This is a genomic window from Streptomyces sp. NEAU-174 (genome assembly GCF_052665095.1).
The window spans coordinates 230685-286568 of record NZ_JBQTCE010000004.1; the positions used below are offsets into that span (position 1 = coordinate 230685).

Here is a 55884-nt window from a genome sequence, read left to right on the forward strand (position 1 = left end):
CGGCCGGACGCCCGGGCCCGGCTGCTGCGCAGCCACCGGTCCCATCTCCTCGGGGTGCAGTTCGGCCTTCAGCACCCCTTCCACTCCGATCTGCTGGAGGGCGTCTACGCGGTGGCCGAGCCCGCCGGGTACCAGATCGCGCTGAGCGCCGTGGCCGCCGGGCGTGGTGAGCAGCGGGCCACCGACACCCTGCTCGCCGACCGCTGCGAGGCCCTGATCCTGCTCGGCCCGCAGGCCCCGGCCGCGCGGCTGGCCGAACTCGCCGCGCAGCTCCCGGTGGTCTCCGTGGCCCGTCGGCTGCGCGGGTCCGCCCCAGGGGTGGAGGTGGTGCGGACCGCCGACGACGAGGGCGCCCGGCAGGCCGTGGACCACCTGGTGGCCCTCGGCCATCGCGACATCGCCCATATCGACGGCGGGAGGGCACCCGGCGCCGCCGACCGGCGCCGTGGCTATCGCACCGCCATGAGCCGCCACGGCCTGGCCGACCGCGTCCGCCTCCTGCCCGGCGGCCTCACCGAGGAGGACGGCGCCGCGGGCGCCCGCGCCCTGCTCGACGCCACTCCCCGGCCCACCGCCGTCCTCGCCTTCAACGACCGCTCCGCCACCGGCGTTCTGGACACTCTCCTCCGCGCCCGGGTTCCCGTCCCCGACGAGATCTCCGTCATCGGCTTCGACGACAGCCACTTGGCGCGCCTGGCCCATATCAACCTCACCACCGTCGGCCAGAACATCCCCCGCCTCGCCGAACTCGCCGTCGGCCGGGCCATCGCCCGCCTGGAGGGAGAGCCGATCCCCGAGGGGGAGGCCGTGGTCGCCCCCCATCTCGTCGTCCGGGGCACCACGGCCGAGCCCGCCTGAGGCGCGAGGGGAGGGTCGAGAGGTCAGCCGAGCTTCTTGAGCAGTTCCTCGGCGAGCGGGCCGGAGGAGGCCGGGTTCTGGCCGGTGATGACGTTGCGGTCGACCTCCACATGCGGTGCGAAGGGGTCGCCGGCCCGCACCGTCAGGCCCGCCTCGGTCAGCCGGTCCTGCAACAGCCACTTGGCCTTGTCGGCGTTGCCGGCCATCGTCTCCTCCTCATTGGTGAAGGCGGTGATCCGGTAGCCCGCGTACGCGTGGGTGCCGTCCTCCGTGACCGCCGCCAACAGCGCCGCCGGGCCGTGGCAGACCACGCTCACCGGCATGCCACCGCGCAGCGCGCGGGTGAGGATCCTGCCCGAGTCGGCGTCGACCGCGAGGTCCTCCATGGGGCCGTGGCCACCGGGCACATGGACGGCGTCGTAGTCGTCCAGCGTCACGTCGCTCAGCGCGATGGGGGCGTGGAACTCCGCGGCGGTCTCGGTGACGCTCCTGACCCTGGCGGCGTTCTCCGGGCCGCCGTTGACCTCGGGGCTGAGGCTGGCGGAGTCCACGGGCGGGACGACGCCGCCGGGGGTGGCCACGGTGATCTCATGGCCCGCGGCCTTGAGCGCCTCGTAGGGGACCACGGCCTCGTCGGCCCAGTAGCCGGTGGGGTGCTTCGTACCGTCGGCCAGTGTCCACTGGTCGGCACCGGTCATCACAAACAGAATCTTGGCCATGCTCACTCCTCGACGCGATGTGGCGCCGCCGTCCTGGCGGCGTGCTCGAAGGTAGATCCACTGGGCATCGGAATGCCAATAGATCAGTCGATCGACGGCATCGGGTTTCCGATGGAGGGAACGACCGTGTGCCTCTCTATGCTGGGCCGCATGGAGGACCGGACACACCAGGACGGCGACATCGTCATCGGCGGCGGGGCGCCCGCGCAACCTGCCGATCTGAATCTGCTGCGTACCTTCCTGGCCGTCTACCGCTCCGGCTCGTTCACCGCCGCGGCGCCGCTGCTCGGGCTCTCCCAGCCGACCGTCACCGCCCAGATCCGCGCCCTGGAGCAGCAGACCGGGCGCGCGTTGTTCACCCGGCTCCCGCGCGGTGCGGAGCCCACCCACCTCGCCCATGACCTGGCCGGGCACATCGCCGGGCCACTTGACGCCCTCGCCTCCCTCGGCGGCCGGAACACCGTGCTCACCGGCCGCACCACCCCCGTCCACCTGGCCGGGCCGGCCGAGTTGCTGTGCGCCCGCGCCCTGCCCGCACTCGCCCCGCTGGTGGCCGAGGGGGTGCGGCTGCGGATCACGATGGGGCTGACCGATCCGCTGCTGGAGGCGCTGCGCGCGGGACACCACGACCTCGTGATCGCCACCAGGCGCCCCGGCGGCCGCACGCTGACCTCGCTCCCGCTGGCCGACGAGGACTATGTGCTGGTCGCCTCGCCGGGCTGGGCCCGGCGCATAGGGGAGCGGCTGGCGGCCGACGGACCGTGTGCGGCCGTCCGTGATGTACCGCTGATCACCTACGCGGAGGACCTCCCCATCGCCCGCCGGTACTGGCGCAATGTCTTCGGCAAACGGCTCACCGCCGAGGCCGCGGTGACCGTGCCGGATCTGCGCGGGGTCGTGTCGGCCGTCGCCGCGGGCGCCGGTTACAGCGTGCTCCCCCGTTATCTGTGCCAGGACGAACTCACCTCCGGTGGGCTCGTCCTGCTCCATGAGCCCGAGGAGCCGCCGCTCAACACGCTCTTCCTCGTACAGCGGCCGGGGGCCGACGCCAACCCGGACGTCGCCCGGGTCCGGGAGCGGCTTCAGCGCGCCGCCCGCACCTGGTAGCGCATACGGCGGGGACACCCGCCGGGCGGTCAGCCTCCGCCGTTCGGCGAGGGCTCGTCCACCATGCCGTGCTCCCAGGCCCAGGCCGCGATCTCGACGCGATTGCGGGCGGCCAGCTTGCGCTGCACGTTACCGAGGTGGGTCTTGACGGTGGACAGGGTCACATGGAGATCCGCTGCCACCTCCTCGTTGGTACGGCCACGGGCGACCCGCCGGACCACCTCGATCTCACGCTGGGTCAGCGGCTCGATCAGATCCCTGGGCCCGCTCCTCCCCCGGCGGGCCGGACGGGCCTCGGAGGGGATCGGCCGGTCGCGGTGGGGTGCCATGTGCGCGAGCAGGCGGACGGTCACCGACGGGGAGATCAGCGAGTTGCCCGACGCCGCGGCCCGTACCGCCTCGGTGAGCAGTCCGGGTGCGCCGTCCTTGAGCAGAAAGCCGCACGCGCCGTTGCGCAGCGCCCGGTAGACGTATTCGTCGAGGTCGAAGGTGGTCGCGATGAGGACGTTGAGGGGATCCGGTACATCGGGTCCGGCGAGCAGCCGGGTGGCCTCCAGGCCGTCCAGCCCGGGCATGCGGATGTCCAGGAGGCAGACATCGGGCCGCAGGCGGCGGGCCTGCTCGACCGCCTCGACGCCGTTCGCCGCCTGGGCGACGACCCGCATGTCCGGCTGGGAGTCGAGAATCATGCGGAAGGCGGCCCGGACCATCTCCTGGTCGTCGGCGATGAGTACCTGGATCGTCATATCACGCATGATCGCAGGCGATCGTCTCCTCAGTGGCCGTCCTGTCCAGCGGCAGGATCGCCAGGACGTGCCAGCCTCCGCCGTCCCGTGGCCCTGACGTGAGGTGCCCGGCGACCTCCTCGACCCGTTCGGCGAGCCCCACCAGACCGTAGCCGCCCCCTTCGACCGACCGTTCGGCGGCGGGTGAGGCGCCGCCCTGCCCGTCGTCGACGACCGACACCTCCAGCCCCTCCCGGTCGCCGGGCCGGACCCCGATCCGCACCTCCACCCGGCTTACCCCGGTGGCGTGTTTGCGGACGTTGGTCAGGGACTCCTGCACCACGCGGTGGACGGTGGTGGCGATGACGGGCGGCAGCGGCCGGTCGGCGAGTTCCGGGGCGAGGATCAGCTCGGCGACCGGCCCCACCTCGGAGAACTCCTCGGTGAGGACACGCAGATCACGCAGCACACGCAGTCCGCCCAGTCCGCGCGGGCCTGCCGGATCGCCCGTGGGCCGGGTCGTGGCGGAGGCGGTGGCGTGGTCCCGCAGGCTGGTGACCATGGCGCGCATCGACCCCAGCGCCTGGGATCCGGCCCGCTCGATCTGGGCGAGCATCCGGTCCAGGTCCTCCGGGGACTGGGGGTTTCCGGCCGCGGCGGTGAAGCGCGCGGCCTTGGTCTGCGCGACGATCGCCGTGACATGGTGGGCCACGAAGTCATGCAACTCCCGCGCGTGTTCCAGGCGTTGGGCCTGCCGGATGGCCTCGCGCTCCCGCTCCCGCAGCGTGTCGTACAGACGCAGACACAGCCCCACCACCATCATGAACGGCACGGCGCAGACCGCGATGACGGTGATCAGTTCCTTGAGGTGGTCGTCCCACAGCTCGATCCGCAGCGGAAGGACCACGGCGGCGCCGGAGGACGCCACGACAAGACCGGCCGCTCGCAGTGGCGGGCGGCGCCGCACCGCGCGGGTGCTGAGCAGCAGCAGCGCACCCAGTTCCACCATGCCCGGGGTGTTCGGAGGACGCTCGGACAACTGCGCTTCCGTCACGGTCAGCACACACGAGACCGCCGCCGCGCCGATGACGTAGCGCGCGAAGAGGCGCTCCGGCACGGCGAGCGCGGCCAGGCACAGCATCCCGGACACCATCGTCGCCGCGGCCATCGCCGGATGCGGCGCGTTCAGCCCCTCCAGGGCCACAAGGACGGCCAGAGCCACGCCGACCAGGCCCCGCCGGAGGTGCCGGAAGCGGAAACGGGACCGGAATTCGGAGATCATGGCAGGTCACGCTACGGTCCGGCCGCCGTCGCCACATCAGACTTTCGGCCGAGGAAACCGGGGAGGGGACACGGTCCGCTTCGGTATTCCGGTGGATCCGCCGCGCCACGTCCGCGCGAAGGATGGCATCCGGCGCGCCCTGGACAACCCGGCACTGCTCGTCCAGGACCGCGCCGACGCGAGGGCCGCCGCCACCGCGCGGACCGCGCCGTTCCTGAACATCATGTACGCGATGCTCAGCGTCACCGTGCTCATCGGCGCGCTCGGGGTGGTCAACACCATGGGCATGGCCGTCTTCGAGCGGGTGCGGGAGATCGGGCTTCTGCGCGCCATCGGACTGGAGGCAGCGCGCATCCCGATGCCGGAGGCCATCGGCGCGGACACCGAGTGACCGATCGGCCGGAACGGGCTGGGCGGTCAGGCGGCGTCGATCAGGGCCAGGTCCGGGGGGACGAGCGTGGTCGACATCATCAGGGCGCGGATCAGATGGTCGTTGAGCGCGTTGCCGACCGGTTCGCCGACCTCCTCGCGGGTCAGCCAGGGCACTCCGTCCCGGGACAGCATCGTACGGACCCGGTTGACCAGGTGCTCCACGCGCTTCTCGCTCCAGCCCTCACCGGGGCGCAACTCCGCGAGCTGGGCGGCCGTCTGCCGCCAGGTGAGGGGCTGCGGCCGGGGCTCGTGGAGCAGATACCGCTGGCCGAGGACGACGAGCGCGAGCTTCTCCTCGTCGGTGAGCACCCATACCCGGGGCGGGCGGGTGACATCCCCGGGCAGGGCCACCGGCCGCTCGGTCTCGGGGCCGCTGACGAACACCTCCAGCAGATGCTCACGGTCGCGCGAGCCCCGGACGAACAGCGGGGTGTAGCCGGTGTCGAGGGGCAGTGGCTCCTCGCCCGTAAAGAGCAGCCGGGACGGGAACCGGAGCGGCAGCCGACCGTTGTTGGCGACCCACCAGCGGCCGTGGCGATGGGTCAGCCTGCCCTGGCAGCGGCTGACCTGGGGGTCGTCCTCGCCCACGCAGATGTGGACCTCGGGGCGGTTGCGCCCGAAGAGCAGCTCACGGCCGTCGCCGGGGCCGAGGGTCATGCCACCGGTCAGCGCGAGCGCGTACGCGGTGCCCGGCACCGGCGCGGTCACCCCGCGCGCCAGGCTGCCGTGGGCGGCGGGCAGCGGGCGGCCGCCGGCGGCGGGACGGCCGGTGGCGGGGCGACGGACGGCGGGGGCCCGCCCGATGGCAGGACGGTCGCGGCCGGGAGGTGTCGTGGTCATGATGCCGGGAGTTTCGTCATGATGCCGGGAGTTTCTTCGCGGCCGTGGCGGCGAGCGCCTTGGCGGTCTTGCAGAGTTTTCCGGTGGACTTGGGCCCGTAGACGTTCAACGACATGAACTCGACGGTGTCGTCACCGAGGGAGTTGCGGTACGAGCGGTGCAACATCCGGACCAGGCATGAGCCGTCGTCCCACTCGTTCGGCGACACCGAGCTCCGATTGCCGGCGATGACCGCCGGCTGTCCGTCGTCCGTGGTGAACTGGTTGTCCCGGTTGAACACCACCTTCACCCCCGCGTCGCCCGAGCCGTCCGTCCACTCGCACTGCCAGTCCCCGAAGCCCGGGTCGCGGTCCGCCACCCGGACACCGGCGACCCGCTTGAGTTCATCGCCGTCCAGCAGCCCGCAGGCGTGTCCCCGGAGCAGGGAGCTCGCCACCGGCTGCCCGGAGCGCCGGGGGACCTGGCCGCGGTCCAGCACACTGACCACGTAGTCGGTGGCGGCGTCGCCCAGTTGGCAGGGGTCGGGCGCCGGGGTGCCGAGCCGCTCGGTGATGATCCAGATCTGCTTGCGGTCGGCGGACGCGATGTTGCGCAGGCACTCGTCCCCATCGCGCTGATACGCGCCGACGGTCACATTGCCGACCCTTCTGGTGGGCACGTCGCCACCCGGCTCCGGCGGATCGGCGCTGAAGTTGAGCTGGACGTCGGCGATGTCATCGCCGCTTTCGCCCTGTAGCAGGACATCGCATCGATCGATCTCGCCGTAGTCCGGGTCGAGCACGGTCTCGCCGAAGCGGCTGAGCGAGGCGGGGTTGAGCAACTTGCAGGGATCGGCGGTCCGCGCGTCGCCTATGGTGCCGGCCGGGCCCGTCCGGGCCGCCGAGTCGGCCGTACCGGACGCGCCACGCCCGCCGTCCTTCCCGGAGCCGCCGCTCTCGTCGGAGCGCCCGTCGCCCCAGGGGCCGAAGAGGGTGGCCCATGCCACCAGGACCGCGGCGATGCCCAGCGCGGTCGCGGTGATGGCCACCCCGCGGCTCGGGCGGCGCCATGGCCCTCGGACGGACGGTGGCACCAGGCGCATCGTGAAGGGGGTGCGGTCCAGGGTGTCGCCGTCGTGCGGGTCCTCGACGTCCCCGAGGTCCTCGATCCGCGGGGACGGCGGGGCGACCCGCCGCAGCAGCCGTACGGCCTGGTCGGCGGCGGGGCGCCGCTTCGGCTCCAGGGCCAGCAGCTTGGTGAGCGCGTCCACCAGCGGACCGGCGTGGTGCGGGGTCTCGATATAGCCCTCGATGGCCCGCGCCACATAGGCCATGGGGTGCGATGCCTCACCGTACGGGGACCGCCCCTCGATCGCCGCGTAGAGGGTCGCGCCCAGTGAGAAGACATCGGACTTGCGGTCGGCCACCTCTCCCCTGGCCACCTCGGGCGGCAGATAGGGCGGTTTGCCGCGCACCCCGCCCGTCTGGGTCATGGTGGCCTCGCTCCACAGCGCCCGGGAGATGCCGAAGTCGGTCAGCTTGGCGACCCCGTCCTCGGTGATCAGGACGTTCTCCGGGGTGACATCGCCGTGCACCACGCCCTCGGCGTGCGACTTCGCCAGCGCGGCGGCGATCTGGCAGCCGATGGAGGCCGCCTCCTCGGGAGGGAGCGCGACACGGCCGCGCACCATGTCCGCGAGGCTGCCCCCGGACACATACTCCATGACGATCCAGCAGATCTCGCCCTCGTCCACGAAGTCGAACACCGAGACGATGTGCGGATGGTGCAGCCGTGCGGCGTTGCGCGCCTCGTTGGTCAGGCGCGCCACCGCGCGGTCGTCGTCCGGACGGGCACACTTCACCGCGACCTGGCGGTCCAGCAGTTCGTCGTGGGCCCGCCAGACGACACCCATCCCGCCTCTCCCGATGGGCTCCTGGAGGAGATATCGGTCGGCGACCTTGTCACCGGCCTCCGCCATCACCCGCACCCCCGCTACCCCGCTTCATCACCCGTCACGTTCCAGTGTCGCCACGGAGAGTACTTGCCTGCGAGGTCAGTGGGTAGCGCTTCCGGCCGATAGCCCCCGGAAAGAGGGAAGCCTCCGGCGCACGACGGTTCACTTCGCGAGCGGGGCGTCAGAGGCCGGTGTGGAGCGCCGTAGCCGGCGCTCCACATCCTTCACCAAACGCCCTCTCACCTCACGATTTCTTCCTTGACGACGATGTGGCCCGAGTCGGGGTTGAGGACTCCGCCGAGCCGGGAGTACGCACCGTCGGTCAGGTCCAGACACTTGGGCACGGACGGCGTCCAGCCGAAGGTGCCGCGGTCGTTGACGCGCACGACGAGTGACTTGCCGTTGGCCACGTTGGTGACCTTCACCTTGGTGCCGAACGGCAGCTGCGGGCTGCGGCTGAGGGAGGTGGCGGCGGTGTTCGCGTTGTTGTCGAAGAGTTCGCCGCTGGCGGTGTAGGCGCCGGGCGGTATGTAGCCGTAGTGCGTGGCCCAGCAGTTCTGTCCGGGCGGCGGGGTGTCGCTGGTGGCCGCGGTGCTCGTCGGGGCGACGGTCACTACGGTGGTCAGCGCGGCGGCTCCGACCGCAAGTCGGCCGATCAGCGTTGCCTTGCGCATGGCGGAGGACCTCGTTTCGGTTGTCGTGGTGTGGTGTGCGAGCGGTGTGGTGTGAGTGGTCTGCGGTGAGAGCGAGTGGTCTTGTCTCACCCGGCCGCGCGATAGGCGGTGCCGATCTGGTTGGGCGTCGCGCCGTTGTAGAGACCGGTGCCGCCGCGGTCCGCGGAGAGCGTGAACCACGCGTACCGCTGGACGAAGGACAGCCCTTGCAGCATGGCGGTGGACTTCTTCACGAACGCGGCCTGCTGGGCCGGGGTCGGATACCTCGGGGTGCCGCTCGAGAAATCGATCAGCGCGTATTCGGTGAGCCAGATCGGCTTGTTGTAGCGGTTGTGGGTGGCCTGGAGATAGCCACGCAGCTGTTCGGTCGCGCGGGTGGCGTCGAAGTCGGCGCCGTACCAGTGCAGTGGGATGAAATCGACCTTGTAGTTGCGGTCGGCGGCACCCTTCATGAAGCGGTCGAGCCAGCCACCGGCGACATCGCCGCCATAGGCCACCGCCGGCGCGCCGAGCCGCATACCGGTCGACTGGAGCCGGGGCCACAGCTCGAGCGCCTTGGCGACGGTCATATTGGCCTGGCCCGCCATGTCCGGTTCATTGAAGCCGAGCAGGGTCGTGCCCTGGCTCTTGGCCTGGTTGAGTTCGGCGTCGGTCACCGAGCCGGGGCCCCAGATCATGGGCACGAATTCGACCCCGGCCGGGGGCTGGATCTGCTGCTTGCCCGAGGCCCAGGTGTAGAACCAGCCGACCTTGGCATCGGACATCGCCGCCGTGACCCCGTTGAACTTCCAGGCGCTGACGCCCTTCTTCTGCACCGCGGCGGTGGACGCGCCGGCGCCGGTCTGGCTTCCCGCGGTCAGCAGAGTCACCACCGCCAGCAGTACGGCGAGAAGTCGCATCCTCCGCATGGTCACGACCCCGCGTTGAAGGTCACGGTGAAGCCACTGCACTTACCGCAGTTCTGCATCACCTGGTTGCCGGGCTCCTGGTCCTGCTTGGAGTAGGCGTACGCCTTGGGGCACCGGGAGGCGATCGCGTTGCTGTACGGCGTTTTGACGTCCCGGTTGGGGTTGGTGCACAGCATCGGTGTGCCGTCCGACCACCGAGTGAGGTTGGCAGCCGGGCAGAACGGCAGCAGGTTCTGGGTGCAGCCCTGGGTGCCGCAGCCGCCGCCTCCGGCGGGGTTGTTGGGGGCGATGGTGATCGGGTTGGAGAACGCGTTGACGTAGCTCACGTTGTACCAGGGAGCGAGCGTGTCCCTGGTGTCGAAGTTGAACTCGGCGAGGCTGACGGGCTGCTCGCCCAGCTCACAGCGGTCGGCGAACTTGCCGCAGTCCCCCACCTTGCAGTGGAAGGTGCTGCCCGAGGTGCCGGTGCATCCCAGACGGGCGAAGAACTTGCCACGCCAGTGGCCGGGGTCGGCGTTCTCGGGGATCGTCACCGACGCCGACTGCCCGGGTTCCAGGATGGGCAGTTTGGCGAATTGCCTGGAGCCATCGGCATTGACGGCGCTGCCGATCCACACCTTCCGTCCGGTGTGATTGACGAAGGTGACCGTGTGGTTGGCCGCGAGTGTCGCCTTGGCCGCGACGGGTGCGTCGCGGGTCGGCATCGCCACGCTCGTGGCCGCACTCGTCCCCGCGGTCGGCAGCAGGGCCGCCAGTACCACCAGCACCGAGGTGGCCAGACTGATCAGAATTCTGCGCATGACTCCTCCGTGGGAAGGGTGCTCAGCAGGTCAGATTGGCGCCGGGGGCGACGCCGAGGAGGCCGGTGAACTTCTTGTAGAGGTTGACCCGGTCCTGCATCTGGGCGGGGTTGGCCCCGTTGCACTCCAGCGCGCCGTTGATGGCGCGTATGGTCTGGCCGAATCCGGCGCCGGTGGTCATGGCCTTGTGCGCGGGCATGGAGCCGGGCCCGGACTGAGTGGTCCAGTACCAGAGCGCGGTCTTCCAGGAGATGACGGCGTCCGTCCGCACCAGGCTCGGTTTGTTGAGCAGATTGACGCCCAGCGCGTCGCCCGCCGCCTTGTAGTTGAAGTTCCAGCTCAGCTGGATCGGCCCGCGTCCGAAGTACGCGGCCTGCCCCGCCGGGCATCCATAGGGGCGCTGCGTGTCGCAGTACTTCGGGTAGTTGGAGGTGTCCTGCTCCACGATGTGGCGGAGGCCAGCGGTCTCATGGCTGACATTGGCCAGAAAGGCCGCCGCCTCCTGCTTCCTGACCGTCTCCGTACCGGTCCTGGCGAAGCCGGGGAACCGGTTCATCGCGCTGACCAGCGCGTCGTAGGTGTAAAACGCGTTCTTGTCCGGGAACATCCGCTGGTACTGGGCCCGGCTCACCACGAAGCCGGCGGCCTGGACCGACGATGAGCCCTGTGCCGTGCCGGAGGCCGCGTCAGCGGCCGAAGGGGGAAGTGCGAGCGCCGATATACCGGCCGCCGCCGTCGCGGCCGTGGCCACGAGCGCACGTCTTATGGGCATGTCTCATCTCTCTTTCGTGGCGGAACATCCGGATGCCACCGCGCCGACGACGCACAGGGGGGCGGGCGGTCATCGGGCGTGGCGACGCACGGGCGACGCGCCGCCGCCCTGGGGGCGGGAGGCCCGTGGGAAGGTGCCGCGTGATGGCGCGACGGGAAAGGTGCTACGGAAAACTGGTGAATCCACTAGAGGTCGGGAGAGTTGTCGCGATCATGACAACCTCCCACATCAGACACGGGCGCTGCGGCCCGGTCCGTCCATAATCGACCCAGCGACGGCGTGGCCACGGCAGTGGCCGACACCCCTGAGACGGGACGTCCATTCACGGGGAACTCTCCGAGGTCCGGCCCCGGATGACGACATCCATCCAAGGCACTCCCAAGAGCTGACGGGCCCCATGACACCGCCCCCGAACATATATGTCAATGGTCTGTACCAAAATCCAGTCGTATCAACAGCGCGCCGCGAGACCCCCTGACGCACCGGAGTGGCCGGCGGGTGTCACCCCACGCCGCTGGGGCGGAACTGGACACTGATGCGCGGGCCGGTGGCGCGGGAGGATTTGGGGATGGCGTGTTCCCACGTCCGCTGGCAGGAGCCGCCCATCACCAGCAGGTCGCCGTGGCCGAGCGGCCGCCGCATGGCCTTGCCGCCGCCACGTGGGCGCAGCAGCAGGTCCCGGGGCGTGCCCACGGACAGGATGGCCACCATGGTGTCCTCGGTCCTGCCGCGGCCTATGCGGTCGCCGTGCCAGGCCACGCTGTCCCGGCCGTCGCGGTAGTAGCACAGCCCGGCCGTGGTGAAGGGCTCCCCGAGCTCGGTGGCGTAGTACGCGGAGAGCGCCTCCCGGGCCTCGGCCAGGACGGGGTGCGGCAGCGGGTCCTCGGCGTTGTAGTACGCGAGCAGCCGTGGGACGTCCACCACCTGCTCGTACATGTGCCGCCGCTCGGCCTTCCAGGGGACCTCGGCCACGAGCCGGGCGAACAGGTCGTCCGCCCCCCTCAGCCACCCGGGCCGCAGATCGATCCAGGCCCCGGACCCGAGCTCGGTCCGGTGCGTCCCGCGCAGCGAGCCGAGACCGATGTCATCGGTCTGGTCGAAGAGCGAGCCCTGGAGATACGCACCCATATGTGCAGGGTACCCGCGTAATCGAGCAAGCGTTCTACTGGCGGCCCGGGGAGTGCGCCCATGGCCACTTCGGCGACAACGCCGCAGGTCAGCGGCCGGGCGCCGGGACACGTCCCAGGCCACTTCCGGGGTCACTCCGGAAAGCGGCTGCGATGGGCGCGGCGGGTCAGCGGCTCGGCGATGGCCTCCACCAGCCAGTCCAGTTCGGCCTGATGGGCCCGTACCGGATTGCGCAGAACGCCGACACCCTCGATGGAGATCTCCACCACGTCCCCGGCGCGCAGGGTGAAGTCGAGCGCGGGCACGATGCCGGTGCCGGTGGACAGCACGGCGCCGTCGGGGAAGGGCTGGGAGCGCCACAGGTGGTCCACCAGCCCCTGCGGGGTGCGGTGGAACGCGGCGGTGGAGGTGGCCGCCTGGTACGCCGCCTCGCCGTCGCGCCACACCGTCATGGTGATGTCCAGCGCGTCGGGCGCGTCGATCTCCCAGGCGGGCACGATGGCCGAGGACACGGCGGCACTTCCGGCGTAGATCTTGGCCTGCGGGAGGTAGAGCGGGTTCTCGCCCTCGATGGACCGCGAGCTGACATCGTCGGCGACCAGATAACCGACGGTCTCGCCGTGCCGGTTGAGGACCAGCGCCAGTTCGGGCTCGGGGACGTTCAGCTCGGAGTCGTCCCGTACGGCGATCGGCTCGCCGTCCGTCACCACCCGCCACGGCGGCGATTTGAAGAACAGCTCCGGGCGCTCGGCGTCGTAGATCCGTTCGTACACCGACTGCTCGGTGCTCTCCTCCACCCTGGCCTCGCGCGAGCGTTCATATGTCACGCCCGCCGCCCACAGCTCCATCAGCCCGTCCAGCGGCGGCAGCGGCACGACGTCCTCCTCATGGGCGGCCGCTGGGCCGGAGGCGGTGTTCTCCACCAGGGCCCGCAGCTCCAACGCAGGCAGCCGCAGCAGTTCGGCGATGAGCGGCGCACCGGGGAAGGCCCGGATCCCGCCGGCGTCGTCGGCCACTCCGGTCCGGACCGTCCCGGCCTCATCGGCGAAGCGCACGATGCGTGTCATCTGTCGTCCTCTCCTCTCGTGACGGTGTGGTCTGTGCTCCTACCCAGCGGAGGGTGGTGGCCGTGCACATTCCGGCCGTCACGATGGCGGCGAGCGCTCCGTGGATCAGATGTCGCGCCGTACGAGGAAGCCCAGCAGGGTGCGCAGTTCCGCGCTCGCGCGGGGCGCGAGCGGCAGGCTCTCCAGGCATGTCTCCACGGCCGCGATGTGGCGGCCGGCCTCCTCCAGGGCCGCGGAGCGGCCACCGGCCTCCTCGATCAGGGCGGCCGCCCGGCGCGTGGTGGCCTCGTCCGGGGTCTCCGGGAACTCCGCCAGCAGCGTGGCCAGCCGCTCGGCGGCCGGGGCGCCGGGGCCGCGGGCGCTCAGCGCGGCGAGCACGGGGAAGGTCTTCTTGCGCTGCCGCAGATCCCGGTGGACGGGTTTGCCGGTGACCGCGGGATCGCCCCAGATGCCCAGCAGATCGTCCACCACCTGGAACGCCACGCCCATATGCCGTCCGGCCCGGTCCAGGGCGGCCACGGTGGGCTCCGGCGCCCCGGCGAGCGCGGCGCCCAGGGCGGCGGCGCAGCCGAGCAGCGCGCCGGTCTTGTGCTCGGCCATCGTGCGGTACTCCTCCGGCCCCACCGCCTCGGGCCCCGTCCAGGGGCGCGACTCGAAGAGCAGGTCGTCCGCCTGGCCGCGGACGAGGTCGCCCAGCGCCGCGCTCAGCCGCCGCACGGCGGCCGCGGCTCCGGCGCCGTCCACGCCGGCCAGCGCCTCCACGGCCAGTGCGAACAGGGCGTCACCGGCGAGCACGGCCGGGCCGGTCCCGTAGGCCTTCCACACGGTGGGGCGGGTGCGGCGGGTCTGGTCGCCGTCCATGATGTCGTCGTGCAGCAGCGAGAAGGTGTGCACCAGCTCGACCGCCACCGCCCCGGCGACCGCCGCCTCACCGGACGCCCCGGCCGCCTCCGCGCACAGCACGGCCAGCGCCTGCCGCACTCCCTTGCCGCCCGATCCCTCGGCGGGCGTGCCGCCCACATCGCACCAGCCGAAGGAGTACGCGGCCATCTCGGCCACCCATGGGTGCAGCCGCCCGACCGTGTCGGCCAGCGCGGGGCGCACCAACTCCCGGCAGCGGCCGAGGATCTCATCCGCGGTGGCGGTGGTCTCGTCTGCTCCGAGGAGCTCGGGGAACGTCGTCGTCACAGCGCCACCTCCAGGACCTCCGTGAGGCCGAACTCCTCGCGGGCCCGGTCCACCATCCGGCGGGCGTGCCGCAGCCCGATCCGCTCCAGCACACCGGCCAGTTCGGACAGGTCATCGGCGGTCTCGGCACGGTCGCGGCCCAGCCGGGCGAGGGACTTGATGAGCCCGAGCCGGGCGAGACCCTCGCCGCGCGGCTCGCTCATCTCGCGGAACTCGTCCAGCGCCTGCTGGTACATGGCGCGGGCCGCCTCGTAACGGCCCGCGCGGTAGAGCACATTGCCGCGCATCTTGTGGTTGTACGCCAGCGCGCTCACCAGGTTCATCTCGCGGCAGGTCAGTTCGGCCTCGGAGAGCAGCTCCAGGGCGCGCTCCACGTTCCCGTCCCGTACGGAGACGATGTCGGCCATGCCCCGCAGCGCCCATGCGTGTCCGCGCCGGTCCTCGGCCTTCGCGGCTATCTCCGCGGCCTCCTCGAACATCGCGTAGGCCGAGTCGTACGACCCGGTGTTGCGATGCATCTGGGCGATGCCCTCCAGCGCCCAGACGGTGTGGCGTGCCTCGCCGCGTTTCCGTGCCTCGGCCAGGAGCTGCTCGTGCAGGGCGCCCACGGCGTCGTAGTCGCCCTGGATGCGGCCGGTCTCCGCCATCCCGGCCAGTGAGTAGCCACGGACGACGATGTCCCCGCCGCGCTCGCCCAGGTCGGCCGCGAGGCCGAGCAGCCGCCACGCCAGCGCCAGCGCGCCCCGCTGCCGGGCGAGGGTGCCGCCGCTCCACAGGGCCCATGCCATCGCGCCGAGGTCCCCCGCCGCGCGGGCCGCCCGGTAGCTGGCCTTCCACTCGCGGTCGGCCTCGCCCACCTGGCCCAGCCTCCGGTGCGCCTCGGCGACCGCGAGCCCCGCGCGGGCCGCCTCGCCCGGGGAGCCGCCGCGCTCGGCCGCCCGCAACTGCTCGGTGCCCGCCGCCAACACCTCGACCAGCGACGAGTTCACGGACAGGGTGGTGAGGGAGCCCTGGTACTCAGGGGCGAATGCCTTGCCGTACATGGATGCCTTTCCGTCTGTTGTGCCCAGGACAGCCCGCTCTATACACCGAGTGCATACACGGGGTGTATGCACCCTATGTATACATGGTGTGTATAGGAGTCGGGAAACCGGCCCCTTCAAGGTCACCGGTGCCGTGGGTCCGTTGCCGATCTAGACGCGATCGGACCCGGAGAGGTTTACCGTCCGGCTCAGCCGATGGCAAAAAACCTTAGGGACCTGGCCTGGTCCGCGCTTCCGCCACCTCGCGCTCGATCCAACGGCAGATCACATCCACCACATAGGCCCGCTCCGCGCGGCTCAGCTCCCGCCCCTTGGGGATCTCGTGCCAGCGCTGAAGACAGGTGCGGCAGCAGGTGGCGGTCGCGTGCTGGGCGACGAACACGGGGTGGCCGCGATAGGGCGTCTGCTTGCCGTCCTTGTGAGGCTCGGCGGGGGCCAGCCGCTCGGCGATCAGGTCGTAGGCGTGCCAGCGCAACGTGGACGGCCCGCTCAGCTCGGCCGTGGCCCGCTCGCGACCGCGCAGCTGGAACTTCGCGCGGAACGGATGGCGCGCGATGGCGGCCAGCCGCTGATCGAGCGATTCGGGACTCGGACCGGACGGGTCGGGCGACGGCTCGGACGAGTCAGGCATCGGGTCGGACATCGAAGGCTCCCGGAGACGACAAAGGCCCCTTCCGATCGTATGGCCGGCGCCGTGGCGAGCGCGGCCGGGACCGGGCCGATCCGGCGGGCGCGACGAAGGCGTCGGTCCAGGTTCCCATCAGGAGGGCTGCCGGGCCGCCCGCCACTCGGGGGCGAGCACCGACCAGATCTCCATGTCATGCCGCTTGCCCCGGTGCAGACGGCCCTCCCGCAGCACACCGTCCCTGGTCATCCCCAGCCGCCGGGCCACGGCGATGCTGGCCTCGTTCGCGGCCGCCGCCCACCACTCCACGCGGTGGATGCCCCGCTCCTCGACGGCCCAGTCGATGATCAGGCGCGTGGCGCGGGTCACCAGCCCCCTGCCCACCGCCGACGGCTCCAGCCAGCAACCCGCCTCCGCCGTGCGCTGTTCGACGTCCATCGTGCGGAAGAGGACCCCGCCGACCAGCTTGCCGTCCGTCCAGATGCCGTGGATCCGGCCGGTGTCGGCCGCCGCCTTGTCCGCGTACCCCTGGAGGAACGCCCGGGCCGACTCCAGGTCGGCCGCCGCGTCCGCCAGCGCGATGTACCGCCCGATGAACTCCCGTCCCCGGTCCATATGGGCGAGGAACTCCTCGGCCTGCCACGGCTCCAGGGGGCGCAGCTCCGCGCCGTCATCGCCCAGGGATATCGCGTACATCGTCACCTTCCACCGTTTCCGCCGTCCGAACCAGCGCGCGCAGTACGGGGGGATCTTCTCACCGAGTGGGCGGTCCGCGCGTTTCCTTTTGTACCTACTAGTATGTAGGGTCGTGTCCATGGACACCCGGGAACGACTCATCGCAAGCACCCGTGAGCTGCTGTGGGAGCGCGGCTATGTGGGCACGAGCCCGAAGGCGATCCAGGAGCGCTCCGGGGCGGGCCAGGGCAGCATGTACCACCACTTCCGCGGCAAGCCCGACCTGGCGCTCGCCGCGATCAGCCGCAGCGCCGAGGAGCTGAGGGGCAGGGCGGAGGCCGAGTTCGGCGGCCCCGGCACCGTGGTCGGGCGGATCACCGCCTATCTGCGGCGGGAGCGGGACGCCCTGAAAGGGTGTCCGGTCGGCCGTCTCACCCAGGACCCCGATGTGATGGCCGATCCGGAGCTGCGCCGACCGGTCGAGGAGACCTTCGCCTGGCTCACGGACCGGCTGGCAGGGCTGCTCTCGGAGGGCCGGACGAGCGGCGAGCTCGACGCCGGGCTCGACCCGGTGGCCACGGCCACCGCGCTGGTCGCGGTGTTGCAGGGCGGCTATGTGCTGGCCCGCGCCGCCGACTCGGCCGAGGTGTACGCCCGGGCGATGGACGGGGCGCTCGGCCTGCTCACCGCCCATGTCCGCTGAGCCCGCGACCTCCCCCGCCCCCTCGCCCGAAGGAGAGCCCCCGACATGCCCTTCGTCCGCATTGACGCACTGCGCGCCGACGCCGAGCGGCTCGACGCGCTCGGCCGTGCCGTGCACGACGCGCTGGTGGAGACCATCGGCTTCCCGCCCAACGACCGGTTCCAGGTGCTGACCAGCCATGACGGCACCAGCGGCATGCTGCGCTACGACGACTACCTCGGTGTGCCGCGCGACGACGGCATCGTCTACGTCGCCCTCACGATGCGCTCGGGGCGGACACCGGCACAGAAGCAGGCGCTGTACCGGCGGATCGCCGAGCTCGCCGAGGAGTACGCGGGGACCGAGCCGCGGAACGTGTTCATCACCCTGACCGAGAACGAGTCGGCCGACTGGTCGTTCGGACACGGGGTGGCGCAGTACGTCGAGGGATGAGACGTGGCCTTCGGGCCCGGCCTGGCGAGAATCCGTTGGCTTCTGTCGTTTCAGCCCCTGGGTGATCTTCTTCCGGCTCCCTAGCGTGGGGCGGGCACCACCCGCCCCACCTTAGGAAGGAGACGCTGGTGCCCACCTCGTTCGAAAGGGAGCCGGACGCCACCCGATGACCAAGATCCTGCTCTCCCTGCACGTCCTGGCCGCCATTGTCGCGATCGGCCCCGTCACCGTAGCGGCCAGCATGTTCCCGCCCGCGGCCCGCAACGCCCACGCGTCCGCCGCCGAGGGCCGGGCGGACCTGGGCACGGTCCGGCTGCTGCACCGCATCTGCCGCGTCTACGCCAAGATGGGCCTGGCCGTGCCCGTCTTCGGCTTCGCCACGGCCGCCGCGATGGGCGTCCTCGACAGCGGCTGGCTCACCGCCTCCATCGCCCTGACGGCCGCGGCCGCCGGTGTCCTGGTCGCCTTCGTCCTGCCCCGCCAGGGCGAGCTCCTCGACAGCCTCGGTGCGAGCAAGGCCCTGGAGCGGTCCGACACCGCCCAACTCGCCATGTTCACGGGCGTGTTCAACCTGCTGTGGGCGACGGTGACCATCCTCATGATCGTCCGCCCGGGCTCGACCACCGGAGCCTGACCCCTCTCCCACGCTGTGGCCCGAAGCCGGTCACCGCACGGGATCCGGCCATCGGCGCGGGATAATGATCGGGAGCGCCGGGGCGGACACAGGAGGCGGTGCAGGACATGCACGGTGAGTACAAGGTGCCGGGCGGCAAGCTGGTCGTCGTGGATCTGGAGGTCCACGACGGCGCGCTGCGCGGGGTGCGGGTGGCGGGCGACTTCTTCCTGGAACCGGACGAGGCGCTGCACGCCATCGACCGGGCCCTGGTGGGCGCGCCCGCCGACGCCGACGCCCAGGCGCTCGCCGCCCGCGTGAGGGCGAGGCTGCCGGCCGACACCGTGATGTTCGGCTTCTCCCCCGAGGCCGTCGGCATCGCGGTGCGGCGGGCGCTGGCCCGGGCCACCGACTGGACGGACTACGACTGGCAGCTGATCCACGACGGGCCGCAGGACCCGGCGCTGCACATGGCCCTGGACGAGGTGCTGACCGACGAGGTCGCCGCCGGACGGCGGCCGCCCACGCTGCGGGTGTGGGAGTGGGGCCGCCCGGCCGTCATCATCGGCAGCTTCCAGTCCCTCCGCAACGAAGTGGACCCCGCGGGCGCGGCCCGTCACGGAGTCACGGTGGTACGGCGCATCTCCGGTGGCGGAGCCATGTTCGTGGAGGCCGAGAACACCATCACCTACTCCCTTTCGGTACCGGCCTCCCTCGTCTCCGGCCTGTCGTTCGCCGATTCCTACGCCTACCTCGACGACTGGGTCCTGACCGCGCTCGGCGACATGGGCGTCGAGGCCTGGTACCAGCCCCTCAACGACATCGCCTCCGCGGCGGGCAAGATCGCCGGTGCCGCCCAGAAGCGCCTGGCCAGTGGCGACGGCGCGGTGCTGCACCACGTGACGATGGCGTACGACATCGACGCCGACAAGATGCTCGATGTGCTGCGTATCGGCAAGGAGAAGCTGTCCGACAAGGGCACCGAGAGCGCCAAGAAGCGCGTCGATCCACTGCGCCGCCAGACCGGCCTGCCCCGAGCCGAGGTCATCGACCGCATGCTCGCCTCCTTCCGCGCCCGTTACGGCCTCACCGAGGGACACGTCACCGACGAGGAGATGGCACGCGCCGAGGAACTGGCCCATGCGAAGTACGGCAACGAGGAGTGGACGGCGCGGGTGCCGTAGCAACGGACAGCGGTCGGGCCCGTTCGCCGACAGCTCTTGCATGTTCTATGTCATGGAGCATAAGTTACCCACACGTAAGGGAGGTGGTGGGTGGCATGGTCCGGCGCAAGAGCGACAGTCGCGAGCGGATGGTGCTGAGCGCCGCGGCGCTGCTGCGTGAGTACGGGGCGAGCGCCACGAGCATCGACCGGGTGCTCGCACACAGCGGAGCCCCGCGTGGTTCGGTCTACCACCATTTCCCGGGCGGGCGGGCGCAGTTGATCGATGAGGCGGTGGCGCTCGCCGGTGACTTCATCGCCGGGCTGATCGAGACCGGCGCGCGGGCCGATGACCCGCTGGTGGCGGTCGACGCGTTCTTCACGCTGTGGCGCGGACGGCTCGTAGAAAACGACTTCCGGGTCGGCTGCCCCATCGTGGCGGTGGCCGTCGAGACCAATGACGACGCCCCGCAGCTCGCCCGCTCCGCGGCCGCGGCGTTCACCCGCTGGCAGGAGGCGCTGGCCGTCTTGTTCGTGCGGCACGGTCTGTCGGAGGAGCGGGGAAGGCGGCTGGCCGCGTTCGTCATCGCGGCGGTCGAGGGCGCCGTCATCATGTGCCGGGCCGAGCGGAGCACCGCCCCGCTGGAGGCGGCCGCCGCCGAGATCCATGACCTGCTGGCCCACGCTCTGCGGACCGCCGCCTCGTCGCCGGATCCCGAGGACCAGGACGCGCCACCGCCGTGAAGCCACGGTGAACCACCGCCGTGCTCCGCGGACCGCCGGATGAGTGGCGCGCGGGCCCGTCGGCCGACTCAGCCCGTGTGAAGGAGCAGCCATGCCCACGCTGGACCGCCAGGACAACGTCTTCGTGCTCGACCTCGGGGACGGCGAGAACCGCTTCCACCCCGACTGGCTCGCCGCCGTCAACAGCGCCTTGGACGAGGTGGAGAAGGCCGAAGGGGCGCGTGCCCTGGTGACGGCCGCCACCGGCAAGTTCTACTCCAACGGCCTGGACCTGGAGTGGCTGTTGGCACACCCCGACCAGCACCAGGACTATGTCACCTCCGTCCATGGACTCCTGGCGCGGATGCTGTCGCTGCCGCTCGTGACCGTGGCCGCGCTGCAAGGGCACACCTTCGCGGCGGGCGCGATGTTCTCCCTGGCCCATGACGTCCGGGTGATGCGCGCCGACCGTGGCTTCTGGTGTCTGCCCGAGGCGGACATCAACATCCCCTTCACCCCGGGCATGTCCGCTCTCATCCAGGGCCGGCTGAGCCCGCGCACCGCCCACGAGGCCATGGTCACCGCTCGTCGTTACGGCGGCCACGACGCGCTCGCCGCCGGGATCGTCGACCACGCGGTGGCGGAGGACTCCGTCCGCTCGACCGCCGTCGAGCTCGCGGCGGCACAGGTGGGCAAGGCCGGTGACACCCTCGGCACCATCAAGAGCCGGATGTACGCCCCCGCGCTGGCCGCCCTGCGCGCGAAGGACCACCCCCTCGGCTGACAGCCCCCACCACGACCGCAAGGAACCGCCTGTGACCACCACCGACCTCACCACCCTCTCCGGCCTCGACCTCATGCGATGGGTGCAGTCCGAGCGCCCCGCCGACATCCCCACCATCGGACGGCTCCTGGGCATGCGCTTCGACGAGGTGGACCCCGGACGCGTCGTCGTCTCCCTCGACACCCGCCCCGACTTCGCCAATCCCCTCGGCACCGTCCACGGTGGTATCGCCGCCACCCTGCTCGACTCGGCCATGGGCTGCGCCGTGCACACCACTCTCCCGGCCGGGGTGGGCTACACCACGCTGGAGCTCAAGGTGAACTACATCCGCGCGGCCCGCACCGACGGGCAGACCCTCATCGCCGAAGGCACCGTCCTCCACGCCGGTCGCCGCACCGCCACCGCCGAGGGCAAGGTGCTGGACGAACAGGGGAAGTTGATCGCCCACGCGACCACCACCTGCATGATTCTTCACGCGGACGGCTGACCGGCCCCGGCCATGCCCCACCCATGCCCCGGCCGACTCCCCGGCGGGCGGCTCCCGGCCCCCGCGTAGCCTGATCCCGTCGCGGACCGGGCCGAGTGGGGGGAGTGGCACATGAAGCTGATCGCCGTGGGGGACGTCGTGGTCGCCCGGAGACCGGCCGTGGCTCTCGACGGGGACCTCTCCGCCGGCACCTCGGCGCTGCCGCTGCTGCGGGACGCCGATCTGACGATCGGCAACCTCGAGGTCCCGCTGACCGACACCGGATACCCGGCCGAGAAGCCGGTCGCGTTCCGTGTGGGCAGCGACATGGCCCCCGAGTTGGCCCGGCTCGGCTTCGACGCGTGTTCGCTGGCCACCAACCACGCGCTCGACTACGGCATCGACGGTCTGCGCAGCACCAGGGCGGCCCTGGACGGGGTCGGTGTCGCCCATGCCGGGGCCGGGGAGAACCTCGACGAGGCGTTGCGCGCCGTCCGGCTCTCCGGCCGGGGCCGCGCCGAGGTGGCCTTTGTGAGCCTGTGCTGTGCCCTGCCGCCGGGCTTCAACGCCACCTCGCACCGGCCCGGGATCGCCCCGGTGCGGGTCGAGCAGACTTATGAGTTCGACGGCGTGCTGATCGAGGAGCAGCCCGGGACCGTTCCGTATGTCCGCACCAGGGCCCGCGAGGCCGACGTGGTACGTGCCGAGGAGGCGGTCCGGCGGGCCAAGGAGCTGGCCGCCACGGTGGTGGTGGCGGTGCACTGGGGCGTTCCCTGGTGCTATCTGCCGAGCAACCAGGGGCCGTTGGCCGAGTATCAGCAGCCGCTCGGACGGCGCCTTGTCGACGCCGGGGCGGATCTGGTGATCGGACACCATCCGCACTGCCTCCACCCGGTCGAGCGGTACGGGGACGGCCTCATCCTCTACTCGACCGGGAACTTCCTGTTCCACCCCTGCGAGGAGGTGGCTCCCGCCGACCGGCGCCCGCCCTCCCGCTACAAGGACCGGATGTTCGACCGGCCGTGGTTCGAGAGCGCGGTGTTCGAGGTGGCCCTGGGGGAAGGACCACCCCGGCTGCGTCTCCATCCGGTCGAGCTCACCGCCGACGGCGAGCCGGTGATTCCCTCGGCCTCGACGGCGCGGCGGATCCTGCGGCAGGTCGAAGAGCTCTCCCGGGAGCTGGCCCCCACGACGAGGGTGGACGGGGACGGCCGCGTCCGTTTCTGACCAGGCCGGTGCCGGGATGACGGCGGCTACGGGACGGGATGATGGCTTCTACCGTCAGGAGCGGGGCCGCCCGGTGGCCCCGGCGCCGCCACGGGGGTCAGTTGCCGTAGACGCGCTCGGGGTGGACGAAGACCGCGGCGCGGCGCTGCTCGGCCATGACGCGGTCGTAGGCCGCCCAGTCGTCGTGGGTGCCGCCCGCGGCGGTGAAGATCTCGCGCAACAGCAGCCGCAGACGCTCCGGGTCGATCCCGGGGAACGGGTCGTCGGGCCCGGCGATCTCGGTACGGCCCTCGACCGCGGCCCAGTTCCATCCTGCGCGGAAGACCACGGTGGCCCGCGGACGCGCCCGCAGATGGGCGAGTTTGGCGGGGCCGTAGGTGACGAAGGCGACCACCTGGTCACCGGAGACCGGATGGCCGAAGATCCCGGCATTGACCACGGATGCCTGGACCGTGCTGTCGGCGCGTGTCGTCGACACGACCGCCAAGTGGTGGTCGGCCGCGGCGATGCGGTCCACGTCCTGAAGATCCGTCATCGGGTGCCTTTCTGGGCGGACCGGTTCCTCCACCATGACTCCCCCGGCCCGTACCCGCACCCCGACGCGTCCATGCCGGTGAATCCCGGGCCGGGGGGGCCTGGGGGTGTAGCGGGCTCCACCGTCGAAGGGGCGGCTCGCTCTCCCGCGTGGGCCCGGCCGGTCTTCTAGCCTCGTCGGTATGGGTAGGCGAATGCGGCACGCGGCGCGGGCCACGGCCCGGCTGGCCCGGCGGGTGGAGGAGCTGGTCGAGACCCGGGCGGGCGCCATCGCCGCACACGGTGCCGAACTGCGGCGCATCGAGCGGGAGTTGCACGACGGCACCCAGGCGCGGCTGGTCTCCCTGTCCCTGCGGATCGGGCTGGCCAAGCGGGCGTACGACCGGGATCCGACGGCGGCGCGCAGGATGCTGGAGGACGCGCAGGACCTGGCCGACGAGGCGCTGGCGGAGCTGCGCCATATGGTGCGCGGCATGTATCCGCCGATCCTCACCGACCGTGGTCTGGCCGGGGCAGTGCGGGCGCTCGCCGCGAGCAGCGGGCTCGACGTCGCCGTGCGGATGGACGGTCTGGAGGACGGGGCGCGGGCGCCGGCGGCGGTCGAGGCGGCCGCGTACTTCGTGGTGGCGGAGGCGCTGGCGAACGTGGCCGGGCACAGCGGCTCCGACCGGGCCGAGGCCCGGCTGGCCCGTATCCCGAGCGGGTTGTGTGTGTCGGTGCGCGATGAGGGGCGAGGCGGTGCCGAGGCCGCCACCGGCGGTTCCGGTGCGCACGGATCCGGTGCGGACGGGTTCGGCGCGGACGGATCCGGCGCCGGGGAGCCGGGTGGTCCCGGACATGGCCTCGGGCTGCTCGGAATACGCCGCCGCGTCGCCGCGCTCGATGGCACGGTGACGGTGACCAGCCCGCGCGGCGGGCCGACCGTCATCGCGGTGGAGCTGCCCTGCCGGTGGCGATCGCCGGGAGCGCATGTGGCCACCGCCACTACGACCGGCCGGACGCCTCGATCAGGTCGCGCAGCTGGGAGCGGGCGGTGACGCCGAGCTTGGGGAAGCTGCGGTAGAGGTGCGAGCCGACGGTGCGCGGAGAGAGGAAGAGCCGTTCGCCGATCTCGCGGTTGCTCAGCCCCTGCGCGGCCAGGCGGATGATGTGCTGCTGCTGCGGGGACAGCGAGGTGAGGGCGTCGGGGTCGGCGGGGGCGGATTCGACACCGGCGGCGCGCAGTTCGGCCTGGGTGCGGTCGATCCAGGAGGGGGCACCGAGGCGCCGGAAGCTTTCCAGCGCGGTGTTCAGCTGGTGGCGCGCCTCGGTGATGCGGTGGCGGCGGCGCAGCCATTCGGCGTGGTCCAGCAGGATCTGCGCGCGTTCGAAGGGCCATTGGCCGCCCGCCGGTTCGGCGAGGGCAGCGGTGAAGTGCGGTTCGGCCCGGGACGGTTCGAGCAGTGCGCGGGCGCGGTGGATCAGGATGCGCATCCGGGGCGAGGGGTCATCGGCGAGCCGCTCGGCGGTGCGCTCCACGATGGCGGCGGCCTCGGCGCCGTGGCCGGTGCGGACGGCCGCGGCGGCCAGTTCGGCGACCCCGGGGTAGGAGCACGCGTAGTGGACGGGGTCGCCGTCGGCGGTGAACAGCAGGCGGAACTGCTCGTACGCGCCGACATGGTCGCCGTCGGCCACCGCGGCCATGCCCAGCGCCCACCGGGCCCGGACGGCGACCGCGCGGCTGCGGTGCGGGTCGACGAGGGACAGCGCGGCCGAGCCCGCGGAGCGGGCCTCGTCGGTTCGTCCGGTCAGCGCGAGCGCGGCGGCCTCGAGCGACCGTGCGGCGGCGTCGAGGTGCGGCAGTCCGGCGCCCGCGGAGTTGGTGTTCACGGCGGCCGTACGGGCCTGCGCCCACCGGCCGTGATCCAAGTACGACCACCCGGCCGAGCAGCCGAGACCGATGGGCAGGGAGCCGCCCAGCCGCCAGCGGTGGAGGGCGTCGTCGAAGATCCGTACCGCGAGTGCGGTCTCGTCGAGCAGCCAGGCCATGGCGCCGAGCGAGATGAGCCGGGCGGGGTCGCCGTCCGCCCGTTCGACCAGCGCCGGGATCGCCGCCACCCGCTGGGACCGGTGCGCGGTGGGGTCGGTCACCGCGAGCGTCCAGGGGTCGTCGTGTGCCCGGGCCCGTACGGCGGCGCGGTATGCCTCGTCGCCCGCGTAGAAGCCCGCCACCGCCGCCGAGGAGAGCGCGACCCGGCGCAACTTGGAGTCCTCCGCCGCCCGCAGCAGCAAGGACATCGCGGTGTCGTGCTCGGTGCTCAGCGTGAGCACCTGGCCCACGCGCAGCGATGCCTCGGCCGACAGCTCCGGGTCGTCGGTGAGCGCGGCGGCCTGCGCGGCGAGCCTGCGCACCCAGTGCGGCTGTCCGGTGGACACCGCGGCTCCCGCCGCTGCCACCAGGCGGCGGGCGCGGTCGCGCCGCCCGGGGCTCAGCTCGGCGGCCCGCTCCAGCGCGGTGGTGGCGGCGGTGTATCCGCCACGCTCCCGGGCCCTGGCCGCCGACTCCTCGAGCGCGGCGGCGATCTCCTCGTCCGGTCCTTCCGCCGCGGCGGCCAGATGCCAGGCGCGGCGGTCGGGCTCGGCGCCGAGCAGCGTGGCGAGGTCGCGGTGGGCCTGACGGCGGGCGGCCAGTGGTGCGGAGTGGTAGATGGCGGACCTGATCAGCGGATGCCGGAAGCGGGCACGCCAGCCGTCGCGCCCGCCGCCGGTGATCCGCAGCAGTCCGGCGGCCTCGGCCGGGGCCAGCGCCTCGACCCGGCCCGCCACCGCCCGGTCGTCCGCCGCGACCAGGAGCAGCGCCTGCCGGGTGGCCTCGGGCAGGGCCTCGAGGTCGGCGGCGAAGACCCGCATCAGGCGGTCGGTGGGCGGCAGGAGCTCCCCGTCGGCGGAACCGGGCGAGTCCGCGCCGCAGGCGCCGTTCGCCCGGGCCAGTTCGATCAGCGCGAGCGGATTTCCGGCGGCCTGGTCGAGGATGCGGAGTCGGCGGCTGCCGGTCGGCGGATACGGCTGCCGGTCCAGCAGGAGGCCCGCGGCGGTCGCGTCCAGCGGGTCGAGCGTGAGCAGGGGAAAGCCGGAGAACGGCGCCGTGGCCCCGCCCCGGGCGCCCTCCCCGGCCCTGGCTCCGGCCAGCACGGCGAGGGGTTCGTCGCCGATGCGCCGGGCGGCGAAGGCGAGCAGCTCCAGCGAGCCCGCGTCGATCCACTGAAGGTCGTCGGCGACCACGAGGACGGGCGACTGCCGGGCGAGGTCCGACAGCAGCGTGAGCAGCGCGACCCCGAGCAACAGCCGGTCGGGCGGGCCGCCGCGTCGGGTATCGGCGCCGTCGGGGTCGGTCTCCCGAAGGTGGGCGCCGTCGGGTTCGGCCTCCCCGAGGTGGGCGTCGCCGGGTTCGGCCTGCCCGGATCCACCGCCCCCGAAGTCGTCCCCCAGGCCCATGGCCCCCAGCAGCGCCGACCGCTGCCGCGCCGGCAGCCGCGCGGTCTCCGCCAGCACCGGCCGCAGCAGCTGGTGCAGCCCCGCGAACGTCAGGTTCGCCTCGCTCTCGCTGCCCGTCATCCGCAGCACCCGGCCCGGGTGGCGATCCGCCGCGAGGCCGAGCAGGGTGCTCTTGCCCGCGCCCGGTTCACCCGTGAGGATCAGCACACCGCTGGTCAGACCGAGTACGGCCGCGCTCTCACTCTCCCGTCCGACCATGGTCATCCTCCGACTCTAGCCCGTGGTGCAGTCATCTGACCGATACCGCCCGGTCCCGCGGACGCGCAGGCTGGAGGCATGGACACCATCACGCTTGGAAACGTCGAGATCACCCGGGTGGTAGAGGTGGCCCCGAGGGGTCTGCCACGCGGCTTCGTCTTTCCCGACGTGGCCCCGGAGCACTGGCGCGCGCACGAGAGCTGGCTGGCCCCCGAATTCCTGGATCCGACCGCCGATGAGATCCGCACGATGATCCAGACCTGGCTGCTCCGCAGCGAGGGCCGGACGATCCTGATCGACACGGGCATCGGCAACGACCGGGAGCGGCCCGGCATGCCGCCCTTCCACCATCTGCATACGAACTACCTCGGGGAGCTGGCCGCGGCCGGGGTCCGCCCGGCCGATGTGGACCTGGTGATCTGCACCCATGTGCACGGGGACCACGTCGGCTGGAACACCTCATGGACGGACGGCGAGTGGCGGCCGACCTTCCCCAACGCGCGGTACCTGATCCCCCGCGTCGACTTCGACTACTGGAACCCGGAGAACGGCCACCGGACCCGCTCCGGCCCCCGGATGACGAATGTGTTCGAGGACAGCGTCGCTCCCGTCCACCGGGCCGGGCAGACCGTGCTGTGGGAGGGCGACCACTACGACGTCGACGGCCGGCTGCGCGTCGAGAGCGCCCCCGGCCACACCCCCGGCTCGTCGGTGGTGCGGCTGCGGTCGGGTACGGATCGGGCGGTCTTCGTGGGCGATCTGATGCACAGCCCGCTACAGATCGTGGAGCCGGACGTGTGCCCCTGCTTCGACGAGGACGAGCCCCGGGCGCGGCTCTCCCGGCGCCGGGTGCTGGGCGAGGCCGCGGACGAGGGCGCGTTGTTGTTCCCCGCGCACTTCCCCGGTGCGAGCGCGGCCGAAGTGCGGCGTGACGGCGAGCGGTTCGCGGTGAAGGAGTGGGCGACATGGCGATGAGCGTGTTCCGGAACATCCCGTACGCGGCCGGGCCGACCGGCGCCGCGCGGTTCGCCGCACCCACCCCCGTGGACGGCGTACCCGGCGCCGACGGGCCCGGGCCGACCGCTCCGGCCCCCGAGCGGCGGTTCCCGGCGGATCTGAGCCCGCTGATGGGCCCGGGCTGGGTGCGTGGCGAGGACTATCTGACGCTCAACGTCTGGACGCCACGCGCCGATGGAAACGCCCCGGTGATGGTCTTCGTGCACGGCGGCGCGTTCCTCTCCGGCACCGGCCAGGCGCCGGTGTACGACGGGACGTCCTTCGCCCGCGACGGCGTGGTCCTGGTCACCCTCAACTATCGCCTCGGCGCGCTGGGTTGGCTCGATCTGCCGGGCGCCCCGCGCAACCGGGGCCTGCTGGACGTGCTCGCGGCGCTGCGATGGGTGCGTGCGCACATCGCGGACTACGGCGGGGATCCGGACCGGGTCACGGTGTTCGGGCAGTCGGCGGGAGCGATGATCATCAGCGCGCTGCTGGTGACGCCCGAGGCCGCCGGGCTGTTCCGGGGCGCGATCAGCCAGAGCGGTGGCCTGCACGCCCTGACCGGCGCGGAGGCGGCGGAGACGACCCGGGCCCTGGCGGACCGGCTGGGCGTTCCGGCCACGGCCGAGGCGTTCGCCGACATCCCCGACGAGCGCCTGGTGTCCGCGCTCGCCGAGGTGCCCGGGGTGGCGCCGAGGCTGTCGCCGCTCGGTGTGGTGCTCGACGGGCTCGACGACGCGCCACCGCCGCATCCGGTGGATCTGCTGGTGGGCACGAACACCCAGGAGTCGCTGCTCTACCGGCGGCCGGAACAGAGCGCGGCCATCGACGCGGTGTTCCGCGACGCCCGCGAGCGGCTGGTGTCCCGTTACGACAAGGCGTTCACCTACGACTTCGACTGGCGGGGCGGGCCGTTCGGCGCGTGCCACGCCGTGGAGCTCCCGTTCGTCTTCGACCACACCGAACTGCCCGCGCTCCGTACGGCGAACGGACTGCTCGGACCGGACATCCCACCGTCGCTGGCCGCGGAGATGCACGGCGCGTGGGTGCGCTTCGCGATGAGCGGGGATCCCGGCTGGTCGGGGACGCACCGGTTCCACTAGGGCGCACGGGGTGCGGCGGGGTGGCCGTGGCGGCGGGTCGGTGTCCGCGCCGCGCGCGGGTCACGGCCGCCTCGTCGTGCCCCGGAACGGTCCTGGGTTCACCAATCGCGGTACCCCCGGCGGCCGTGGCGCGGACCCGGGCGGCGCGTCCGGGCCCGAGCGGCCTCCTCCGCCGGTGGCCGAGGGCGGGCCCGAGCCTCCTCCCCCGGTGGCCGAGGCCGGGCCCGAGCGGCCTCCCCCGGTGGCCGAGACCGGGCGCGAGCGGCCTCCCCCGGTGGCCACGGCCGGGCCCGAGCGGGCTCCTCCTCCGGTGGCCAAACCGGCCAGACCGGCCGGGGCGGTGGCGGCGGGGTCCCGCGCGCACCGGCCGCCTTCTTCTCGTTCCACTCCCCCTCGCCCAGGACGAGCAACGGATCGAACATGATGATGGTCCCCGCGATCACCAGGAAGACCACCGGACCGATCAGCATGGGGAGGATGAGCGAGGCGGGCGCCTCACCGCCCACGGACGCGCTGAGCACATCGTCCAGCCGCACGCTGACCGCGGCCATGCCCGTGTAGTGCATCCCGGTCACGGCGACCCCCATCACCATGCTCGACGCCAGACTGGCGCGGAAGCCCTGGATGGTCACGGCGGCCCAGAGAGCGGCGGTCGCGGCCACGACCGCGATCAGGACGGAGAGCAGGACGGTCGGCACGGAGTACTCCAGGTGCCCCTGCATGCGCATCGCGGACATCCCGATGTAGTGCATGGCCGCGACGCCGAGTCCGGTGAACATACCGGCCGAGAGCAGCACCCCCGGGGAGGTGCCCCGGTAGCCGACCATGAAGACGCCGATGCCGACGACGACGATCGCCACGACGAGGCTGAGCAGGGTGATCGGTATGTCGAAGCCGATCGGGGTCTCCTTCACATGGAAGCCCATCATGGCGATGAAGTGCATCGTCCAGATGCCCGAGCCGATCGACGCGGATCCGAGCGCGAGCCAGCCAGCCTTCCAGGAGCGTTGGGTGCGCACCGACCGGGCGGTGCAGCGTAAGCCGAGGGCTCCTCCCAGACAGGCCATGAGGTAGGCCGCCAGCGGGGTGGCGGCCCCGTAGTTGAACCCGTCGATCGTGCCGTACATGTACGCTCCACCCTTTTCGCCGCGGGGATCCTGTGCAGAAACGTTGGGTCACCGGCGAGGGTAGGGCGCGGGTGAGCACCCCACCCACACATTTGGTCACGCATCGATAAAGGTGTCTCACCGGGCGTGATGGGATGTCACGTGATTCACCTCATGTCCGTTTTCCCCTTTGCCGCAGGTGGGCGGGGTTGTGCCGGGGGCACGTGCCGTCGCGTCCGCGCATCGGCGGCGCGTGACGCCGGGAGTCAGCCGGGTCCATCGCCGGCGGCCGCGAGGAGTGGCACCACCAGATCGCTGATCGGGGTCGGGATGCCGTGGGCCCGTCCGCGGCGCCGCACGACACCGTTGCGGGTGTTCCATTCGAGCGGCCGGTCGGCCTCGCGGTCGGCGAGGATGGAGGTGCCCATGTCGGCCGGGTAGGCCCGGAAGCTTTCAACGATCTCTCCCGGCACCTCGTCGCCCAGTGCCGCGCCCTCGGCCCGGGCGACCTCGAGGCACTCCCGTAGATAGGCCAGGGACAGCTCGGCGATGTCGGCCCTGGCAAACATGCCGGAACGGCGGCCGGTGAGGACCATCAGTCCGGCGACCGCGTTCTGCAACAGCTTGCGCCACGCCACGGACGTGAAGTCCGTGGCCAGGTCGACCGAACACCGAGTGCCGCGCAGCGCCTCGAGCACCACCCGGGACGCCGGGGTGTCCGGCAGGGTGAGGCGCGCTTCGCCGCGCAACCACACCGAACCGTCGGACCGCGCCTGGGCGGGGAACCACACGACCGACGGGATGGCCCGGGCGCCGGAGAGGTGAGGCGCGACCATCGATTCCTGCTCGACGCCGTTCTGTAGAACACAGACCACGGTGTCCGCGCCGCACAACGCCGTCAACCATGGCGCCGCCGCCTCGACCTGTGTCGACTTGACGGCGAGGAAGACCAGGTCGACCGCCCCGTCAGCCTGTGCCGGGTCGGTCCGGACGGGCCCCGGCACGACAACGCGGCCTTCGTCCACGCGCAGTTCGAGGCGTTCACGCGCTGTGCGGCCACAGATCCTCGGCGTACGGCCGGCCTCGTGCAGCGCCGCCGCCACGGTCGTGCCGATCGCCCCCGGGCCCACCACCGCGACGGTTGGTTCCATCGACATCGTCATCATCTCCCTTGTCACCGCGAGGGCCTGACCGCTTCCCGGGGAGCGGGCCCGGGTGGTCCGGTGAGTCGCCCGGATGGGACTTCACGGACGAGGAGTTCGCCGCGACCGCGCCCTCGCTCCATAACGCCGACTTCGTCGCCGTCGCCGTCCACTCCTACCAGCACCGGTTCCAACTCGCCGCAGGGCCCCGGAATCCTGATCGACGACGTACGCCTTCGCGTCGGCCACAACCCGCCCCAGGAAGCACCCGGCGCATTCGCGGACGCGGTCGCCAGGATCCGCTTCCGGGTCGGCGCGTGATCACCGACCTCGCCGGCTCAGCAGGTCGGAGGAAGTCCGCTACGGTTCGGGCAGCGCCCCGAAGGGGCGCGGGGCTGTGTCGATATGCGGCTCCGCCGCGCGGGCGCGACCAGCCACGATGCGGCCGCAGACGCACGACGGCATTTCGCGGCACTTCCCGCGGAGCGCTTAGCGGACCGGGCGGTTCGCGGACGTCTTCTGGTCGGTTTCCGGAAAGAGCGATCAAAGCACTCCTGTGCTCGCGCGGATGGGCGGATGATGAGAGCGGCATGACGAAGGGGGACGTTTCATGCACGGCAGGGATCTCGCGGCATTACGTGACCGCGCCGAACGGGCCGCGGCCGACGCGCTGGCGTGCATCGTCCCGCCCCCACCGGAGGGCCCGGCGGCCACGCGAGCGCCCGACGGTACGGGAACGCCCGACGGCACGCGAACGCCCCACGGCACTCGGTCGCCCGCCACCGCCGACCCCGCCCTGCTCGACCAACACATCACCGAACTCGACCGCCTGGAAGCCGAGTTGGCGGCGGCCGTACCGGCCGAGGACGCGCTGCTGTGCACCGTACGCGCCCGGCTCGGCGGCCTGTACGCCGAGCGCTACGGGCGCAATCCCACGGACGACGACCGGAGCAGGGGGCTGCGGGTGCTGCGGGCCGCCCGCGCGCCTGCGGCGCTGGACCCTCGGGACGAGCGGGCCTCCGCCTTCCACCTGGTGCGGTTGCTGCTGACGCCCGGCATGACGGCCGGATGGGACGGCACGCTGTCCCGTCTCATGGAGTCCTTCGACATAGGGCGCCGAGTGGCGGTGGGCGACCCCGAACTCACCGCCGATCTGGCCGAGTTGCGCGGTCTGGTGGCCGACCTGGCGCCGACCCTGCCCGAAGACGCCGCCGAATCCCTGTTCTGGGCGGCCGACATCCTCGAACGGGTGCCCGCCGTCGTACGCTCCCGGGACCTCGGGCAGATGGCCGACCTGGCCGCCCAGATGGCGCAGCGGCTGCCCGGCCGCAACTCCGAGCTGATGCGGGCGCTGAGCGGCCTGGCCACCGAATTCTCCGGATCCGGGGAGGCGGGCGAGGGCGATGAGGCCGAGGCCATGGCGGAGTCCTCCGAGGAGGAGACCGCCCTCACCTTCGCACAGGCCGCCCTCATGCTGGAGCTCGAAGTGCCCGGCACCATCCGGACCGAGGATCTGGAGGCCCTGGTCAATGAGGTGAGCAAGGGGCCGGCCGGTGAAGAGGCGGAGACCGCGATGCGCGCGGCGATGAGCCGCATGGCGCACGGCATGCGCACGGGGGACGCCGACCGGCTGGCCGAGGCGGCCGAGTTGATCGGCACGGCCGCCGGTACGGGATCCGGCCGGGTGGACTGGATGGCCGGGGTCATATCGCCCGGGCTGCTGGCCGCGGCCAACATCCTGGGCGGCAACCTCACCGACCGCGACCAGGCGCGTGCCCGCCTCGACGCGCTCTTCGGCCCCGCCTCCGCGGTGTTCGAATCCACCCACGCGACCGGGCCCGGCGCGGAGGGGCTGCGGCTGTGCACCCGGTGCATGCACCTTCAGCTGCGGCTCAACGAGGCGCTGGACGAGCGGGACACCGAAACGCTGGAGAACCTGCTGGACGAGCTGCTCGACCTGCTGGAGGAGGCCGGGGAGAACAGCGAATGGCAGTTCCTGGTGCTCTTCCTGCTCGGCCAGGCCCAGTTGAGCCTGGCCACGCTGGACGGCGGGATCCCCGCGCTGCGGGCCGGCGTGGCCTACTTCGAGGAGGCGGCGAACCACCCGAGGCTCCCGACCTTCGCCCAGCCCCTCATGGACGCGCAGTGCGCGCCCCTGCTCGCCCTCTTCTCCATGATCGAACCGGATCCCGCGCGGGTCTCCGAGGCCGTGGCCAGGGCCCGCCGGGCCCTGGACGGCCCCGCCTCGACCCCCGACCAGCGGGTGTGGATCCGGCAGGGCATCGGGCTGGCGCTGCTCGCCGTCCACCGGTCGACCGGCGACCCCTCCGACCTGGAGGAGGCGGTCGGCGAGCTGGAACGGGCCAGGGGGGAACTCACCGAGCGCACCAGCCCGGACATCCGGCAGAAGCTGCTGTGGGAGCTGGCCGAGGCGTACCGCCTGCGCGCCGACCGGGAGCGCGATGACACCGGGGCGGCCGTCGCCACCGCGCATGCCTCGCTGTGGGTGCTGGCCGAGGACGTCCTGCTGCAACTCGGCGCCGAGCACGGCCTCGAGGTGGCCAGGGCGGGGGCCAGCCGTGGGCTGCTCGCCGCCCACTGGGCCGCCGTGGACGGCCGGATCGAGGAGGCCGTGACATCGCTGGAGAACGGGCGGGGCCTGGTGCTGCGCGCCGCGGCAGCGGCCGCCGGGGTCCCCGAGCAGCTGGCCGCCCGGGGCGAGGCGGAGCTGGCCGAGCAGTGGCGGACCGCCGTACGGGACCTCCCGCCCGAGGCCGCGCCGACCGGCGGCGGACTCGCGCCCGGTATCGGCGGCGCACCCGGCATCGGGGGTAGTCCGGAGGAGGTCCGGAACGCGCTCGCGCGGGTCATGCCGGCCGGGGCCGCCCCCGGCGTCGAGATCCCCAGCACGCTGCGCCGCCGCGCGCTGGACGTGCTGCGGCGGGACAGCGGCGAGGCGCCGCTGCGCGGACTGCTCGGCGCCCCCGCCATCGGGGAGTTGCGGGACGGGCTGCGCGCCACCGGCGCCGACGCCCTGGTGTATCTGGTGCCCGGGCAGGGCACCGCCGATGGCGTGGCGGTCCTGGTGCGGAGCACCGGCGAGCCGACGGCGCTGCCACTGCCGGGGCTCGGCGCGCTCGGCCGCGAGCCACTGGAGCACTATCTGGACGCGGGCGCCCGGCGGTCCGCCGTGTCCGAGCAGGGCATGGACGCCCACGCCGAGGCGCATCGCGACTGGGAGGCGGCGCTGGAGGGGCTGTGCGACTGGGCGGGCCCGGCCGTCCTCGCCCCCGTCCTGGACGCGCTGAACGCTCGGGCGGCGGACGACGGGCACGGGAAAACGGAGAACGGGCAGGGGAAAGCGAAGGACGGGCAGGGGGAGCGCGACGCGCCGGTCCGGCTGGTCCTCGTGGCGTGCGGCAACCTCGGTGCCGTTCCGTGGCACGCCGCCCGCCTCCCCCGGCAACGGGCCGACGCACGGCGCCCGTACGCGTACGCCTGCGAGGACACGGTCATCTCGTACGCCGCGTCCGGCGGTGAGTTCCTGCGGGCCGCCCGGCGCGGCCGGGTGCCCGCGAGCGAGCGCGCGGTGCTGGTGGCCGACCCCAGCGGGGATCTGACGTGGGCGCAGGACGAGGTGACGGCCCTGCGTACCGCGTACTACACCGAGGCCCTGCTCTACGGCTGGCACGAGGACGCGCCCAAGAACGCGCTGGGCACGCCCGATGACGTGCTCTCCCACCTCCCCGGAGGCCCGGCCGCGCCCGCCGCCTCGCTGCTGCATCTGGTGGTGCACGGCCTGGCCGGGCTGCGGCCCACCGACTCGGCCCTCCACCTGGCCGGCCCGGACACCACGGACCCCCAGGGCCCCGCGGACACCCAGGACCCGGGCAAGCTGACGGTGACGCGCATCCTCGACGTACCCGCCGGGGAGCCGGCCGCCACCGGGCCGCTGATCGTGCTCAGCGCCTGTGAGACGGACCTCAGCAGCCGTGACCACGACGAGGCGCTGACCCCGACCACCGCACTGCTGGCGCGCGGCGCCACGGATGTGGTCGGTTCGCGGTGGAAGGTCTCGGACAGCGCCTCGGCCGCGCTGATGGTGGTCTTCCACCACCAGCTGACCGTGGCCGGGCTGGCTCCGCCGGACGCGCTGCGCGCCGCCCAGCTGTGGATGCTCGACCACGACCGCCATCCCGTCCCCGGGCTGACCGGGCTCCTGCTGGCCGAGACGCAGAGCGACGCGGGGAGTCTGGCCCGGGCCGTCTCCTGGGCCGGATTCATCCACCAGGGCAACCCCGCTCCCCACGCACCCGTGGAAGGACGACAGCCATGACCACCGACGATCTCCTGGAGCTGCTGCGCCGGCATCTGCCGGAGATCCGCGCCTCGCTCACCGCCGCGCAGTTCAGCGGCTTCCAGGACAGTGTGCTGCGGCTGCGAACCGCCGGAGACGACACCAGGGCCGTGCGCGGTGCGGTGCGGCAGGTGCGGCTGGCGCTGCTGCCCCTCCCCCGCGAGATGGAACTGCGCAGAAAACTGGACCAGTTCCGGTCCGGGGGCGCCGCGCCCTCCGCCGTCCTGCCGGACACCGACCGGCTGGCCGAGCTGATCCGGCTGCTGGACTCCGTGGACTGGCCGACCCTGGACCCCGAGAGCGCCGAGATCGCCCGGGCCGTACGGCAGCGGTTGCTGACCGCCCCCGCGCGGGGCCCTGAGCAGCTCACCGGCACGGCCGCCGAGGATCCCGCCGGGGCCGGGCTGATCCGCCTGTCCGATCCCGAACGCGGCGACCGTTACCCGGACTTCCAGTTCGACCCGGACACCGGTGAGCCACGGCCGGTGGTACAGCGGATCAACAGAATGCTGCTGTCGGACCAGGACCCGTGGGGCGCCGCCGACTGGTGGCTCGGCGGCAACACCTGGCTGCGCGACGCGCCCGCCGCCCTGGTGGGGCGGGTGCCGGACGCACGGCTGACCGAGGCCGCCGCCGCGCTGATCGGAGACGGCGGATGGTGAGGCAGGCGCCCCCCGAGGGCGCGCGGATGAGCCCGAACCTGTTCGTCCTGAGCGCGGGCACCGAGCTGTGGAGGTGTCATGAAACGGCCTACGCCTGCACCGAGTTCAACCCGAAGCCCGCGCACTCCTTCTTCGGCGGCAACCGCTTCGACGCCACCGCCGAGGACCGGTATCCGTATCTCTACGCGGCGGTGGCACCGACCACCACCCTCGCCGAGGTGATGCTGCGGGACATGGAGTTCACCGGGCCGGAGGGGCGGCGTCAGGTGCCGTGGGCGCTGGCGGCCACCCGCTCGCTGTCCAAGGTGCGGGTGACCGAGGACCTGGTCCTGGTGCGGCTGATCGAGGAGGAGGACCTGGCCGCGGTGTTCCAGACCTCCTGGCTGCTGGAGACGGACGAGTACGCGCAGACCCGCGCCTGGGCGCGGGAGATCCGGCGTCAGGTGCCGGACGCGCAGGGGCTGGTGTGGCAGTCGCGGCGGCACCGCCCGCACCCCGCCCTGGTGCTGTTCGGCGACCGCTGCGGGGAGGAGCCGCTGAAGGCGGTGCCCGGCCAGGCCCACAACCTGGGCACGTTCGAGGGGGCGGGCGAGGCCAACCAGCTGCTGGCACCGCTGCGGGCGGTCATCATTCCGCCCGGTATGCGGGCATGAGCGCGCGGGGCGGCACGGGGGTCCGTCCCGCGACCCGCCCGGCACCGGCTCAGCCGGTGCCGGGCTCCGGTCCGTACAGCCGTACGGCGAAGCTGACCCGCAGCCCGAGCCGCAGCTGGTCGCCGTCGCGGACGGGGGTGCGCACACCCGCCGCGATCCGGGCGCCGTTCAGATACGTACCGTTGCGGCTGCCCGCTTCGGGCTCCTCGACCCAGGCGGTGCCATCCGGCTCCACCGTGATCGAGGCATGACGGCGGGAGACCTTGTTCCAGCCCGCGAACGCGGCGGCGGTCCGCGGCGCCCAGTCCGGGTGGCGGCCCAGGCGCAGCGGAGGGCCCGGGCCGTGGCGGAGTTCCAGACAGGGGTCGGCGCAGACCAGCAGCGCATGGGTGCGGGCACGGCCGCAGGACGCGCAGCGGGTGTCCCGGGGGGCCACCGGTGCACGGCAGTTCCAGCAGGGCGCGGACACCTCGACCCCGGCCGGGGGCGGCGCGGGCCGGGGCTCGGGCCGGGGTTCGGGCGGGGGCCGTTCCTCCGGAGCCGCCGCGTCCGCCCTCCCCGCCGCGTCTGCTTCCGCCGGTCCCGCCGGTGCCGCCGGTCCGGCCGTTTCCGCTTGACCCACCGGAGCCGCCGGTGCTTCCTCCTCCTCGTCGTCCGGCTCGCGCCACCACCCCGCCGGAGCGGCCCCACCGCTCATCGGCCGGGGCCGGGGCCCGCGGCCCCGGTGCGTACCACCCGCAGGTCCAGGGCCACCGTTCCGTCCGTGGCGGGCCGCACACCGGTGACGGTGACGGCCGTGCCCGCCAGTTGCTCCTGGTCGAACAGCGCCCGTGCCAGCGGGTTGATCAGATGTGTCTCCAGCAGCATGCCGATGCCCCGGCCGCCGTTGTCGACATCCGCCGTGCAGTAGCTGGACAGCGCCTGATGCGCCTCGTCGGAGAGGCGCAGATGCACCCCCTGGTCCTCGCGCAGCACCCGCTGGATGTTGCCCACCTGGGAGTCGAAGATCTCGGCGGCCACCTTGGCGTCGATGTAGTCGAAGACCACCACATTGCCGCCGAACCGGTTCATCAGCTCCGGCCGGCCGATCCCCTCCACGAAGTGTTCCTTCACATTGGCCAGGATGATCTCCTCGAGCTGGTGGTACGGCATACCGGGCTCGGCCACCCGCCCTTCGCGCCCGCCCTCGCCGGTCCGTTTCCTGACCCCGAGGTTGGAGGTGAAGATCAGCACGCATTCGCTGAAGTACGTGGTGACCCCCTGCCCGTCGGTGAGCCGGCCGTCCTCGAGCACCTGGAGGAACTTGTCCAGCACCCCCTTGTCGGCCTTGTCGATCTCGTCGAACAGCACCACCCGGAAGGGGTCGTTGCGCACCGCCGTGGTCAGCTCGCCACCCGCCTCGTAGCCCACGTATCCCGGCGGTGCGCCGAGCAGCCGGTCCACCGAGTGCGGTGCGGAGAACTCGCTCATGTCGAAGCGCAGACAGGCGTCCTCGGTGCCGAACAGCAGCTTGGCCACCGATTTGGCCAGCTCGGTCTTGCCGGTGCCGGTCGGCCCGGCGAAGAACAGCACACCGCGCGGCCGGCTGCCGGGGTGGGACGCCTGGGCGCCGGACAGTCCCAGTGCGGCGCGCTTGAGGATGTCGAGGGTCTTGCCGACCGCCTTCTCCTGACCCTTCACCCGCGCCCGCAGATCCGCCTCGCCCTTCTTGATCTGCGCGCGGATGTAGTCCGCCTGCCACGGGTTGTCCTTGACCCCGAGCTGGTAGACCCGGACCGCGTCCCGCATCTCGGCGAACGACATCCCGCGGTCGAGTGCCATCCGGGCGCTCTCCCGCATCGCGCGCAGGGTCAGCCCGGCGGTGGCGCGGGCGAAGGTGTCGAGGTCGTGCTCGTCCGGCCGCCGTTGCTTGTCGAACCGCACCGGCCCGCCGTCCCCGCTGTCCTCGGGCGCGGACGCGGCGGTGTGCTCCTCGGCCAGCAGCTCGGCCATGCGCCGTCTGCTGCCCAGGTCGGGCAGCGGGATGCCGATGGTACGGACCCGTTCGCTGCCCGCCACCAGCCAGGTGGGCAGGTCGCGCTCCCCGTCGGCGAGCCAGATCACGGGGTTGAACAGCCGCCTCCCGCTGCCCGGGGAGGAGATCGGCCGCGCGTCCTCCGCCAGCTTCAGGCAGTTGAGGAAGAAGTCCCGCTCCGCGTCGCTGAGCCGGGTGACATCGGTGGGGATCCGGGCGGCGTAGTCGATCAACAGCACCACCCGATAGGGCTGTTGGCGCTGTGCGGTGTCCGGGCGGGGCCGTCCGTCCGGTGTCTTCGGCTGCCGCCCCTGCTGCTTCCAGCCGCTGACGATGTCCCCCAGGGTCCGCTCCGCGTCGGCCAGGTGGACAGGGGTGTCGGCGCGCCGGGCGCGGCCGGGTCTGGTGGCGTCCCGTCCGTGCAGCAGCTCGCGGACCTCCTTGGCGGCGGGGCCCGCGACGACGGTGAAGCCATCGGCGATGTCGAAGCGGATCAGCGCCTCGTACCCCTCCTGCCACAGCGCGTTCCACAGCACCTCGGTGAGGGTGTGGTGGGCGTCGTACGTCCGCTCGGGGCCGCCCTCGTCGGGGTCCTTGTCGTGGCGGACGAGGTGGATGTCCCGGATGCTGCCGTGCAGGACGTACTGGGAGTGGACGCTGAGCGTGCCGACCAGCTCCTCGGCGAAGGCCGGGAGGCTGCGGTCCGCGCGGCCCGGGGACGTGGGACCCGGGGATGTGGGGCCCGACGACGTGGGACCCGGGGACGTGACTGCCTCGATCATGACTGCGTCTCCTGGTCACGGTGGCGGACCTTGGGTCCGGTGCGGTGGTCATGGGCGGGGCGGGCCGCCGTGCGCGGGACCGGCCGCGCGGGTGGCTCGTCGAACTCGAACGGCACGCTGAGCCCGGCCCGTTCGGCCAGCTTCCGCAGCTCCCGCAGATGGTCGGGGGCCTCCACACACCGCTGCCAGTCCAGGTCCAGATCGTCGTCGGTCTCCTCGGCGGGGTCGCGCTCGCGGTGCATGGTGGCGACCCGGGCGGTGCCCTCGGCGTCCACGCTGATGCGCAGCCAGTGGTCGTCCCCCCAGCCCGGCGGGGTCCAGTCGATGAACTGCACCGCTCCGGAAGTGGCGTATCCGGCCGTCTCGGGCTCCGAGCGCTGGACCGCCGCGCGTATCACCTCCGCGGCGTACATCCGCTGGTACGCGTCGACCCGCTCCCCGACGCGGGCCGCGACGCGGGCGCGCTCGGTCTCCTCCAGCGTCCCGCCCTGGTGCAGGAATCGCTCCAGGACGGCGATCTCCGCCCCGGCGTCGGGCAGCGGAACGGGGGTGCCCGGGTGGTCGGCGCGGAGGAAGGCGAGCTGCTGGGCGGCCCACTCCTCGGCCTCCTGCCGCCGCTCGGCGTCACGCGAGACCCGCTCGGCGAAGCGGGCGGCCTCCCGCAGATGGCGCTTGGCCGCGGCGGGCCGCTGGGCGGCCACTTCCGCGGCGACGGTGACCTTCTCCTCCACCAGCCGGTAGTCGGTCACCGCCACGTTCCGCGGGAGCGTGGCCAGCAGGTCCGCGCCCAGCCGCAGCACCTCCTCCTCGCTCGGGGCCGCGGTGGCGGCGGGCGGCGGCTGTGGCAGCGCATCGCGCGCCTCGGCCTCGGTGGCGGCCTCCTCATACGCCTCCAGAGCCTTGACGCGGCGGGCGCGCAGGCCGGCGTGCCAGCCGGAGTCCGCTGGGTGCGCCCCGGCCACCGGGCGGGCGGCGGCCTCCATGGTGGCGCGTGCGTACGCGGCCTCCGCGTGGCGCAGCCGGCGGTCGGTGTCGGCCAGCCGTCGCCACACCTCGTCCAGGCTCATACCGGTCAGGGCCAGCGGCGGCGGCAGGTCGGGCGGCTCAGGCGGCCCGTCGGGTCCGGCTGCCGCGGCGGCCCGCCGGATGCGCACGCGCAGGGTGTCGAGGCGGGCGTTGGCCCGGACGGCGGCGAACGCGGCGTCCCGCCAGCACTCGGCGGCCTGCCGGGCGTCCAACTGCCGCTGCCGCAGCTCGGCCTGGTACTCGGCGGCGCGGATGGCGGCGGCCGCGAGCACCTGCGCCCCGGCCATGGTGGCGCGGCCGACGAGCAGCGCCCCGCTGAGCGAGCCGAGGCCGATCAGGGCGGGCACCATCAGGTCGTGCAGCTGGTCCATCGCGGCGTGCAGCGCATGGCCCCCGGCGTTCTGCACGGCGTCGCCGATGTGCTGTCCGACGCCGGTGCCGATGTGGTCCGACAGACCGGTGCCCTGGACCGTCTGATGCGGCACCCCGGTGTTCTGGACGGTGTCCTGGACCGTGTTCTGAAACGTGTGCTGGACGGTCTCGGCGGCCGGAGGCTGGGGGAAGTACACATCCGGCATCACCTCGCCGATGCTGGGGATCGCCTGGCCTGAACTCATGTGACACTCCCTGACGTGGGCGGGGCCGCCGCCCTCGGTCGGCCGGGGCGGACCCGGTCGTCCCGGCCGCGCAGCTCCGCCACATAGCGGCGCCAGCACCGCGTCCGGTGCCAGGTCCACCAGAGAAGAACGGCCACCGTGGCGGCCGGCCACACCCAGGGGGCGTAGGCCACGGCGGCCCACAACAGGGCGATGGCCGGGATGATCAGCAGGCCCCGGACGGGGAAGCGCGAGCCGGGGCGGTGGATGAACCGGGCCACGGGCGACCCACGGTCGATCAGCAGCCCGGCCAGCGAACGGTCCGGGTGGTAGCCGGGGCTGCCGATGCGATACGCCGTCCACAGCTCGAGCGCCAGCACGGCGGCGGCCGCCGGGACGACCAGCATCCACGCCGTCAGCACCGCCCGCTGAGCGGGCCATCCCACCACGTCACCCAGGCCGATCGCGAAGATCCACGGGAGGACGAGGCCGACGGCTCCGCCGAGGGCCCAGCCGAGCGTGGGCAGCATGTCCTGTCTGCGCACCCACAGCATGGCCACGTCCAGGTCGCGCTCCTGGCGGCGCAGGGCCCGCTCCTCGTTCACCCGGCCCTGCGCCTCGGTGGACTCCTGCTCGGCGAATCCGGCCAGCCACTCGGCCAGTTGCATCCGCACCAGGTCGTCGGGGTCGCGCAGCAGCCTGCCGTACCAGGCCACCGGCTGTGGGAACGCCGCCTGGATCCGGGCGGTCCGCTCCTGGAGCCTGCGCCGGTGCGCGGTGGGGGCCGCGGCGAGTGAGAGGAGGGCCGCGAGCCGGGAGCGGTCGAGCCTGGTGGCGGCGCGCACCTCGGCACGGCGGTCGCGCAGCCAGGGCGACGCGTGCAGCGCCTCGTCCACGGTGTGCTGCCAGCGGGAGCGGGCCGTCAGCCAGCGCTGCTGCACCTCGGCGAGCCCTTCGCCGCCGGGCCGCGAGTCCAGCAGCGGCAGGATGGTGTGGTCCCGCAGGTCCGCCACGACGGAGAGGGCGAACTCATCGCCGCGCCCGGCCTCCCGCAGCAGATCTCCCAGCCCCGCGTGGTCCAGCGGCACCCCTCGGTAGGAGGCGTCGAGGGTGGGGCCGAGCCAGGAGATCAGCCGCACCATGGTGACCGGCTTGGGCTCACGCGGCGGCGTGGCGGGGTGGTGCGGCTCCAGGAGGCCGAGCAGCGCCGTCAGCTCCTCGGCGTCGCGGCCCGGCACACCCTCGAACTGCCGGAGCCAGCGGGTGAATTCGCCACGGCCGCGCCGCCGGGAGAGGAGCTGCCGTGCGGGCCGCCAGTTCTCGCTGAACGCCCTGGCCAGCTGCTTCGGCCGGGTGTACCGCTCGTCGAGGAAGGCGAACGGCTCGATGTCCGGGTCGTCCGCCGGGTCCGAGGCGCCGGGGGCCGCGCCCGTCTCCCAGGGGGCGACCGGTGGCGAACCGCCCACCAGCCACTGCGCCACCTCGTCGGTGCCCCAGCGGTGGTCGGGGTCGCGGGTGAGCAGGCCCCGGCACAGCAGCCGCAGCCGGTGGTCGGCGACCAGGGACAGATCCGGGGCGCGGGAGCTGATCTCCTCGCGGACGAAGTCGTTGTCGGTGAACCGGATGGGGTGGCGTCCCCCGGCCATCTCGGCGACGATCATGCCGAGCGACCACCAGTCGGCAGGCGGATGGATCAGCTGGTGGCGCAGGGACGCCTGCGGGGACATGTAGAGGGCGGTGCCGACCCAGCGCTCGTCCCGGGTGTAGCGCTCGGCGGGTTCATGGGCGGAGACGGCGAAGTCCACGAGGACGAGGTCCGGGGCGGCCGGGTCGAGGCTGCCGAGCACGATGTTGGCGGGGCTGAGGTCCCGGTGCACGATGTTCAGTTCGTGCAAGGTGGTGAGGGCCTCGTGCAACTGCCGTACGACGCTGTGGATGAGCACGGGGTCGGCCGGGCCGGGATTGTCCCTCAGATGTCCGGCCAGGTCGGTCTCGCCGTACGAGGGCGCCAGGTCGTACGGATGGCCGTCGGCCCCGGTGTCGCTGGTCTCGGTGAAGTGGGTGAGGTGGCGGCGCGGGCGGTCCCGCAGCAGCTCCCACACCCGGCGGTCCGGGGCGTGGCCGCGGTGGTACCACTTCAGGATGTGGCTGCCGCGGTCGTCCTCGACACGGTAGACGGCCGCCTGGTGCGGATGGTCGGGGCGGCGCAGCACGGCCCTCAGGCGGAACCGGCCGCGCAGCGAGACGGGCAGCGCTCCGGTGTCCCCGCGCAGGTCGCGACCCCCGTCCGCGGCCTGCGCCGAGGCTGCCGAGGCCGCCGAGGGGATCTCGTCCTCGGTGGGCCCGGCCGATGTGGCGGCCGCCGACGGGGGCGGCTCCTCGTGTTCGGTGGGCGGCGGCCCGGCGTCGTGCGCGCGCTGCCGCTCTTCGGGCTCCCCGGAGATCCCGTACTCCTCGTCGTCCTCGTATTCCGTGGGGGGCGGCTGCTGGTGCGGCTGGGTCACAAAGGTCACCTCGTGAACGGGCGGGGGTTGTCGGATTCATGGCGGCGACGAGGGCGGGCGGGGCCGCCGGGCCGTGGATCAAGAAAGCGGAAACCCGGAAATCGGAAATCTGTTCCAGCACGGCGTGAATTCCCGGCGGTACAAAGCCCGGCAGCCCGGCAGGGAACGGCCGCCGGAGACCGATTTCCTCTTTCCCGGCCGGTCGCTAGCCTGGTGACCATGAGTCAGGAGCCATTTGAGTCAAATTTGCCCACATACGATCAACTCCTGGAAGAACTCAAAGGCATACGCAGGCCCGGACTGCCAGATCTGCGCAACATCGATCGGCCGGCGCTGCGCGCCGCGGCCGTGGCGGGCGGCTTCTGCGATGGCTCCGACGACGCCCCGGCCGGTATCGAGGCGCTGCTCAAGGAGGCGGTACGGCGCCTCGGCGAGCGGGACCTGCTGGGCCGGGCCGCGGCCCACACCTTCGGGCTGCTGCCCGACCGCCGGGGCGCGCCCGCCCATGACCGCCGTAAGACGGCCGCCGCCGTGTACGGAGTCACCTCCGAGCGGTTCCGTAAGCACCAGGAACCGCAGGTCGTGCAGCAGCTCGCCGAGGCCGTGCTGACCATCCTGCGCGAGCCGCCGGTCCTCTCCGGCGGGCAGGGCTCGATGGGACTCGGCCCCGGGCCGGGCGCCGGGGCCCAGCGCCCCGGCGGACCGAGCCCGGCCGGGCAGAGCCCTCTCGCGCGGGGCGGGCGGAGCGGCCGGAGCGGCGGGAGCGGCCAGGAGCCTCCGCTGCGGGTCGACAGCGTGCCGGTGGACGCGCAGAGCACGTTCACCCTCCATGTCTCGCCCATCGAACTGCTGCGGGACATCGAGGTGCTGGTCTCCTCGGAGAACGTCTACCTGGAGATGTCCAAGACCTTCCGCCCCACCGTCTCCGGCGCGCTGCGCCTGGCCGCCGCCGTACGCGACCCGGCCGGGGAGATCGTCGACGATGTGCTCGCCCGCGAACTGGCCGCGTGGCTGCGCGCCCACGGCCGCCCAGGGCTGCCGATCCGGCCGGGCACGGTGGTGCCCACCTCGCCGGGAACGCTCGCCGCGCGCGGCGTCCGGCGGATCTACCACGCCGCGGTGGCCACACCGCTGGACGACACGTACGATGTCCGCCCGGAGAGCATCGCCCGCGCGGTCAGCGCGTGCTTCGCGCTCGCCCGGGCCGAGCGCGACCGCTATGAGCCCGCCCTGTCCTCCATTTGCTTTCCGCTGCTCGGCGCGGGCCGGGGCGGGCTGGCACCGGCGGTCAGCGCGACCTGGCTGCGCTGGGCGATCCGCGATGAACTCGCCCGGGACGCCCGCTGGCGGGTGCACCTGGTGGTCCGCAGCCGGGAGATCGCCGAGGCCGTGGGCGCGCTGTGAGCACAGCGGCGGAGGCCACGGCGCCCCGGACCACGGTGGCCGGTGCCACGACCGGACCGGCGACAGCCACCCCAGCCACGGCCACCCGGCCCGCAGCGGCCCTGACCACGGCCGCCCGGTCCGCCGCGTCCCCGACCGCAGCCGCCGGCCCCGCCGCACACCACGCCGACCGAGCGGCCGCGCGCCCTGCCGACCGGCCAGCCGCGCGCCCTGTCGACCGACCGGCCACGCGCCCTGTCGACCGACCAGCCGCGTGCCCTGCCGTCTGGCCCACCACGCGCCGTACCAGCCGCGCCGGCGCCCCCGCTCAGGGGCGCCAGCTCGCAGCGGTGAGGGCGATACCCGCCCGCCGCAACCGACGCTCCAGCGCGGCCAGTTCGCCGCGCCGCGGCACTCCGTAGAGCCGCACATCGCCGTCCCCCTCGACCATCTGCAAACGCGGCCCGCTCTCCGTACGGGCCAGATGCTCCTGGTAACGCGCCCGCCCCCGCGCCGTACGCGGCCGCATGCGCTGGTTGGCCGAGCCGCGCCACACCAGGGCGGTGGGCTCGGCCGCCCGGTAGCGCCCGGTCACCAGCACATCGGCGTGGCGGACGGCGGCGGAGCGCGCCGCGTCGGCTTCCACTTCCTCCTCCTCGTATCCCGTGTACAGGAGGATGTCGATCTCGCGGCCCGCCGCCGGGCCGCCCGGTGCCACCGCCTCCGCGCGGGCCCGCGCCGCCCCGGCCAGCAGGGCCTCCAGGGCGGCGGGCTGGTCGAGCGGTTCGCCGCCGCTGACCGTCAGCCCGTCGGCGCCCCGGGCCAGCGCCGCGCGCCAAAGCCCGAGCAGGGACGACACCGTACGGGAGGCGCCGCCCAGCGGATCCCAGGTGTGCCGGGACATACAGCCGGCGCACGCCAGCCCGCACCCCTGGGACCAGATGCCCAGGCGCCGCCCCGGGCCCAGGGTCTCCACCGGAAAGTGCGTCTGGCTGATCCGGAGCGTGGGCTCCGCGCACCCTGGAACGTTCTCCACCGACCCATCTCCCATTCCCCCGAGGTCGTGTTCCGAGATTCATGATCAAAGAGGCGTGGCCCCGGAACCGTTCCAGTATGACCCGGCGTCAGGCATCGACGAGGGCGTTCTCCGGTCGACTTCCGGGCGTTTTCAGGATCGTGTCCTATGGGGAGCATTCCCGGGTACGACCTCATCGATACGGTCTGACAGGGAATCGAATCGACAACGACATCGCCATCGTCATCCACATCGACTGCGAGTCCTTTGCGGGAGAAAGCGGAATTCCACTGTCCGCAATGCGGCTGTCCGGAGCGGGAATTTCCGCACCGGGGAAATCGGGGGATCCATTTCCATGATCACAAGCGACAGTGTCAACAGGGTGGTGCGCCGGGGAAGGCTCGGCCGTACCGCCCGCTTCGCGGCCCGGTGGCGGGGCAAGCGCGACGGCGCCCGCGGCGTCCCCCGCGTCCCGCTCCCGGCGCCGCCCGGGGAGGAGCGGGGCAAGACGCCCCCGCCGCCCATCGAGCCACCGGCTCCCGAGCTGCTGATCACCCCGTATGTGATGGAGGTGCGCACCGGCGTCCGCCGGGCCACCGAGCAGATGCGCGCCGCCCTCATCGGGCGGGAGCACGCCCTGCTCAGCAGGTTGCGCGCGGAGTCGGTGCGCGTGGTCACCCAGTACGACGTCCGGGAGGACCCCCGGCCCGCGGCGCTCGCGCGGTACGGCCACTGGATGGGCCAGTGGCGCACCAGCGTGGACCGGTGCCGGTCGCATGCCCAGGCCGTCGTCGACCAGGCCAACCAGCGACTGGCCTGCTACTGGGACGCGGTGCGCGAGACCCACCCCCAGCTCTCCCGCCTTCCCCGGCGTCCGCCCGGGGACTGGCTGCCCGGCCGGGTGGAGTTGGACGGGTCCTGGTACCGGCCCGACGTCTGGCTGCTGGCCGACGACGACGGCGCCCGCACGGCCACCTCCCGGGCGCTGCACATACTCGAACGGCAGAACACCGACCGCGTCGACGGGAGGACCTCGCGATGACCGTCCACACCGTCCACCACCCCGCTCCGGAACGTCCGGGCGCCCGGCGGCGCCGGAACCGGCGGCGCGCGCTGACCGCCGCGCTGGCGTTCGCCCTCGCGGCGGGCGGCACGGCCTGCGGCTCCGACGAGCCGTCACGCTACTCCCGGACATGTGGCGTCGTGGTCGACGGCTCCGGCTCGGCGGCCGCCTCCCGGACCGGCTTCGACGCGGAGGCCAAGCTCAAGGCCACCCTCCAGAGGTTCCTGGCGGACAAGAAGTGCCGCAAGACGTCCTTCGCCCCGATCACCAAGGTGTCCGAGGCGTCCAAGTGCCAGGTCAGCCCGCTGGATCTGGATCCGAACACCTCGAAGACCGCCGACCGCGAGCGGACCCGCACCACCATGCGCGCGGTGGCCCTCTCCAACGCCCTGAAGCTGCTGCGCTGTGCCCAGAAGGAGGAGCCCGGCTCCGATGTGCTCGGGGGGCTCTCGCGCATCGGGCTGTCCAAGCCGTCCGGCGCCGACGCGTCGTTCGACGTCCTGGTGGTGAGCGACTTCGACCAGGGCGACACCGACTTCCGGCTGGGGCGGCAGGACCTGTCCACCGCCGCGAGCCGCCGGACCGTCATCGACGACTTCCTGAAGTCGCACGGCAGGCCGGAGCTGTCCGGCGCCGACATCTACCCGGTGGGCTACGGCATGAAGTACGGCACCGACACCTCCCGGTACGAGCAGTTCAACTCCTTCTGGACGGAGCTTCTGGAGGGGAGGGTGAAGGCACATGTCCACACCACCTACCGCCGGTGACGACGAGGCACCGCGGCGGCTGAGGCTGCGCCGCCGCAGGGCCGACGCGGACCGCGGGCGGCGCGGCGGGCGGACGGCCGCGCGGCGGTTCCCCGACGGGGCGCTGCCGCAGCCCGAGCCCGTCGCCTCGGATGTCATCCGGGCCGGTGACAGCGCCTGGCTGCTGGACCGGGCGCGCAAGCACGGCGCCTCGGCGGCCTCGCGCAAGGTCTTCGACCCCTGGGTGCTGGCCAGTCCCGACCGGGTGTCCTACTTCGCCGAGCTGGCCAGTCTGCGCAACAAGGTCAGACACCGGCTCGCCGAGGAGCAGGCCCGGGCCGAGGAGGACGGCGCGCTGGAGGCGAGCCGGGTGCGGGCGGCCGCCACCGCCGCCGGAGTGCGGCTGGAGCGGGCGGACCGGCAGCGGGCCGCCCTGGAGCAGCAGCAATCGGTGACCATCGACCAGCTGGACCGGCTGGCGCGGCGGGCCGACCGGTGGCAGACCTTCCGCGACGCCGTGCGGGGCGGTTTCGAGCGCCGGTGGCTGCGTGCCCGTATGCCCGCCGACGCGGGCGACGCCACCGGTCCCGAACGGCCGGGCGCCACGCGGCCCGAGGACGAGCCGGAGACCACCGGTGGCCACGCCCACTGGCAGGCGGTGTCCGACCACGATCCGGTGGCGGAGGCGGACGCGGCCCAGCGTGCCCTGTCCACCAGGGCGGCGTGGGAGGGCGCGGCGGCGCGCCCCGGTCTGCCGCGCTGGATGAAGTTCGGGGTGCTTGCCGCCCTGATCGTGGTCGAACTGCCCGTCTACTACTCGGTGTTCGAGAATCTGCACGGTGTCGGGCGGTTCGCCGATCTGCTCTCCTACAGCCTCATGGTGGCCGTGGCCGTGGCGATGATCCTCGCCCCGCATATCGCGGGCTGGATGCTGCGGCGGCGCTCGGCCACCGGCGCGGTCCGGCTGTCGTCCGTGCCCGCCCTCGCCCTGCTGGGCATATGGGCGTACGGCGCCTGGGCGTTGGGGGATCTGCGGGCCAAGGTGGCGTTCCGGGAGGAGCCTCCGCTGGATCTGCCGCCCGATGTGGCCGCGGATGTCGGGGACAGCGTGAGCAATCCACCGAGCCTCATCGAGTCCCTGCACCTGGACCCGCACAGCGTGTCCTGGATGTTCATCGCGCTGCTGCTGCTCTCCGGTGGCATCGCCTTCCTGATCGGGCTGGGCGAGGAGCATCCGTATCTGGCGGCGTACCGGACCACGGCCGAGCGGCTGCGGGAGCTGGAGCGGGACATCGAGACGGATCTCGCCGGCTCCGAGCGCGCCAGGGAGGCCGAGGCCACCGTGGGCGCCCGCGCGGGCGCCCGCCGCGCGGCCCATGAGGAGCGGCTCTACGCGGTCGACGAGCTGTACGAGGCGGCGGCCCACGCCTACCTGGACGGCGTGGCCATGGAGTCCGGCGATCCCGCGGTCACGGAGGCCGCCATGCGGCTGTCCAGCCAGTGGCCGCTGCTGCCGCGCTGAGGGCGTGCGCCACCGAGAAGACACACGGAGACCCACGGGGGGGGTGGCGATGGAGCCGAGGGCACCGTCGCAGTACATACTCATCACACAGTGTCTACAGAACGACTTCTTCCTCAACCTGGACTGCCAGTTGTCCCTGCCGGACGGCGCGGTCTCCAAGCTGCTGCTGGACAGCGAGAGCGGTGCGTCCCTCCGCACGGAGGGCCACCGCCGGGTGCTGTCCGAGGCGGAGCTGCGCCGTTCGCCACTGGCCCGCTTCCTCGACGCCACCGTGGGCTCCCGGATGCGCGGCCACGGGGACGGGGTCCTGCATCTGATCAACATCCGTGACTGGCATGTCCCGGGAGAGGCGTACGACCTGGAGCGCAGGCAGTACGGTGCGCATTGCGAGGCCGGCACCTGGGGGGCGGCGTACGTCGACGGGCTCACGGACGTGCTGGCCCCGGAGCTGCGCGCGCCCGCGGACGCCGAGGACGGCTGGGGCGGGAAACTCCGCGTCCACCATGTGCGGTCCAACACCCTCTTCGACTTCCAGCACAGCTCCGGCGGACGTCCCGACCTCAGCGAACCGGCGCCGCTGACGACGCTGCTGGACGGTCTGCTGGGCGACGGACGGCAGGAGACCACGCATGTGGTGGTGATCGGTGTCCTCACCGACATCAAGGTCCAGCTGCTGCTGACCGGTATCCGCTCCCGCTACGACGTGCGGCAGCTCGTCGTCTCGGACGCGCTCACGGCCAGCAGGACCCTGGAGCGCCATCTGATGGCCCTGGACTTCTGCCAGCGTGTGCTGCACACGGAGGTGATGATCGGTCTGGCGGAGCTGGCCCGTTTCCTGGGCTCGCGGCCGGACGACGACCGGCCGCTGTCCCGTGGCGGGGACGCGGAGTTCGTGGGCTACTCCTCGTACATCCAGGACAAGCAGGGCATCCTGTCCTACGAGGACGCCAGGATGCGGGACTATCGCATCCAGACCGCGGAACGCCTCCGACGAGCGCAGCACACGGTGGGGTTCGCCAGCAAGTTCCTGCTGGGGCTGGGCACTTGTCTGCTGGCCAGCGCGCTTCTGCTGTCGCTCGTCGGGGTCTTCCTCCCGGACCGTATCGGGTGGCAGAGCCCCGCCGTGCTCGGCGCGCTCGGGGTGGGGCAGATCGTCACGTTGTTCTTCGCCCGGCCGGTCCGATCGGTGCAGGACGCGCTGGCGGAGGAGACCCGCTACCGGATGATCCTGGAGAGCCGCAGTCTGAAGGTGGCCCTGGCCCGCTTCCACATCACCACGGCGGCCGCGCTCAGACGGCATGACGATGTCGAGGGACAGACCGATGCTCTGGCCCGGCAGTTGGAGATCCTGGAGAAGATGGACACGGCCGACTTCGAACAGCTGAAGCAGCTGGGGGTGGACCCGCGCACCGAGTCGACCGGGGCGGGCCGCCCCCGCAGAAGGGGCCGCTCACAGGCCTCCTGACCACCTCGTCCGGCCGTCTGCCCGTCCGGCTGAGCGGCCCCGGCCGTCAGACCTGGACCACCGGTGCCTGGAGTTCCGTGACCCACTCGTCGCGGTTCTCCGGGCACTCCAGGTTGATCTCCCGGGGATAGCCGGCCGACCGGTAGCCGTTGCCGTCGATCCAGTGGGCCAGGGCCTGGGCCGTGGGCACCACGGCGTCCATCGGGCCACGGTGCACGATGGTCGCGGCCCGGTCGACGGGCGGGAGATCGAGGATCCTCAGGTCCGCACCGTCCCGGAGCGGGGCGGAGACCTGGACGGCGGCGTGCACGGTCACGGCGCCACCGCCTTCCGGTGCGTCCTCGTAGTACGCGACACCGGGGCCCGTCGGGGTGATGCCCGCCGCGCCGAGGCGCCGGAACAGCTCGTCGTAGAGGGGTGTGATGACCGGGCCGATGTCCTGGGGTTCGAATCCGGCGGCGGTGGCGGTGAGCTCCGCGACCCGCACCGCGGGGAGGGTCTTGATGACGACGTCGTTCGTGGGCATGTGCCCCTCGCTCTCGATCGACCGGAGCCTCGCCTCGACCTGCACCAGCCGTGCCGCCGTGGCGGCCACCGTGGCCTCCAGCTCGGCCCGCCGCAGCCGCAGCATGCCGCGCAGCTCCTCGGTGCCGACCTTGTCGTCCACGATGTCCCGCACCTGCTGGAGGGTGAAGCCGAGCTCTTTCAGCGCGATAATCCGGTTCAGCCGGCTGAGCTGGGCGGCCGAGTAGGAGCGGTATCCGGTGGCGGGGTCGACATGGGCCGGGCGCAGCAGTCCGGTGGCGTCGTAGTGGCGCAGCATCCGGACCGAGACGCGGCCGTGCCGGGCGAAGTCTCCGATGGTGAACATGATGGCTCCGAGTTCAGCGCCTGACACGGTGTGAGGGTCAAGGGGCGGCCGGATCAGTCCGGCAGCCCCCTGGCCAGCAGAACGGCGCCGTGCAGTGACGACAGCCCGCCCAGTGTCGCAGCCCGGACCGGTGGCAGCGGATGCCCAGGCCGCTCCAGTGCCGTCGTGCGCTCGGCCACCATCGCCACGAGCTCCGGCATCGCCGCGGCGAACCCTCCGCCGATCAGCACGAGCGAGGGACGGACCAGCTCGCACACACCGGCCACCGCCGTGGCCAGGGCCCGGCCACTCTCCCGCAGCGCCGCCACGGCCCACTGCTTGCGGTCCCGCACGGCCTCGCGCAGCGCGGTGAAGGCCACCTCCTCGCCCCGTCGACGCGCCGCCCGGCGCAGGGTCGCCGGGCCCGAGGCCGCCGCCTGGACGCAGCCGCGCCGGCCGCAGTCGCACAGCGGTCCGTCACGGTCCACGATCAGATGGCCGACCTCGCAGGAGCCGCGGCCCACACCGGGGACGGGCCTTCCGTTCAGCACGATGCCACCGCCGATCCCGGTGCCGACGCCGAGGTAGAGCAGATCGGGGCAGCCCGCTTCGTGTGCTTCGGCGAGGGCGGCCAGATCACCGTCGTCGGCGCAGCGCACCTCGGCCTCGCCGAAGAGCGCGGACAGCGCGCTCCGCAGCTGCACTCCCACCCAGCCGGGGCGGCCGGGCCAGGCGGTGACCGTGCCGGTGGCGTCGAGGGTGGCGGGCAGCGCGACCCCGACGCCGGTGAGCCGCTCGGGCTCGCACAGCTCCCTGATGTGCCGCGCCAGCAGCTCCAGGTCGCGGGTGGCGCCGCCGGATGTGATGGCGTCCGTACCGTCCGGCTCCGCCCAGCGGAAGGAGGATTCGCGGATGCTCAGGTCGTCGTGTTCGAGGCGCAGCGCCACTTTGGTGCCGCCCACGTCGATTCCCAGATGACTGATGGTCGCCTCCCGGCTCGTCAGCCTTCGCGGTGGGGGATGACGGCGTGGCGGGCGCTCAGTCCGGCACCATTTCGAGCAGGGCGCGTGCGGCGAGCCGATAGCCCATGGCGCCGAGCCCGAAGATGACGCCCGCGGCCAGCGGTCCGGTCACCGACTCATGGCGGAACTGCTCACGGGCCCAGACATTCGACAGATGCACTTCTATCCAGGGCCGCGGATAGTTGGCCAGTGCGTCCCTAAGCCCCCATCCGGCCATCATGAGGGCTGCCGGATTGATGATGGCGCCGACCGTGTCGTAGTTCCCCTGAATGGTTTGGATGATCTCGGCTTCGCCATCGAACTGGTAGGAATCCACTTTCCAGCCGCGCTCCGCGACCTCTTCTCCGACCCAGCGCTCGATGTCCTGCAACGTATCCGTGCCATAGATCTCGGGCTGGCGCTTCCCGAGGATGCCGAGATTCGGCCCGTTCACCAACAACAGCCTGCTCACTGCGCACCTCACCATGTGGGATCGGCTGAATTACAGCGGCTCATCATGGAAGTGCCATTTATAGCACGGCACCCCTGGCCTGGGCGTGGGAGTTTGGTCAACCGCGCTTTTAAGGGGGCTATAGGGGGGCCCTGAGGGGGAATGACGTTTCGCCCGCCGTCCGGTTAGCGTGCTAATGCGTCCGCCGCGGACCTGCCTCCATAACGCATTAAGGGAGTAGGGAAATCATGAGCAATGATGTGCGACTGCGATCCGAGCTGCCCGCATGGCCGCAGTACGGCGACGAGGAGCGCGAGGCCCTGATCCGGGCCCTGGACCAGGGGCAGTGGTGGCGCATCGGGGGCGGTGAGGTCGATGCCTTCGAGGCGGAGTTCGCCGCGGCCCATGGCAGCGAGCACGCGCTGGCGGTCACCAACGGGACACACGCGCTGGAGCTCGCCCTCGAGGTGCTCGGCGTCGGCGCCGGCTCCGAGGTGATCGTTCCCGCGTTCACCTTCATCTCCTCCTCGCAGGCCGCGCAGCGGCTGGGCGCGGTGGCCGTTCCGGTGGACGTGGACCCGGACACGTACTGCATCGATCCGTCGGCGGTCGAGGCGGCCATCGGCCCGAAGACCCGCGCGATCATGCCGGTGCACATGGCGGGCCAGATGTGCGACATGGACGCCCTGGACAAGCTGTCCGCCGACTCGGGGGTGCCGCTGATCCAGGACGCGGCCCACGCCCACGGGGCGCGATGGCGCGGCAAGAGGGTCGGTGAGCTGGGCTCGGTCGCGGCGTTCAGCTTCCAGAACGGCAAGCTGATGACCGCGGGTGAGGGCGGCGCCGTGCTCTTCCCCGACGCCGAGATGTACGAGAAGGGCTTCGTCCGGCACAGCTGTGGACGCCCGCGCACCGACCGCGGCTACTTCCACCGCACCTCGGGCTCCAACTTCCGGCTGAACGAGTTCTCCGCCTCGGTGCTGCGCGCCCAACTCGCCCGTCTCGAGGACCAGATCACCACGCGGGAGCGGCGCTCGCCGGTGCTGAACCGGCTGCTCGCCGAGATCCCCGGGGTCGTACCGCAGTCGCGCGACGACCGCGGCGACCGCAACCCGCACTACATGGCGATGTTCCGGGTGCCGGGCATCACCGAGGAGCGCCGCGCCAAGGTCGTCGACATGCTCATCGAGCGCGGGGTGCCCGCCTTCGTCGCCTTCCGCGCGGTCTACCGTACGGCCGCCTTCTGGGAGGTCGCGGCGCCCGATCTGACGGTGGACGAACTCGCCCGCCGCTGCCCGCACTCCGAGGCGCTCACCCGCGACTGCATATGGCTGCACCACCGGGTGCTGCTGGGCAGCGAGGAGCAGATGCACGAAGTGGCCGCCGTCGTCGCCGACGTGCTCGCGGGCGCATGAGCGGCCCGCAGATCGGCGAGACGCCGATCCGGACCGCCGTGGTGGGGCTGGGGTGGGCGGCCCGCTCGATCTGGCTGCCCCGGCTCCTCCGCAACCCCGCCTTCACCGTGACCGCCGCGGTGGATCCCGACGAGCGCGGCCGCGCGGCCGTGGCCGAGACTGAGGGCATGGACCGGTTACCGGTGCTGGCGGCGGTCCATGACCTCGATCCCGCCGAGGTGGATCTGGCGGTGGTCGCGGTGCCCAACCATCTGCACTGCGCGGTCGCCGGCGAGCTGCTGGCCAAGGGCATTCCGGTGTTCCTGGAGAAGCCAGTGTGCCTGACCTCGGAGGAGGCCGAGCTGCTGGCCGCCGCGGAGCGCTCCGGCGGCGCGGTGCTGCTGGCCGGCAGCGCGGCGCGCTACCGCGCCGATGTGAGCGGGCTGTACCGGATCGCCGCCCGGCTGGGCCATATCCGCCATGTCGAACTCGCCTGGGTGCGGGCGCGCGGCGTACCCGACCGGGGCGGCTGGTTCACCCAGCGGTCGCTCGCGGGCGGCGGGGCGCTGGTCGACCTGGGCTGGCATCTGTTCGACATCGCGGTTCCGCTGCTGGGCACCGCCGCGTTCCGGCACGCCATCGGCACCGTCTCCTCCGACTTCATCACCCAGCGGTCCTCCCGGGCCGCGTGGCGCGGCGACGACGGCGGCCCGGCGCTCCCGGGCACCACCGAGGGCACCACCGATGTCGAGGACACCGCGCGCGGGTTCCTCATCACCGACGACGGCCGTTCGGTCGTACTGCACGCGAGCTGGGCCTCGCACGAGGAGCTGGACACCACCCGGGTCACGATCGACGGCAGCGGCGGCAGCGCGACCCTGCGCTGCACCTTCGGATT

50 protein-coding genes and 1 pseudogene (2 of these 51 running past the window's edge) are annotated in these 55884 nt (G+C 72.6%); 24 read left to right on the top strand and 27 right to left on the bottom strand.

The window, feature by feature from the left end:
• Positions 1–858, top strand: the 3' portion of a protein-coding gene (locus ACT2CW_RS13940) for a LacI family DNA-binding transcriptional regulator (RefSeq protein ID WP_445516774.1). 168 nt of this gene lie to the left of the window's left edge; only the last 858 of its 1026 coding nucleotides appear in the window; its start codon lies off the left edge, out of view; it ends in the stop codon at positions 856–858.
• 23 nt (positions 859–881) lie between these two features.
• Here the strand turns inward: ACT2CW_RS13940 and ACT2CW_RS13945 are convergent, their stop codons facing one another.
• Positions 882–1577 (bottom strand): type 1 glutamine amidotransferase domain-containing protein, encoded by a 696-nt coding sequence (locus ACT2CW_RS13945; RefSeq protein ID WP_164426885.1) that lies wholly within the window; start codon positions 1575–1577, stop codon positions 882–884.
• Positions 1578–1727: 150 nt separating this feature from the next.
• Here ACT2CW_RS13945 and ACT2CW_RS13950 point away from each other — a divergent pair, with 150 nt between their 5' ends.
• Positions 1728–2684 (top strand): LysR family transcriptional regulator, encoded by a 957-nt coding sequence (locus ACT2CW_RS13950; RefSeq protein ID WP_445516775.1) that lies wholly within the window; start codon positions 1728–1730, stop codon positions 2682–2684.
• A 29-nt stretch (positions 2685–2713) separates the two neighbouring features.
• Here ACT2CW_RS13950 and ACT2CW_RS13955 read toward each other — a convergent pair whose 3' ends face one another.
• The gene (locus tag ACT2CW_RS13955; RefSeq protein WP_445516776.1) at positions 2714–3439 is read right to left on the bottom strand and encodes a response regulator transcription factor; all 726 of its coding nucleotides are present in this window, start codon (positions 3437–3439) and stop codon (positions 2714–2716) included.
• Positions 3432–4691 carry a sensor histidine kinase gene (locus tag ACT2CW_RS13960; protein ID WP_445516777.1) on the bottom strand — a complete coding sequence of 420 codons (1260 nt, stop codon included), beginning with the start codon at positions 4689–4691 and terminating at the stop codon, positions 3432–3434. The genes ACT2CW_RS13955 and ACT2CW_RS13960 overlap by 8 nt, the downstream gene beginning before the upstream one ends.
• A 91-nt stretch (positions 4692–4782) precedes the next feature.
• Between ACT2CW_RS13960 and ACT2CW_RS13965 the strand changes: the two genes are divergently transcribed.
• A complete protein-coding gene (locus ACT2CW_RS13965; RefSeq protein ID WP_445516778.1) occupies positions 4783–5082 on the top strand; it encodes an FtsX-like permease family protein in 300 nt (99 codons plus the stop codon).
• A gap of 26 nt (positions 5083–5108) precedes the next feature.
• Here the strand turns inward: ACT2CW_RS13965 and ACT2CW_RS13970 are convergent, their stop codons facing one another.
• From ACT2CW_RS13970 to ACT2CW_RS14025, 12 genes are all read right to left on the bottom strand, one after another.
• Positions 5109–5963 (bottom strand): FHA domain-containing protein, encoded by an 855-nt coding sequence (locus ACT2CW_RS13970; RefSeq protein ID WP_445516779.1) that lies wholly within the window; start codon positions 5961–5963, stop codon positions 5109–5111.
• 16 nt (positions 5964–5979) lie between these two features.
• Positions 5980–7920 carry a serine/threonine-protein kinase gene (locus tag ACT2CW_RS13975; RefSeq protein WP_164426880.1) on the bottom strand — a complete coding sequence of 647 codons (1941 nt, stop codon included), beginning with the start codon at positions 7918–7920 and terminating at the stop codon, positions 5980–5982.
• 215 nt (positions 7921–8135) lie between these two features.
• Positions 8136–8570, bottom strand: coding sequence for a septal ring lytic transglycosylase RlpA family protein (locus tag ACT2CW_RS13980; RefSeq protein ID WP_445516780.1), 435 nt, complete (start codon positions 8568–8570; stop codon positions 8136–8138).
• Positions 8571–8656: 86 nt separating this feature from the next.
• A complete protein-coding gene (locus tag ACT2CW_RS13985) occupies positions 8657–9469 on the bottom strand; it encodes a glycoside hydrolase family protein (protein WP_330808556.1) in 813 nt (270 codons plus the stop codon).
• A gap of 11 nt (positions 9470–9480) precedes the next feature.
• Positions 9481–10278 (bottom strand): thaumatin family protein, encoded by a 798-nt coding sequence (locus ACT2CW_RS13990; protein ID WP_445516781.1) that lies wholly within the window; start codon positions 10276–10278, stop codon positions 9481–9483.
• Between the two features lie 22 nt (positions 10279–10300).
• Complete coding sequence (locus tag ACT2CW_RS13995; RefSeq protein WP_445516782.1) at positions 10301–11050, bottom strand: chitinase; 750 nt, start codon at positions 11048–11050, stop codon at positions 10301–10303.
• Between the two features lie 501 nt (positions 11051–11551).
• Positions 11552–12178 carry an alpha-ketoglutarate-dependent dioxygenase AlkB gene (locus ACT2CW_RS14000; RefSeq protein WP_445516783.1) on the bottom strand — a complete coding sequence of 209 codons (627 nt, stop codon included), beginning with the start codon at positions 12176–12178 and terminating at the stop codon, positions 11552–11554.
• Between the two features lie 131 nt (positions 12179–12309).
• Positions 12310–13245, bottom strand: coding sequence for a fumarylacetoacetate hydrolase family protein (locus tag ACT2CW_RS14005; protein WP_445516784.1), 936 nt, complete (start codon positions 13243–13245; stop codon positions 12310–12312).
• 105 nt (positions 13246–13350) lie between these two features.
• Complete coding sequence (locus ACT2CW_RS14010; protein ID WP_445516785.1) at positions 13351–14433, bottom strand: polyprenyl synthetase family protein; 1083 nt, start codon at positions 14431–14433, stop codon at positions 13351–13353.
• On the bottom strand, positions 14430–15476 hold the full coding sequence (locus ACT2CW_RS14015; RefSeq protein WP_138912711.1) for a tetratricopeptide repeat protein: 1047 nt from the start codon (positions 15474–15476) through the stop codon (positions 14430–14432). The genes ACT2CW_RS14010 and ACT2CW_RS14015 overlap by 4 nt, the downstream gene beginning before the upstream one ends.
• 208 nt (positions 15477–15684) lie before the next feature.
• A complete protein-coding gene (locus tag ACT2CW_RS14020) occupies positions 15685–16119 on the bottom strand; it encodes a DUF4186 domain-containing protein (protein WP_445516786.1) in 435 nt (144 codons plus the stop codon).
• Between the two features lie 117 nt (positions 16120–16236).
• Entirely contained in the window at positions 16237–16797 is a 561-nt protein-coding gene (locus ACT2CW_RS14025; RefSeq protein ID WP_445516787.1) for a GNAT family N-acetyltransferase, read from the bottom strand.
• A 118-nt stretch (positions 16798–16915) separates the two neighbouring features.
• On the opposite strand from ACT2CW_RS14025, the gene ACT2CW_RS14030 reads away from it, so the two are divergent.
• From ACT2CW_RS14030 to ACT2CW_RS14065, 8 genes are all read left to right on the top strand, one after another.
• Positions 16916–17479 (top strand): TetR/AcrR family transcriptional regulator, encoded by a 564-nt coding sequence (locus ACT2CW_RS14030; RefSeq protein ID WP_164426868.1) that lies wholly within the window; start codon positions 16916–16918, stop codon positions 17477–17479.
• Positions 17480–17524: 45 nt separating this feature from the next.
• Positions 17525–17911, top strand: coding sequence for a tautomerase family protein (locus ACT2CW_RS14035; protein ID WP_086884714.1), 387 nt, complete (start codon positions 17525–17527; stop codon positions 17909–17911).
• A 166-nt stretch (positions 17912–18077) separates the two neighbouring features.
• Positions 18078–18545: a DUF2269 family protein gene (locus ACT2CW_RS14040; protein WP_445516788.1), complete on the top strand. Its 468-nt coding sequence runs from the start codon at positions 18078–18080 to the stop codon at positions 18543–18545.
• Between the two features lie 107 nt (positions 18546–18652).
• Positions 18653–19708: a lipoate--protein ligase family protein gene (locus ACT2CW_RS14045; RefSeq protein ID WP_164427030.1), complete on the top strand. Its 1056-nt coding sequence runs from the start codon at positions 18653–18655 to the stop codon at positions 19706–19708.
• 95 nt (positions 19709–19803) lie between these two features.
• On the top strand, positions 19804–20430 hold the full coding sequence (locus ACT2CW_RS14050) for a TetR/AcrR family transcriptional regulator (RefSeq protein ID WP_250852915.1): 627 nt from the start codon (positions 19804–19806) through the stop codon (positions 20428–20430).
• 91 nt (positions 20431–20521) lie between these two features.
• On the top strand, positions 20522–21193 hold the full coding sequence (locus tag ACT2CW_RS14055; protein WP_445516789.1) for an enoyl-CoA hydratase-related protein: 672 nt from the start codon (positions 20522–20524) through the stop codon (positions 21191–21193).
• 31 nt (positions 21194–21224) lie between these two features.
• Positions 21225–21680 carry a PaaI family thioesterase gene (locus tag ACT2CW_RS14060; RefSeq protein ID WP_164426860.1) on the top strand — a complete coding sequence of 152 codons (456 nt, stop codon included), beginning with the start codon at positions 21225–21227 and terminating at the stop codon, positions 21678–21680.
• A gap of 111 nt (positions 21681–21791) precedes the next feature.
• Entirely contained in the window at positions 21792–22886 is a 1095-nt protein-coding gene (locus ACT2CW_RS14065) for a CapA family protein (RefSeq protein ID WP_445516790.1), read from the top strand.
• A 97-nt stretch (positions 22887–22983) separates the two neighbouring features.
• Here the strand turns inward: ACT2CW_RS14065 and ACT2CW_RS14070 are convergent, their stop codons facing one another.
• Positions 22984–23421, bottom strand: a complete 438-nt coding sequence (locus tag ACT2CW_RS14070) for a TIGR03618 family F420-dependent PPOX class oxidoreductase (RefSeq protein ID WP_445516791.1) — start codon at positions 23419–23421, stop codon at positions 22984–22986.
• Positions 23422–23638: 217 nt separating this feature from the next.
• On the opposite strand from ACT2CW_RS14070, the pseudogene ACT2CW_RS14075 reads away from it, so the two are divergent.
• Positions 23639–24373, top strand: a pseudogene (locus ACT2CW_RS14075) (sensor histidine kinase); the annotation flags it as partial.
• Between the two features lie 31 nt (positions 24374–24404).
• Here ACT2CW_RS14075 and ACT2CW_RS14080 read toward each other — a convergent pair.
• Positions 24405–27158: a helix-turn-helix transcriptional regulator gene (locus tag ACT2CW_RS14080; protein ID WP_445516792.1), complete on the bottom strand. Its 2754-nt coding sequence runs from the start codon at positions 27156–27158 to the stop codon at positions 24405–24407.
• 72 nt (positions 27159–27230) lie between these two features.
• On the opposite strand from ACT2CW_RS14080, the gene ACT2CW_RS14085 reads away from it, so the two are divergent.
• Entirely contained in the window at positions 27231–28127 is an 897-nt protein-coding gene (locus ACT2CW_RS14085) for an MBL fold metallo-hydrolase (RefSeq protein WP_445516793.1), read from the top strand.
• Complete coding sequence (locus ACT2CW_RS14090) at positions 28118–29254, top strand: carboxylesterase family protein (protein ID WP_445516794.1); 1137 nt, start codon at positions 28118–28120, stop codon at positions 29252–29254. The genes ACT2CW_RS14085 and ACT2CW_RS14090 overlap by 10 nt, the downstream gene beginning before the upstream one ends.
• Before the next feature lie 98 nt (positions 29255–29352).
• On the opposite strand, the gene ACT2CW_RS14095 is transcribed toward ACT2CW_RS14090, so the two are convergent.
• Positions 29353–30381: an MHYT domain-containing protein gene (locus ACT2CW_RS14095; protein ID WP_445516795.1), complete on the bottom strand. Its 1029-nt coding sequence runs from the start codon at positions 30379–30381 to the stop codon at positions 29353–29355.
• 245 nt (positions 30382–30626) lie between these two features.
• The gene (locus ACT2CW_RS14100) at positions 30627–31517 is read right to left on the bottom strand and encodes an oxidoreductase (RefSeq protein ID WP_445516796.1); all 891 of its coding nucleotides are present in this window, start codon (positions 31515–31517) and stop codon (positions 30627–30629) included.
• 595 nt (positions 31518–32112) lie between these two features.
• Between ACT2CW_RS14100 and ACT2CW_RS14105 the strand changes: the two genes are divergently transcribed.
• The 3 genes from ACT2CW_RS14105 to ACT2CW_RS14115 are packed head-to-tail and all read left to right on the top strand — an operon-like array spanning position 32113 to position 37174.
• A complete protein-coding gene (locus tag ACT2CW_RS14105) occupies positions 32113–35838 on the top strand; it encodes a CHAT domain-containing protein (RefSeq protein ID WP_445516797.1) in 3726 nt (1241 codons plus the stop codon).
• The gene (locus ACT2CW_RS14110; protein WP_445516798.1) at positions 35835–36521 is read left to right on the top strand and encodes a hypothetical protein; all 687 of its coding nucleotides are present in this window, start codon (positions 35835–35837) and stop codon (positions 36519–36521) included. The genes ACT2CW_RS14105 and ACT2CW_RS14110 overlap by 4 nt, the downstream gene beginning before the upstream one ends.
• 26 nt (positions 36522–36547) lie before the next feature.
• On the top strand, positions 36548–37174 hold the full coding sequence (locus tag ACT2CW_RS14115) for an RES family NAD+ phosphorylase (protein WP_445516799.1): 627 nt from the start codon (positions 36548–36550) through the stop codon (positions 37172–37174).
• Positions 37175–37223: 49 nt separating this feature from the next.
• Here the strand turns inward: ACT2CW_RS14115 and ACT2CW_RS14120 are convergent, their stop codons facing one another.
• The 4 genes from ACT2CW_RS14120 to ACT2CW_RS14135 all read right to left on the bottom strand — a co-directional run bounded on the left by ACT2CW_RS14120 (position 37224) and on the right by ACT2CW_RS14135 (position 44096).
• Positions 37224–37610 carry an FHA domain-containing protein gene (locus ACT2CW_RS14120; RefSeq protein ID WP_445516800.1) on the bottom strand — a complete coding sequence of 129 codons (387 nt, stop codon included), beginning with the start codon at positions 37608–37610 and terminating at the stop codon, positions 37224–37226.
• Positions 37611–37867: 257 nt separating this feature from the next.
• Entirely contained in the window at positions 37868–39970 is a 2103-nt protein-coding gene (locus ACT2CW_RS14125) for an AAA family ATPase (protein ID WP_445516801.1), read from the bottom strand.
• Positions 39967–41613, bottom strand: a complete 1647-nt coding sequence (locus ACT2CW_RS14130) for a hypothetical protein (protein WP_445516802.1) — start codon at positions 41611–41613, stop codon at positions 39967–39969. The genes ACT2CW_RS14125 and ACT2CW_RS14130 overlap by 4 nt, the downstream gene beginning before the upstream one ends.
• The gene (locus ACT2CW_RS14135) at positions 41610–44096 is read right to left on the bottom strand and encodes a protein kinase domain-containing protein (protein WP_445516803.1); all 2487 of its coding nucleotides are present in this window, start codon (positions 44094–44096) and stop codon (positions 41610–41612) included. The genes ACT2CW_RS14130 and ACT2CW_RS14135 overlap by 4 nt, the downstream gene beginning before the upstream one ends.
• Positions 44097–44342: 246 nt before the next feature.
• Between ACT2CW_RS14135 and ACT2CW_RS14140 the strand changes: the two genes are divergently transcribed.
• Positions 44343–45500, top strand: a complete 1158-nt coding sequence (locus tag ACT2CW_RS14140; protein WP_445516804.1) for a macro domain-containing protein — start codon at positions 44343–44345, stop codon at positions 45498–45500.
• Between the two features lie 307 nt (positions 45501–45807).
• Here the strand turns inward: ACT2CW_RS14140 and ACT2CW_RS14145 are convergent, their stop codons facing one another.
• The gene (locus ACT2CW_RS14145; protein WP_445516805.1) at positions 45808–46515 is read right to left on the bottom strand and encodes a 4Fe-4S cluster-binding domain-containing protein; all 708 of its coding nucleotides are present in this window, start codon (positions 46513–46515) and stop codon (positions 45808–45810) included.
• A gap of 334 nt (positions 46516–46849) precedes the next feature.
• Here ACT2CW_RS14145 and ACT2CW_RS14150 point away from each other — a divergent pair, with 334 nt between their 5' ends.
• From ACT2CW_RS14150 to ACT2CW_RS14165, 4 genes are read left to right on the top strand one after another with little or no spacing between them, the layout of a single operon-like run.
• Positions 46850–47536, top strand: coding sequence for a hypothetical protein (locus tag ACT2CW_RS14150; RefSeq protein ID WP_445516806.1), 687 nt, complete (start codon positions 46850–46852; stop codon positions 47534–47536).
• Positions 47533–48324 (top strand): hypothetical protein, encoded by a 792-nt coding sequence (locus tag ACT2CW_RS14155; RefSeq protein ID WP_445516807.1) that lies wholly within the window; start codon positions 47533–47535, stop codon positions 48322–48324. The genes ACT2CW_RS14150 and ACT2CW_RS14155 overlap by 4 nt, the downstream gene beginning before the upstream one ends.
• The gene (locus tag ACT2CW_RS14160) at positions 48299–49825 is read left to right on the top strand and encodes a hypothetical protein (protein ID WP_445516808.1); all 1527 of its coding nucleotides are present in this window, start codon (positions 48299–48301) and stop codon (positions 49823–49825) included. Before ACT2CW_RS14155 ends, ACT2CW_RS14160 begins: the two co-directional genes overlap by 26 nt.
• Positions 49826–49874: 49 nt before the next feature.
• Positions 49875–51290: a hypothetical protein gene (locus ACT2CW_RS14165; protein WP_445516809.1), complete on the top strand. Its 1416-nt coding sequence runs from the start codon at positions 49875–49877 to the stop codon at positions 51288–51290.
• 46 nt (positions 51291–51336) lie between these two features.
• On the opposite strand, the gene ACT2CW_RS14170 is transcribed toward ACT2CW_RS14165, so the two are convergent.
• The 3 genes from ACT2CW_RS14170 to ACT2CW_RS14180 form a co-directional block, all read right to left on the bottom strand.
• A complete protein-coding gene (locus ACT2CW_RS14170) occupies positions 51337–52161 on the bottom strand; it encodes a MerR family transcriptional regulator (protein ID WP_414081780.1) in 825 nt (274 codons plus the stop codon).
• Between the two features lie 53 nt (positions 52162–52214).
• Positions 52215–53102, bottom strand: coding sequence for an ROK family protein (locus tag ACT2CW_RS14175; RefSeq protein ID WP_445516810.1), 888 nt, complete (start codon positions 53100–53102; stop codon positions 52215–52217).
• 76 nt (positions 53103–53178) lie between these two features.
• The gene (locus tag ACT2CW_RS14180; protein ID WP_445516811.1) at positions 53179–53613 is read right to left on the bottom strand and encodes a type II 3-dehydroquinate dehydratase; all 435 of its coding nucleotides are present in this window, start codon (positions 53611–53613) and stop codon (positions 53179–53181) included.
• A gap of 227 nt (positions 53614–53840) precedes the next feature.
• On the opposite strand from ACT2CW_RS14180, the gene ACT2CW_RS14185 reads away from it, so the two are divergent.
• On the top strand, positions 53841–55007 hold the full coding sequence (locus tag ACT2CW_RS14185; protein ID WP_445516812.1) for a DegT/DnrJ/EryC1/StrS family aminotransferase: 1167 nt from the start codon (positions 53841–53843) through the stop codon (positions 55005–55007).
• On the top strand, positions 55004–55884 hold the 5' portion of the coding sequence (locus tag ACT2CW_RS14190) for a Gfo/Idh/MocA family protein (RefSeq protein ID WP_445516813.1). It continues 250 nt past the right edge of the window; 881 of the gene's 1131 nt are visible here — the first part of the coding sequence; its start codon is at positions 55004–55006; its stop codon lies beyond the right edge, outside the window. The genes ACT2CW_RS14185 and ACT2CW_RS14190 overlap by 4 nt, the downstream gene beginning before the upstream one ends.

Bases quoted from the DNA above. Each gene is read 5' to 3' on its own strand.
- ACT2CW_RS14050 (WP_250852915.1), top strand. From the start codon at position 19,804: ATGGTCCGGCGCAAGAGCGACAGTCGCGAGCGGATGGTGCTGAGCGCC.
- ACT2CW_RS14150 (WP_445516806.1), top strand. From the start codon at position 46,850: ATGATCACAAGCGACAGTGTCAACAGGGTGGTGCGCCGGGGAAGGCTC.
- ACT2CW_RS14005 (WP_445516784.1), bottom strand. From the start codon at position 13,245: ATGACACGCATCGTGCGCTTCGCCGATGAGGCCGGGACGGTCCGGACC.
- ACT2CW_RS13985 (WP_330808556.1), bottom strand. From the start codon at position 9,469: ATGCGACTTCTCGCCGTACTGCTGGCGGTGGTGACTCTGCTGACCGCG.
- ACT2CW_RS14185 (WP_445516812.1), top strand. From the start codon at position 53,841: ATGAGCAATGATGTGCGACTGCGATCCGAGCTGCCCGCATGGCCGCAG.
- ACT2CW_RS13995 (WP_445516782.1), bottom strand. From the start codon at position 11,050: ATGCCCATAAGACGTGCGCTCGTGGCCACGGCCGCGACGGCGGCGGCC.
- ACT2CW_RS14025 (WP_445516787.1), bottom strand. From the start codon at position 16,797: ATGTACGCGATATCCCTGGGCGATGACGGCGCGGAGCTGCGCCCCCTG.
- ACT2CW_RS14155 (WP_445516807.1), top strand. From the start codon at position 47,533: ATGACCGTCCACACCGTCCACCACCCCGCTCCGGAACGTCCGGGCGCC.
- ACT2CW_RS14170 (WP_414081780.1), bottom strand. From the start codon at position 52,161: ATGTTCACCATCGGAGACTTCGCCCGGCACGGCCGCGTCTCGGTCCGG.
- ACT2CW_RS14035 (WP_086884714.1), top strand. From the start codon at position 17,525: ATGCCCTTCGTCCGCATTGACGCACTGCGCGCCGACGCCGAGCGGCTC.
- ACT2CW_RS13955 (WP_445516776.1), bottom strand. From the start codon at position 3,439: ATGCGTGATATGACGATCCAGGTACTCATCGCCGACGACCAGGAGATG.
- ACT2CW_RS14040 (WP_445516788.1), top strand. From the start codon at position 18,078: ATGACCAAGATCCTGCTCTCCCTGCACGTCCTGGCCGCCATTGTCGCG.
- ACT2CW_RS14085 (WP_445516793.1), top strand. From the start codon at position 27,231: ATGGACACCATCACGCTTGGAAACGTCGAGATCACCCGGGTGGTAGAG.
- ACT2CW_RS14165 (WP_445516809.1), top strand. From the start codon at position 49,875: ATGGAGCCGAGGGCACCGTCGCAGTACATACTCATCACACAGTGTCTA.
- ACT2CW_RS14115 (WP_445516799.1), top strand. From the start codon at position 36,548: ATGAGCCCGAACCTGTTCGTCCTGAGCGCGGGCACCGAGCTGTGGAGG.
- ACT2CW_RS13990 (WP_445516781.1), bottom strand. From the start codon at position 10,278: ATGCGCAGAATTCTGATCAGTCTGGCCACCTCGGTGCTGGTGGTACTG.
- ACT2CW_RS14070 (WP_445516791.1), bottom strand. From the start codon at position 23,421: ATGACGGATCTTCAGGACGTGGACCGCATCGCCGCGGCCGACCACCAC.
- ACT2CW_RS14080 (WP_445516792.1), bottom strand. From the start codon at position 27,158: ATGACCATGGTCGGACGGGAGAGTGAGAGCGCGGCCGTACTCGGTCTG.
- ACT2CW_RS14065 (WP_445516790.1), top strand. From the start codon at position 21,792: ATGAAGCTGATCGCCGTGGGGGACGTCGTGGTCGCCCGGAGACCGGCC.
- ACT2CW_RS13950 (WP_445516775.1), top strand. From the start codon at position 1,728: ATGGAGGACCGGACACACCAGGACGGCGACATCGTCATCGGCGGCGGG.
- ACT2CW_RS13975 (WP_164426880.1), bottom strand. From the start codon at position 7,920: ATGGCGGAGGCCGGTGACAAGGTCGCCGACCGATATCTCCTCCAGGAG.
- ACT2CW_RS14030 (WP_164426868.1), top strand. From the start codon at position 16,916: ATGGACACCCGGGAACGACTCATCGCAAGCACCCGTGAGCTGCTGTGG.
- ACT2CW_RS14055 (WP_445516789.1), top strand. From the start codon at position 20,522: ATGCCCACGCTGGACCGCCAGGACAACGTCTTCGTGCTCGACCTCGGG.
- ACT2CW_RS13970 (WP_445516779.1), bottom strand. From the start codon at position 5,963: ATGACCACGACACCTCCCGGCCGCGACCGTCCTGCCATCGGGCGGGCC.
- ACT2CW_RS14045 (WP_164427030.1), top strand. From the start codon at position 18,653: ATGCACGGTGAGTACAAGGTGCCGGGCGGCAAGCTGGTCGTCGTGGAT.
- ACT2CW_RS14130 (WP_445516802.1), bottom strand. From the start codon at position 41,613: ATGAGTTCAGGCCAGGCGATCCCCAGCATCGGCGAGGTGATGCCGGAT.
- ACT2CW_RS14015 (WP_138912711.1), bottom strand. From the start codon at position 15,476: ATGTACGGCAAGGCATTCGCCCCTGAGTACCAGGGCTCCCTCACCACC.
- ACT2CW_RS13960 (WP_445516777.1), bottom strand. From the start codon at position 4,691: ATGATCTCCGAATTCCGGTCCCGTTTCCGCTTCCGGCACCTCCGGCGG.
- ACT2CW_RS14100 (WP_445516796.1), bottom strand. From the start codon at position 31,517: ATGTCGATGGAACCAACCGTCGCGGTGGTGGGCCCGGGGGCGATCGGC.
- ACT2CW_RS14095 (WP_445516795.1), bottom strand. From the start codon at position 30,381: ATGTACGGCACGATCGACGGGTTCAACTACGGGGCCGCCACCCCGCTG.
- ACT2CW_RS14000 (WP_445516783.1), bottom strand. From the start codon at position 12,178: ATGGGTGCGTATCTCCAGGGCTCGCTCTTCGACCAGACCGATGACATC.
- ACT2CW_RS13945 (WP_164426885.1), bottom strand. From the start codon at position 1,577: ATGGCCAAGATTCTGTTTGTGATGACCGGTGCCGACCAGTGGACACTG.
- ACT2CW_RS14110 (WP_445516798.1), top strand. From the start codon at position 35,835: ATGACCACCGACGATCTCCTGGAGCTGCTGCGCCGGCATCTGCCGGAG.
- ACT2CW_RS14105 (WP_445516797.1), top strand. From the start codon at position 32,113: ATGCACGGCAGGGATCTCGCGGCATTACGTGACCGCGCCGAACGGGCC.
- ACT2CW_RS14160 (WP_445516808.1), top strand. From the start codon at position 48,299: ATGTCCACACCACCTACCGCCGGTGACGACGAGGCACCGCGGCGGCTG.
- ACT2CW_RS14125 (WP_445516801.1), bottom strand. From the start codon at position 39,970: ATGATCGAGGCAGTCACGTCCCCGGGTCCCACGTCGTCGGGCCCCACA.
- ACT2CW_RS14020 (WP_445516786.1), bottom strand. From the start codon at position 16,119: ATGTCCGACCCGATGCCTGACTCGTCCGAGCCGTCGCCCGACCCGTCC.
- ACT2CW_RS14090 (WP_445516794.1), top strand. From the start codon at position 28,118: ATGGCGATGAGCGTGTTCCGGAACATCCCGTACGCGGCCGGGCCGACC.
- ACT2CW_RS13980 (WP_445516780.1), bottom strand. From the start codon at position 8,570: ATGCGCAAGGCAACGCTGATCGGCCGACTTGCGGTCGGAGCCGCCGCG.